Raw genomic sequence first — 56,928 nt, forward strand, 5'->3', positions numbered from 1 at the left:
GGCCTATGACCTCGTCCTTGCCGGACGCGCGCATGTTGTCCAGCTTCTTTCCCTTGGTGGGGTTGATCACCAGATCGTTGTCACGGCTGTGAATACCACACAACTGGCCTTCGTAGACTTCCTGGCCGGGATCCAGGAACAACTTGCCCCGGCTCTGCAGTGTTTCCAGCGAGTAAGTCAGCGCAGCGCCCGTAGCCATTGACACCAGCACACCGTTTTGACGACTGGTCACATCACCACTCTTGATAGGACCGTAATGGCTGAAGGTTGAGGTCAGGATACCCGAACCGGATGTCATGGTCAGGAAGGCGTTACGGAAACCGATCAGCCCTCGCGCCGGGATCGTATATTCAAGGCGCATACGGCCCTTTCCGTCCGGCACCATGTTGGTCATCTCACCCTTGCGAAGCCCCATCTGATCCATAAGCGCACCCTGGTGCTGCTCTTCGATGTCGATGATGACGTTTTCGTACGGCTCCTGCTTAACACCGTCGATCTCACGGATAACCACTTCCGGACGCCCCACGGCAAGCTCGAAGTTCTCGCGACGCATGTTTTCGATCAGCACCGACAGGTGCAACTCGCCACGACCTGAAACCTTGAATTTATCTGCAGACTCGCCTTCCTCTACTCGCAGAGCAACATTGTGCAGCAGCTCTTTTTCCAACCGCTCTTTGATGTTGCGGCTGGTGACAAACTTGCCCTCCTTGCCACAGAACGGTGAATCGTTGACCTGGAACGTCATGGAAACCGTCGGTTCATCCACCGTCAATGGCGGCAGAGCTTCAACGTTGGCCTGGTCGCACAAGGTGTCAGAGATGTACAGCTCATCCATACCGCTGACACAAATAATGTCGCCCGCCTGAGCCTCGTCGACTTCAACGCGCTGAAGTCCGGAGTGGCCCATAATCTTGAGAATGCGGCCCTGACGCTTTTTGCCATTGGCGCCAATGGCCGTCACCGGAGAGTTGGTTTTAATCTTGCCGCGCATAATACGGCCGATGCCGATGACACCCAGGAAGCTGTTGTAGTCCAACTGGGAAATCTGCATCTGGAACGGACCGTCGCGATCGACATTGGGAGCAGGCACGTGGTCAACGATGGCCTGAAAAACCGCGTCCATGTTGTCGTCCAGCTTTTCGTGATCCATTCCGGCAATGCCGTTCAGGGCACTGGCATACACAATCGGAAAGTCCAGTTGCTCATCGCTGGCGCCAAGGTTGTCAAACAAGTCAAAGACCTGATCCACCACCCAGTCCGGACGAGCTCCGGGACGGTCAATTTTGTTCACGACAACAATCGGGTGCAGGCCCGCATCAAACGCTTTCTGGGTGACAAACCGGGTTTGTGGCATCGGACCATCAATGGAGTCAACCACGAGCAGCACGCAATCGACCATACTCATAACACGCTCGACTTCACCCCCGAAATCGGCGTGACCCGGGGTGTCCACGATATTGATGTCGTAGTCGTGCCACTTCAGCGCCGTATTCTTGGCCAGAATGGTAATACCACGTTCTTTTTCCTGGTCATTGGAATCCATGACACGCTCGTTTTCGAGCTCTTTGCGATCCAGCGTGCCGGACTGACGAAGAAGCTGGTCAACCAGTGTGGTCTTGCCATGGTCAACGTGGGCGATGATGGCGATATTACGAAGTTTATCAATCACAACTATAATCCTGCAGCATGCACTGAATGACCTGAGAGGTCTTCAGTAGGCGCAAAGCCCCTTACATGCCGTCTCAAATCCGTAAAATGAATTTCATTTGTCGGGCCGGGAAGCCCGAACGCCCCCTGAAGAAACTCAGCGTCTGCACTGAATACCTTGGGCAAAAATGAAGTGGCGCGCAGTATATAGCAAACTCACTTACGTTTATATGAAGAAAAACGCTTATCGGAGTAACGACCCAACCGCATCAATTTGGTGCGTTATGTCAGAGTTCGCACTATTTTGATGCACCATGAAAGGTCGACAGGACCACTCAAACAGCACATGTCGCTCCAAAACAGCCCGAACGCCTTGGTACTGCGCACTTGTGGCGCATGCATCAAAAACTGGCAAGGCTATTGCTTCACGCTAGACAGCCGATTTTACAGGTAACTCGCAACAGCTTTTGTTAAGCTGCCGTACCTGAAAGAAAGATCGGGAGTCAGCACTGCTGAACGATCCGGCAACAATGTACACAGAAATCGCCCGCACTGCGGGATAACTGACGGAGCTTGCACAATGTCCAAGACGATTGATCTGATCAAGGAACACGAAGTCAAATGGGTCGATATGCGATTCACTGACAGCCGTGGTAAAGAGCAGCATGTAACCCTGCCCGCATCCGAGGTCGACGAGGATTTCTTCGCCGACGGCAAGATGTTTGACGGGTCTTCTATTTCCGGCTGGAAGGGCATCAACGAATCCGACATGATTCTGATGCCGGTCGACGAAACGTCTGTCCTTGATCCTTTCACAGAAGAAACAACGGTTAACATTACCTGTGACATCGTGGAGCCCTCCACTATGCAGGGGTACGAGCGTGACCCACGCTCGGTCGCCAAGCGCGCCGAAGAGTACCTGAAGTCAACCGGCATTGCAGATGGCGCTCTGTTTGGCCCAGAGCCCGAATTCTTCGTATTCGACTCTGCAAAATGGAAAGTCGACATGCAGGGCTCGATGTACGAGCTGTATTCAGAAGAAGCAGCCTGGGTTTCCGGCGAAGATTTTGATCGCAATAACATCGGTCACCGCCCTGGCGTTAAAGGTGGCTACTTCCCCGTTCCGCCGGTCGACAGCCTCCACGATCTGCGTGGTGCCATGTGTGCCGCCATGGAATCCATGGGTCTGGAAATTGAAGTACACCACCACGAAGTGGGTACCGCTGGCCAGTGTGAGATCGGCGTTGGCGCCAACACCCTGACCCGCAAGGCTGACGAAGTTCAGATCCTGAAGTACTGCGTGCACAACGTGGCTCACGCCTATGGCAAGACAGCCACTTTCATGCCCAAGCCGGTTGTGGGTGACAACGGTTCCGGCATGCACGTACATATGTCCCTGAACAAGGACGGCAAGAACCTGTTCGCAGGCGACGGCTATGCCGGTCTGAGCGAGATGGCCCTGTACTACATTGGTGGTGTCATCAAGCATTCCAAGTCGATCAACGCCTTCACCAACGCTTCCACCAACAGCTACAAGCGTCTGGTCCCAGGCTTCGAAGCACCGGTTATGCTGGCCTACTCCGCCCGCAACCGTTCTGCGTCCATCCGCATCCCTTACGTGAACAGCCCGAAGGGCCGTCGAATCGAAGTGCGCTTCCCCGACGCCTCTGCCAACCCTTATCTGGCCTTCGCGGCTCTGATGATGGCTGGCCTTGACGGCATCCAGAACAAGATCCACCCGGGCGACGCCATGGACAAGGATCTGTACGATCTGCCGAAAGAAGAAGCCCTGAACATCCCGACCGTTGCCGAGACTTTCCAGGAAGCCCTGGATCACCTCGAGAACGACCACGAGTTCCTGACCCGTGGCGGCGTGTTCACCGAAGACATGATTGCTGGCTACATCGACCTGAAGCGCGGTGAAGTCGAGCGTCTGAACATGACCACACATCCGGTCGAGTTCGAGCTCTACTACTCCTGCTAATCCGTTCGTAAGGATCAGCAATTCAGAAAAGCCCCGCCTTGTGCGGGGCTTTTTCGTGTACGACCGCACATTTCGGCCAGCCTTAACGGAATGTAACCAAGCTGCCGGGTAATGGCGTTGAAATACTCATGACTGGCGCTGATAATCGGGTAAAACAATCAGACAGGTTGTCTCTATGAACGCACGGCTCGCACTATTCTCAGGCATTGTCGCTCTCGCGGCGTTTCCGGTTTCCGCCGAGGTCTATCGTCAGGTGGATGCTCAGGGCAACGTTACCTATACCGACGAGCCCGCGGAAGGCACGCCTGCAGAGGAAATCAAGGTGAAACCGGTCACCACGGTCACACTGCCAAAACTCGAAGCGGTCAGGGAACCAGAACGGTTGCGGGAAAAAGTGCAGCAGGAAGGATCCGTGTACGACAGCGTCCGTTTCCTCGCGCCGGGCGATGATCAGGCCTTCCACAGTGGCAGCGGCGACGTGGAATTCCGCGTGACCAGTTCACCCGGCCTTCGGGGCAGCCACAAGTACGAAGTGACACTCGACGGCCAACCGGTTGGCCAGAGCGCATCCGGGACGGTGATGGTGCGCAATGTGTTTCGCGGCACCCACGACGCAGGCGTCAACATCGTCGACAGCAACGGTGTTACCGTCAAGAGTGGCGAAACCATTACTTTCACCATCCACCGGCCCAGCGTCAACAACTGATGCACCCTTCCGGGGCCCCGACCGTTTCGAGCCGGGGCGCCATACAAACGCAGACCTGTAGCGGTTAGCGAACCACCACACCATTCCTGCCTGCACCACTTTAGTGCGATCGCACCATAAAAAAGCCATACTCTGACCATTCCCAGGGCGGATATCCGCGAGCAGGCTTTACGCAATGAGACTTCTGCACTACACCACGCCGTGTTCACAGGCCTGTAAGCCGCATGCCCGCTAAATGCGCACTGTCATCGCCATGAACAGCCAATGTGGTTCGTTTTTTGCAAAACTGCCTTAGCAACCCGCAAGGCCCATCAAAAGGGACAAACGAATGGTAATACCGGCCGGATACAAAAGCATCTTGGACAGCCTGACCACAGCCGTACTGGTGCTGAGTGACGGGTTACGAGTCCAGTACCTGAATCCTGCTGCCGAAAGCCTGTTTGAAACCAGCGTAACCAGAAGTAAAGGAGCCCCGATCAACGACATTCTGATCGACTCTGAAGACGCCCTGAAAACACTGTATGCAGCCGCCGAGAATGGCCAGTCGTACACCAGGAGGGAAGCGGAATTCATACTGACAAGCGGGTTGCGGCTGACGGTTGATTATTCGGTATCCCCCATAAGCCTTGAGCCAACGGAACTGTTGATCGAAATCCAGCCCCGGGACCGCTTGCTAAGGATCAGCCGGGAAGAGGACATTATCTCCCAGCAGGAAACCACCCGAATCCTGGTCCGGGGTATGGCTCATGAAATCAAAAACCCTCTTGGAGGTATTCGCGGGGCCGCCCAGTTGCTGGACCGCGAACTGCATAACGAAGACCAGAAAGAATACACCCAGGTGATCATTGCAGAAGCGGATCGGCTGCGAACCCTGGTGGATCGCATGCTCGGCCCAAACAAGGCGCCCAAACTGGCATCCACCAATATTCATGAGGTTCTGGAGCGCGTCAAAACCCTTCTGGAGGCCGAAAGCCGCGGTCGTCTGAACTTCCGAAGGGATTACGACCCCAGCCTTCCCGAGTTCCAGGGCGACAAGGAACAGCTAATACAGGCTTTCCTCAACATTGCCCGCAACGCCATGGAAGCCGCGTTCGAGAACCAGGCCGAGATGACCGGCGACGAGCAGCCAACCATCACCTTCCGTACACGTGCGTTGCGACAGTTCACCATCGGCCATAAGCGCCATCGCCTGGTGTGCCGTGTCGATGTTATAGACAACGGCCCGGGCATACCGCCGGATCTGTTGCAAAACGTCTTCTACCCGATGATCAGCGGGCGGGCGAGCGGCACAGGCCTCGGCCTGTCCATCACCCAAAGCATCATCGGGCAACATCACGGGCTTGTTGAATGCGAGAGCGAGCCTGGAAAAACCGATTTCATCATCTTCCTGCCCCTGGAGGAAAACCAATGAGCCAACCGGCAAACGTCTGGATAATTGACGACGATCGCAGTATACGCTGGGTGCTGGAGCGCGCCCTGAACCAGGCCGGTATGCAACCCCGGGTGTTTGAAAGTGGCGAAAGCATCATGATGAGGCTGGAACATGAACAGCCTGATGCCATTATCAGCGACATTCGCATGCCCGGCGTCGACGGTATCACCCTGCTCTCTCAGATTGTTGACGCGTACCAGGATCTACCGGTCATCATTATGACCGCCCATTCCGACCTGGAAAGCGCAGTGACCAGCTACCAGACAGGCGCGTTCGAATATCTCCCAAAACCATTTGATGTGGACGACGCCGTTGCGCTCGTGAAGCGGGCCGTCGCTCATAGCCACGAACGTCGGGCCAACTCGGAGCCGCAGGCCGAAAGTGCGCAGAGAAATGCCGAAATCATCGGTGAAGCCCCCGCGATGCAGGAAGTGTTCAGGGCTATCGGCCGGCTGTCCCACTCCAACATTACCGTCCTGATCAATGGTGAAAGTGGTACCGGTAAAGAACTGGTCGCCCAGGCCCTCCACAACCACAGCCCACGGGCCAGTCATCCTTTTATCGCACTCAACATGGCCGCGATTCCAAAGGACTTGATCGAGTCCGAGCTGTTTGGCCATGAGAAAGGCGCCTTCACCGGCGCAGCTGCCGCCAGGCAGGGCCGCTTCGAGCAATCCAACGGCGGCACCCTGTTCCTCGACGAGATCGGTGATATGCCCGCCGACACCCAGACGCGGCTATTGCGGGTGCTCGCAGATGGGGAGTTCTATCGGGTGGGCGGCACCACGCCTATCAAAGTGGACGTCCGCATCATTGCTGCCACGCACCAGGACCTGGAAAAACTCGTTCAGGCCGGTACCTTCCGGGAAGACCTGTTCCATCGCCTGAACGTCATCCGGGTTCACCTGCCAAAACTCGCGGAACGGCGGGAAGACATTCCGCGGCTGATGGAACATTTCCTCAAGCGTGCTGCCAAGGAACTGGCAGTGGAAACCAAGATACTGCGCCCGGAAGCCGAAGAATACCTCACCACCCTGCCCTGGCCCGGCAACGTCCGCCAGCTTGAGAATACGTGTCGCTGGCTGACAGTGATGGCCAGTGGGCGCGAAGTTCACATTGATGACCTGCCGCCCGAACTGGTGCAACAGGCCGAAGCACCAGCCACCGGCCAGACCTGGCAGGAAGGCCTGCGCAACTGGTCGGAACAGGAACTCAAACGCGGCCACAAAGGCATTCTGGATACCGCGGTGCCGGAGTTTGAACGCATCATGATCGAGACTGCATTGAAGCACACCGGCGGGCGCCGGCGCGATGCGTCCATTCTTCTGGGCTGGGGGCGGAACACTTTGACCCGCAAGATCAATGAACTGGGAATGGATCAGCCGGAGGGGGAGGAGGACTGACCCCCTTCCCGCTATTTTTCCTGCCAATAGATAACGCGGTCGTGGCCACGGTAGACTCCGAAGGTGGCCAGGGCTGAGGGCGCTTCGGCAGTACCATCCTCGTCTGAATCCTCGCGGAGCCATTCGTCAACTGTCCATGTCAGTCGATCTGTACCTTGGGAACCGGTCGCCTGAAGCCGCAAGGGTCCTGCCTCACCCGCAGTAAACGTGCCCGAATCCGCAACCATTGTGTGGTGATTGGCGGGGCTCGAAAGGGTCGCCGTTGTCCAGCTGGTGCAGTTGTCGGCGGTATTGGTCACGTAACGCGAGCCATTCCAATATTCCAGCCTGAAGGGCATCCGTAGCTCCTGAACATTTTCAGGGCCATAGACATTGTCCATGGACAGCCTGCCGAACCGGATGTCGAAATCCGCTGCTGGTGAGAACTGATACGGCGCACTGTCGGCACTGACGCCATCAGCGTCGACGATATCAGTCACACCATAGGTGAGAATATGATTCGAAGGGCCAAGAAGGCCGGGGGGTGGAGGTGGCGGGGTAAGGGGGCCAACCCGCGCTTCAGGAACCTTCAGGTAACGAACGGTATCACCAGCAGCATAATTGAACTGCAGAAGACCGGACTCGGGCTCGGCCGCATCCAACCCCCCTGCGGATACATTGGTACTGACCTCAATGCTCTCATTCTCACGGTTCACTGCCGAGCTGTCTTCGACGGGAAAAGTTCGAATCACGTCCTCCTTGACCAGCTTCTGGAATCCGGGCTCGGTGTAGTTCCGGGTACGAGCTCCATCCATCGACAGGGCTTCAATTGTCAGTGATGGGGCCAATAACCATGAAATGTCCTGCCCGGTGTAATTGAAAGGCGTTGGTGCACCGCAATTAGCACCCAGTGCGCCTTCGTCAATAGTGACCTTAAAACGATCGGGGTAAAAACGCCCCGTAGGTTCACTGATGCCCTTAGGCACCGTTTTACCAAGATACCCACCGGTTGCCGGCGTCGCTGTATAACGGAACACGCCAACCTCTGACATCTTTAGGCTGACCGTTTCAGTCGCATCCAATGACCGGGAATGGGAATAGCTAGAGGGCGACACAGTGCCATTGACACCACCCGAGGGCGCAACTAGTTCCGAGGCAATGGGGACCGTCAACATCCGGAAGTTAGGAGTAACAGGATTTGCATCACATAGATCGGTGTCAGTGTCGCTCTGCCAGCCAACAGCGGTGATCGACAGATCAAAAGGCTCATCGGCCCTGACGAATACGTCACAGGAAGAATCGCCCGCCGCACAAGCCCCTGCACTACTGACACAAAACCCCGCCGGGGCGCTGACAAAGGCATCTGAGCCTGGCATAGACAAGCCTTCGTCGTTATTCGCAGGTGATCCGTCATATCTGGCACCGAGGTCCAGACGCCCCGCATCCGGGTAGCTGACTTCAATCTCGGCGATACCGTCATCATCAAATGAGAGGTTCAGAGGTGTAGGCGCACTCTCGTCCCCACTGATATCCGTGTTGTTCACCGACAAGGGGCGATCAACAGGACGGCCTCCCGGGCCGGGATCCACATACGTTGACCAGAAATGGACTTCCCGCTCAACGTTTTCAAACGCTGGAACACACGCTTGGCTTGCATCGTCCTGCCGTACGGCTTGAACCTGCACCGGGCCCGAAGGCTTGTGGGATGTCAGATCGGGAATATCAAAAGCCAGCCCTGACTCAAAAAACTCCAGCTTGCAGTTTTCAGAAGACAGAGGACTGCTGCCGCGCCGACACAGCGTTACGGATTGAGGACGAGTTGATGGCTGCGAGCCCACCACATTGAGGACGACCTCACCGGCGACTGTATTCTGCAATACGAACTCGCCCGTCCCGCCAACAATCGTCACGGGATTGCCTCCCTGCCAGCCTTCAGTAGGCTCAAGCGTTGCCTCAACCGGGTCGGTAAAGAGTTCGTTGTCGTTACACCCTGCAGTGGCACAGGCACGGATGGTGACCGTTTCTGGCTGGCAGGTCAGCGCCACGCCATCATGAAGGATTTCAAAATGATCAACCTGGGCGCCCACCGGGTTCAGCTTGAGGGCGCACAACTGGAAGTCGTCCAGTTCATGGATATTGTTAGAACCGCCGGTGGAGCCCGTTAACGACAACAGGAAATTTTCTGGCACAGCGGGCTGCCCAGGTTCGTTCAGCGCATTAAAACTTTCCACAAGGATCTGGTAATTGTCACCAGTACCGGACACATCACGCTCCACCGATACCAGGGCCTCGCCGGAAACACGCGAGTCTACGGTGACCCGATAACGATGGGCAGACGGATTGTTTCCAGGCTGATCAATACCCGGAGATACACTGCCGGTTCCCCGCAAATACCGGTACCCACCCTGCTCTGCTCCCCTGACGGCAACTGCATCCCGTCTGAATCCCGCCCCTCCAACACGGCCTTCGTTGGAGTTAGAAAAATTACCAAACTCATCAAGACCTATACCAAGCCACCCGCCGGCAAATCCCGGATCTCCATTACTCCTCTGGGCGTACCCCAGGGACCCGCCATAACTTCCAGGCTGAGGCGTCACCCTCGCATCAGAAAGTACGACTGCCAGACCATCCGCGCCATTTCCCCCATAGGCGAAGTAATCGAATTCAATGATCACCAGATTTTCCGCACCCGGAATCTCGCGCTGAATAGTTGCCGCCGTGGCCTGGTTAGAACGGGCTTCCGTCATACGAAGACGCCCATTTACAATACTTGGCGTGAAATTTCCACGCGACACGGATGTCACCCAATCATCTGCAGACAGGCTGCCATCGAGATAATCGTCGGTGAAGCAAGTGAGCGCATCGTCGTCGCTCACATCCATAGTGATCACGTCGCCGCCGTGCTCCTGCCACCCACCACAAAAGAAGCCTAAAAAACAGTTCCGATACTCAACCGTCACTTGGACCGTGTATTGTCCTTCCGTATCAAACGTATCTGTCCGGGTAAGCGGCGACCTTGAGCAGCTGGATGATCCAGATACAGACTGAGCCACCGGCTGTCCGTCGACCAGCCATGTTTCACGCCAGTCCTGAGTCGAGAAAGTCGGCACTGGAGGGCAACTCGCCACATCAGCAGAAAACGAAACACTATCGTCGACGCCTACCGACACTGGGCCCACTGACTCACCATTGGCCGACAAATCCACGGGCCCCGCTGCTCCTGAATCACACAGCCCTTCCAACAGGTCGGTATTGACGTCGGAGTCAGAAAACTCTATGTCCCGGTTTCCGGTGGAAATCGCCCCTCCGGCGGCAACCGCACCGTCGATGTATACATTGTTCCCAATCGATGTCGAGCCAGCTGCGTATATCAGACCATTAATCACAACCCGGTTGTTTGCACTGTTCCCGCCACCTGCAATGCTGAGGCTTCCGCGCACAACAATAAGCAGTTGGTCTGGAGAGCCGGATTCGTTCAACCGGGTACCGCGATCAATTGTCAGATTGCCGTTGACGAATATGACCTTTTGCGCCCCGGGTTGAAGCACAAGTTCATAGCTACTTCCTGGCTGAGTGGATACATACTCCTCACCTTCCGATTGGGGAATTCCTGAGGGAGGCCAGGAGCCATTGGCCCAGTTCACACCAGTAAGGTCAAGGGTATTTCCCGATGCCTGCAGGTTGTCATTCACGCCGTCCGGCTGACTGAATACATCACTGCATTGTGCGGCATACGCCATCGGACCAACCATCGAACACAAAACAATAACCACGATCCGTGGTAACTCGCGCAGAATAGACATCATCGTACACGCACCTCCACCACCCTGGTTGACTGATCCGCCCCAACACCGCATTGCCCGGTACTGGTGATGGTAAACACCGTGTTGCCACCGGAACCGCCAATATTGGCCGTTACCGACTCGCAGGTCATGCGGGAGCGACAGCTTTGCAGTCCATCTGCATCATTAAAAACCAAGGGGCTGTTCAGCCCGGCACAGTCGGATGCCTCAAGCACGTCACGTACCGCAACCTGCGCGCCGCTTTCAGCCGCAAAAAATGCCCTCTGTGACTGAATCTGCAAGCTGACTGACTCACCGCTGGTCTGCTGCATCTGAGACATACCCAGAACCAGCAGCGATAGCACGGTGATTACGAAGAGGGCAACGGGCAGGCCTGCACCAGCCTGCTGCTGTTGGGATCTGTCAGGGAACATTGCGGATCTGTACCTCCTGACTGATGGAGGTGGATTCTCCGGTTTCAGTATCTGAAAGCACCAGACGGAAGGACACTACTGCACCACGCTGCAAAGTAGGGGGTGTAACCTCAAACAACAGTGATGTCGCCTCAAGGTTGGCTGCCAGAACCTCGCGCCCCGGATACGCGATTGGCAATCCGGATGCCACCGGCTCGTTGATACCGTAGTTTCTGTATCGATACAGCCAGCGGCCAGACTGGCAGAGCGCTATCGGATCACCAACAATATAAAATCGCTTCTCCGGCGATTTAGCGGAAAAACGATGAGGCGAGTCCAAGGCGACCGTCACTGGCGAAGCACCGGCAGGCATAGTCGCCAACGGCGACACTGGGCCGGGACTAGTCAAGTCGTAAAGATTACTTCCGTATCCATAGACCACAACCCGGCCCCTTGCGGAGCCTCCATCGGGAAGCGGCACCGCTTCAAACGAATCCGGAGTTGGCCCGCCGGGCAGACTCTCGTAGTTCGACGCAGCAATAATGGGCATCCATTCAATACAGGACCCGCTCGGATTGGTTCGAACTGATGTCGGCAAGGCCTCCCTCAACCCGCGGCTGATATGCTCGCTGACAACCACGCCAGAAAGTGCTCGCTGCTGACGGGACGCCACATCAACGGCACCACGGGTAGAGAGTGCCACGAACTGCACCGAAATCGTTGCGACAATAGCGAGCAGAACAATCACGATGACCAGCTCCACAAGGGTAAATCCTGCCACACGCCTCATCAGAAATTTGCCCTATAGGCCGAAAATGCAAACGATTGCCCTCCCGGAGCGAGAACCGTTAAATCGATCCGCTTGGCCTCTGAGCCGGGGAGCCCCACATCAGCACCGGCACAAGCCACCGAGATTGAAACAGAAAAGCCGGCATAGCCATCAAGCACTTCACCATCGTTATCGCGGGCGTTTTTCGGCGGGCTATCCGTCAAGTCGTTGTAATCATCAACGTCATCGTAGGTACCGCGTTCTTCACCGGCTTCTGCTCCTATATTGCAGCCGCCTGAATATTTCGGCACACCTCCCTGAGGCACTGAGTTGTCGTACTTCCGGGTAAGAATCTCATCCATGTACAGCTGCGCAAGCTCTACTGCTCTGGTCTGGTTCAACGGATCGGCGCTGCGACCACTGATGAGGGCAAAGGCCCCCACCACCCCGGCAATGGCCACACTGATAATGACGATGGTCATCACCAGCTCCACCAGGGTGGCGCCACGCTGTTCAGGCATCACGGCTGACAGCTCCCGCGATAGACTGCACCGAGGGAGCTCAGGCAGGATTCAAAGGTGCTGTCGCCAGTAAAGGTAAACTCGATATTGGTTCCGGTGCCCGGTGAACCGTCTGCTCCGAATGTCACAGTCAGTGGCAAGCCACTGGCAACAGACAAAGATGTTCCCGCCCGCGGCAGCTCGAACGTCCTCGCCCCGACGGTAAACCGGAAGTGCTCGGCACTCTGAGCGATGGTCAGACTGTTGGAAGGATTCCCTGCCAACGCTGCTTGTTGGGCTAGCAGCGTGGCGGAGGCAAGTTGCTGGGTGGCCAGCAAGGGAGAAAAGACAGAGCGGCTGGCAAAAAGGCCAACCCCCAGAGCGGAGAGAACCCCGATCAGGATGATGACCATGACCAGCTCGACAAGGGTGAACCCCGATGACATCGGGGCGATTCTTTTTCTCATGCCCCACTCCCGGATTTATCGTAACCCCAACACAAAAACGTAGGTCGAATCAGGCTTGCACTAATCCGACCTGTAATACTTAGCAGTCGGAGGTATCCACGGCGATGACCGGCGCGGTGTCCGCATCTGCCGCCGCAGTATAAGATACCTGGCAGTTGGCTGCGGTTGCAGCACCGTTCGCCTGAACCGCGATCGGATTGCCCGCAACGACTGTGTAGTCGGTACCGTTAATTTGCGAGGCATCGAGAATCCCGGCTTGTGTGGCCGCAGGATAACCGAATACCGTGTCGACAGTATCCCCGTCGAGATCAACCGTGCCGGTGGCGGCCGTAGGATCACATGCGGCCCTGGCCAAGCAGGCCGAGCGGACAATAGAGTTAGCGGAGCGAATGGAACCTGCCGCACCCTGAATGGTGCTGATTCTCGCGTCACCGCCTAAATCCGCAAACCTCGGTAACGCAAACGCCGCCAAAATACCCAAAATCACAATCACCATCACCAGTTCAATAAGGGTGAAACCTTTCTCTTTTCTTGTTGCCATCTGGTTCATCATATTCATGGTCTTCTCCTGCTTTTGCTGCTTTAAAATGGATTAATTGATAACCCGAATTACTTCGCCGCTGTCGGCGTCGTACTGAATGTTGTCCGTGCCACCATTGAGGTTGTACTCGTAGGTACAAACGGACCCGCTTGCGGTTGCTGTGTAATCCGTTGTGTCGCCGGACGTTGCCACGGTCGGCGCGTTTGACTGCATCAGGGCCAGCCAGAGGTTCTGGCATTCTGTGGCACTCATGGCGGCCGGGTCGGTGTTGCCACCCACGCCCGTTGGCCAGCCGTCGGCGCTCACGTCGACGTTTTCCTCACCAAAGCCGGTCAGGTCGGTCTGCACGCCGGCGGCGCCGCGGGCAGTCCACTGGGCGCGAACCAGGGCAACAGCGGCGGCGTAGGCGCCGGAGGTGCCCTGGATGCTCGCCCGGTGGGCCTCGTCCGACAGTTCGGCGAACCTTGGCAACGCAAAGGCTGCGAGAATGGCGAGTATGGAGATCACCACCACCAGCTCAATCAGGGTAAAACCCTTTGTCTGGTGAGCTTTTATTGTCATTGCCCTCATAGCGTGGCCTCCCTGAGGCTTGTTATCAATGTTCGGCACGATCGTTTTGCGTCTCCACCGGCTGCAACCTCAGCCCGGACTGGAGATCCTCGTCATCAAGGCGTCCGTTGCCGTTTCTGTCCGTGAATTCGACTGCCACAACCCAAGCCATGTGCGTGTCGTCGCTTCCCTGCCTGTCTCCCTGGGTTATCGGCTGGCGTGGTTGAAATATAACCCTTCCCTGCGCGCCTGCCGTGGCTTTTTTGTAGCCTTTATCGCCGGTTTGTAACGGCTTGAAACACCACCGGCCCGGCTCTGGCCGACCTTCATGACAGATTCCATCATAACGAGCCGGTTCCGATCCAAACCATTCAAAGGGATTCCTGCCTGCCCAGGCCCTGAAGTCGGCCCCTTCCTGCAGGCGAACCTCCGCCCCTTTTACCACCAGTACACTTCTGATCTGGTTGAGCATCAGCCGTGTACCTTGTTGTTCGGCCCTGCCGGCTTCGCGCTCTACTACTCCCAGTAATACCCACCAGAGGGTAAAAAGGATGCACAGGGCGACCAGAAATCTCAGGCGATGTGAGTTGGTCAGCACTGACATCGCCGAATACTTCTGGCCGGTCATTCACCCACGCCCCATGGCGGCCGCCCCCAGATCCCATATAGGCAGGAACACGCCCAGCGCAAGAATGAGAACCAGAATGCCCATGGCCACGATCAATATCGGCTCGATGGATTCCGCCAGCCGCTTGAGGCCGTAGTCCACGTCTTCGTCGTAGAAATCCGCCACATTCACCAGCATATCGTCCACCGAACCGGTTTCCTCACCAACCGCAATCATCTGCAGGATCAGTGGCGTGAACATATCGCTCTGCCGGGCCGTTCGCAGCAGGCTTTCACCACGCTCAATGCCTATCCGCATGTCCTTGATGTGTTTGGATATCCAGGCGTTATCCGTGGCGTCTGCGACCACGGTCAGCGCATGAGTCACGGGCATGCCCGCTGACAGCATACTGGCAAAGTTACGGGCAAACCGGCTTAGGGTGATCAGCTCCAGCAGCGGCCCTATAATGGGCATTTTCAGTTTGTAGCGGTCCCAGGTCAGGCGTCCCTGCTCGGTGTTCTTCCACTGTCGAACCAATAGCGCCGTTGCGGCAATACCAAACAATACGATGTACCAGTAGCCCAACAGGAAGTTGGAGGTACCGACGAGCACTTGGGTCAGGAATGGCAGGTCAGCGCCCAGTTTGCTAAAGACTGCCGAGAACTTCGGAATTACCAGGAAGTTCACCACCATCAGCGCGCCGAACAGGGCAATCACCACGAAAGTGGGATAACGCATCGCCTGTTTGAGGCGCCTTTTGGTGTCGCGCTCCAGCTCGAGGATCTCAGACAGCCGCTTGAAGGCATCGTCCAGTTGCCCGGTGTTCTCCCCCACGTGGATCATGGCGATGAACAGATCCGGAAACACTTTGGGATGTGCCTGCATGGCGGTAGCCATCGTGGAGCCGGCCTCAAGGCGATCCGTTACGTCGTCCAGCACTTCGCTGAGCGCGGGCGAGCGAGTCGTATCCGCAAGGCCGCGCATGGTTCGTATCAACGGGATGCCCGCCTTGGTCAACGCGTGCATCTGACGGCAGAAAACAATCAGCTCGTCCAGGGTGATTTTCTTGCGGAACAGCGGCAGGTTATTCAGCCGATCGCCGATAGAGTCGCTTTGTGCCTGCTCACGGATCGCCAGGGGTGTGATGCCCCGCCGCATGAGTTCGGACGCTGCCGCCTCGGGGCTCGGCGCAGCCAGCGCACCCTGTTGCACGGCTCCCCTGCTGTCCTTACCCCGGTACGTAAACTGCATCAGGCGCCTCCCTCACTGGGAGCAGGGTTGTCGGCATCACTATTACCAGACGGTTGAGAGAGCACCGGCACCTCTTCCAGAGACACATCTCCCTCTGAGGTCGCCGCCACCCGGGCAACTTCTTCAAGGGTGGTGACGCCCTGCAGCGCAAAATCCATAGCACACAGGCCAAGCGGCCGGTAAAGGTGGCTCCTGCGCGCCTCCCGGGTGAAACCGGCGATGTCCTGGCGGCGCAGTGCGTCCAGCATCCCCTCGTTCATTTCCAGCATTTCGTACACACCCAGACGGCCCCGGTATCCACTGTTGCTGCACTGGTAGCAACCACGGCCATGGACAAACCCGGCCTCCAGGTCGAGCGGATCGAGATCGAACTGGTTCAGCCACACTTTTTCCTGACTGGTGGGCTCGTAGGCCTCGCGACAGTTCTCACAGACCTTACGCACCAGCCGCTGGGCGACAACACCAAGCAGGGAGCTGGCCACCAGGAAAGGCTCCACGCCCATGTCGATCAGTCGCATGGCGCTGCTGATGGAGTCGTTGGTGTGCAATGTCGAGAGCACCAAATGGCCGGTCATCGCCGCACGCAGGCCAATCTCGGCGGTTTCATGGTCCCGCATCTCGCCCACCAGGATCACGTCCGGATCCTGGCGCAGCGCGGCGCGCAGTACACTGGCGAATTCCAGGCCGATTTTCGGGTTTACCTGTACCTGGGTAATGCGAGGTAGCCGGTACTCCACCGGGTCTTCCGCGGTGATGATTTTGACTTCCGGGCGGTTGAGCTCGGTTAGCGCGCCATACAAGGTTGTGGTCTTACCGCTACCGGTCGGGCCGGTGACCAGGATCATGCCGTGGGGCTTCTTGATCATGCGGCGGAAGTTTTCGAGCAGCATTTCCGGCATGCCGGTGACGTCCAGGTTCAGCATGCCCTGGCTCTGGTCCAGCAAACGCATGACCACCGACTCACCGTACTGAACCGGCATGGTGGAGACCCGCACATCAATGCTGCGGCCCTTCACACGGATATTGAAGCGGCCATCCTGGGGAATACGCTTCTCTGAGATGTTCAGGCCGGCCATCAGTTTAAGGCGCAGAACCAGGGCGGAGTTGACCCGCTTTTCTTTCATCACCTGTTCCTGCAGCACGCCGTCCACCCGTTGGCGAATGCGTACCACGGTCTCGTCAGGTTCAATGTGAATATCGGAACTGCGGGCCTGCACAGCATCTTCAAACAGCGTCTGCAAAAGCTTCACTACCGGTGCTTCTGTGCTTTCGGACTCGGCGCTGAGGTCTGCCAGGTCAAAAGCGTCGTCGCCCAGTTCGTCTTCCAGCTCTTCCGCCAGCGAGGCAATTTCGTCGGTACGGCGATACACCAGATCGAGGGTGTTCAGCAGTTCGCTTTCACGAACAACGGCCTGCTTGATGGGCTGCTTCAGCACCCGCACCAGTTCGTCGTAGGCGAAGATGTCGAGTGGGTCGGCCATGCCTACCAGCAACTCACCGCTCTGCTCCGCCAATACGATACTGCGGAAACGCCGGGCCATGGCTTCCGGTAGTTTCTTGATCAGTTCGTTGTTGAACTGAAAGTGGCGCAGCTGAACGAATGGCACTTCCAGTTGGCGCGACAGGATGTTGAGAAGGTTGTCCTCCTCCACATAGCCCAGATCAATCAGGGTGCGGCCCAGCTTGCGCCCGGTATTTTTCTGCTCACGCAAGGCGGTCATCAACTGTTGCTCAGTGATAACGTCGTTCTGGACCAGCAGGTCGCCTATGCGGATTTTTTTCTTTGCTTCAGCCATGGATCATCCTGCCCGCAATGCCTGCAGACGTTGCTGTACGTAGTCGGCCAACGACCGAGGCAGCCCCGGAAGTTCGGCTGCCTGCCGGTAGGCCCTGGCCGCTCCGGCCAGCTCGCCCTGCGTTTCCAGGGAAATTGCCAGCCCCACCCACCAGGGAGCCTGACTGTCATCCCAGGCAATCAGTGCCGCCCAGTGCCGGGCGGCTTCTGCGCTATCACCCTGTTGTTGCAGCAACGTTGCCAGCGTAACGCGGTACTCAGCATGCCCTTCCACGGGAGGAATGCTGGACGTCAATGTTTCGAGGGCTGCAGCGAGATCATCATCGGCGTGCAAGGCCCTTGCTCTGAGCAAACGCAACGCCGGGTTTTGCGCGCTAACCTCGGAGGGCAGCCAACCAAGGGCCTGATCCTGTTTGCCATCAACCAGCAGCGCCCTGGCAACAACATAGCGACTGCGGGGAGCATCCTGCTCCCGGGTCAGGGCGGCAAGACGGCGCTCTGCGTCGGTAATACGGCCTTGCGCCACCAATTTTTGCAGTTCCCTCGCAGTGCTACGATCAGTCGCAGCCGGCGTTTCCGGCACCTGTTTCACGTCAGTAATGGCAGTCTGTTCGGGTTCCGCCTCCTGAGTTTCTGTCTCTGTTGAGGACGGTTCTAACTCTTCCCTTTTCGCCACCGAGACGGGAGATGTCTGGGCCGGCACTTGTTTCGCTGTGTCGGGTTCCATGATGTCGGGTTCCGTGGTTTCCGGCGGCAACGGCTCTGGCGCCTGGTTTTGTGACGCGAGTGTTTGCGGGGTGGTTGACTGTATTTGAACCGGTTCCGGCTCCACCATCGCTGGCGATGGCACGGGCTTTGCAGCTTCTGCCGGTTCTGCGGGGGCAGAAGAGGAGTCAACCGAAAACAGCCAGTAGCCACCAAGACCTGCGACAACGATCGCCAGAACCACCAACGCAATCAAAAACACGGGCCTGCGATTGTTGGCCGGCGACTGACCGCCAGCATAGATCCCGGGTGCCACAGGCCGGTCCTGGCGCTGTTCGGCGGCTCTCAATGCATCATTGAGCAAACTCATAGCCACCTCACCAGAAGGTTCGGTACACGGGCACTGTCTGTGTCCCTGACCGCCTGCATCACGTGCCAACGGCCTACCTGACGGTCGCCCCGGCCCCACGCCGACAACAGGGACTTATGGGCGATAATATTGACCAACCGCGGGATGCCGCCGGATGAGCGGGAAATCAAACGCAATGCAGAGGGCGCAAACAGATCACCGCCGTTGTACCCTGCCTGGGACAGGCGGTGCCTGAGGTATTGTGCCACCGATACCTTATCCAACGGTGCCAGACGGTACTGAAATGTAATCCGTTGCCGGAGCTGCCTCATGCTGTTCTGCTGGAGTATCTGGTCCAGTTCCGGTTGTCCGAACAACACCACCTGCAGCAGCCGGCTACTTTCGGTTTCCAGATTGGTCAACAAACGCAGCGCCTCGATGGTTTCTTCGGGCATGGCCTGAGCTTCGTCGATCACCAGCACCACCTGCCGTTGTTCCATGGCCAGCGCAATCAAGCGCTCGTTCAGAGCTTTCAGTATCTGGTGGGTGTTGGCGCAACGCGCAACATCTACTTCCAGTTCCTCCGCCACCGCCTCGTAGAGGGTCTCCGGTGTCAGCTGCGGGTTGGGAATATAGGCCGTATGGGCATCCTGCTCCAACTCATTGAGTAACAGACGGCACAGCAGGGTTTTGCCGGTACCAACCTCGCCGGTGATTTTTATAAAGCCTTCCCGCTCACGCAAGGCCACCAACAGCAGCTCCAGCGCATCGCTGTGGCTACGTGCCCGGAGGAAATACCGGGTGTTGGGCGTCAATGCAAACGGTGCTTCCTGCAGTCCGAAATGAGCTTCGTACATGCTAGCGCCTGGCTTTCTCCGGTTGGGGTTTAACAGACTCGGAAGACTCCAGCAGTTCCCGCAGAACCCGCATCCGGTCGCGACTGGCCGATACATCCGCATTCATCTGCTGGCTACCGGCAACCACGGGGCGTAACAGAATGACCAGCTCGCTCTTGCGAGACTGGAACCGGCGCTGTTTAAACAATTCTCCCAATAGGGGAATTTCACTGAAAAAGGGTACTGCCGAGTTGTTGTCCTCGCTGGTGTTCTGAATCAACCCGCCGATCACCACAATCTGTCCACTCTCGGCACGGATAACGCTGTCGGTCTCGCGAACGGTGCTGAGCGCCAGCGGCAGTGTGACGTCCCGATCCCCCACCGTAATCACTTTCTTCTGGTCATTCACCTCGCTCACAGAGGGATGCACATGCAGGGTAATGGCGCCGTCTTCTGAAATCTGTGGGGTAACATCCAGCGATATCCCGGAGAAAAACGGGGTCAGTTCCACAGAGGTGGACGTCCGGTCAGTGGCCGTCACCGCCGAGTTGTTGTCGTCAAAATCGATGTCCGTTACGAAAAACTCGTCAGTACCCACCTTGATCACCGCCTTTTGATTGTTGACGGTGGAAATTCGGGGGCTGGAGAGAATCTGCACGTTGCCTTGCTCGCCAAGCAATTCAATCAACCCGGTAAAGTCGCCCGCCCGGACGCTGGCCGAGAACAACCCTCCAATATCTGAGGTAGTAATCACCTGCCCTGCCAAGGCCTGTGCGGTGAAGTCCTCCGGCAAGCCATCCGATGCCGTCACGCTTGAGGCACTCTGGATATCCGCCCAGTTGATGCCTTGCTGATAGCCTTCGTTCAGTCCAATCTCCAGAATCTTGGCTTCCAGCACCACCTGCCGCTGCATGATCAACTGAGTCCGGCGAAGGTACTCTTCCACCTGCGCCAAAGACTTTCCATCGGAGCGCACCATTACCAGCCCCGCTCCGGGGTTGATGATCACCTGACTGCCATTCTCCGACCCTACGATCATTTGCAGTGCGCGCTGGATATCGGTCCAGAAGTCGGACTCGGTCTCTGTGGAGATACGAGTGCCGACCAGGTTCGCTGTTGAAGTGTTGTCGGAATTGTCCTGCGACGTGCCTGCGCCGGTTGAGTTGTCACGTGAGCTGCTCACCTGTCCTGAACTGACACGGGTCTCAGAGCCGCCACTGCGCTTGAAGTGCAGGTAGTCGATCGGGAACATCCGAGTCTGGACGCTTTCAGCCTTTACCTGAAACAGTCGCCCGTTGCGCTGAATATCAAGGCCATAGAGATCACTGGCGATATCCATTACTTCGGGAACGGTCACGTCCCGGAGCCTCAGATCAACAACGGCGTCAACACCGGGATGAATCACGACGTTATAGCGGCTACCTTCCACCAACGCCTCGAAAAATGGACCGGCGGCAAGGCCTCGGGCATCGACGTCAAACCGTTCTTCGTCATTCGTGTCCGCAGACAGCGACGGCATCAGGGCCGCGCTGATATCTTCCGGAACACCACCCCGTGCGGCCTGTTCCCGCTCGGCACGCTGCAGCGCGGATTTGGCTTCGGCCTCCGCCAACGCATCGTCAATCGACTGTGCAGCGTCCGTCGAGGTGGCCTGACTGGTACGCATCAGCGGGTTATTACTGCAGGCCGCCAGTGACGTTGCCAGCAGTACGGTCAAAAACGTTCGGTTCAGTGTCATAGCAGCTCGTTTGTCTGTCATTGCGAACTCCGCACTTGCGGAAGGGGCTCAAGGCGCAGAACGCGCACTCTTCCCTGATCAACCAGCTCAACCCGGTCAGGGTATATCCGCCGAATGCGAACCCCCTCGAACGCCTGCCCTTCCCGGCGGGTCTCTCCATCAATAACCGCCAACCTGCGATTATTGCCAATAAATATCGACGCCAGCGAAAACTCCCTCGCCGGTTCTGACTGCGGGGCACTGGCTGAAAAGCCGCTCGGCCGGGTTGGATCCTCAAGGGCAAACGCATACCCGGCAGCCAACATCAATATGATCAGCAACACCCTCATGTCAGACTCCCAACCATGCGCGGTCCAGGCTCAATGTCCGAACCCGAACCCGAATCTCGTTGTTCGGATACTCACTGACATCATAGTCAAGCAGCACCCAACCGAGACGTGCGTCCATGGTTTCGAGGGTCTCGAGGTAAGCCAGCACATTCAGATAGCCGCCACGAATGGCAATTTCCGCATCGTGTGCGAACAGCAACGGCTCACGGGTATCATTGTCGTTATTGCTGTTGGCATCGCCCGCCTCCCCTGGTCCGTCCTCAAATACGGGCACAGGCGGCATCAATTCAACACCCAGCAGTTCAAGTTCGTCCTGGGCCGCCAGGATGTCCCGCAATAATCCCACCATGGCCCTCGGCGCAATCAGCTGTCCGGTGGTTTCGGCCAGTTCTTCATCAAGCTGGTCAAGACGCTGCTGGCGCGCCGCGAGCCTGTCCCGAATTTGCAGGGACGGATCGGAAGACAGGCGCGCGGTCAACACCTGTTGCTGCTCGAGCAAAGACGCCTGGGTGTTGGCCAAAGAATCCAGGCGAGATCGGAGTTGGTCGTTGCGGCTCATCACAGGCGCTACACACAATTCCCAGCCAACAAAAAGAACCAGGACCACGGCGGTTACAGTAATCATGGCCCGCTCGCGAACAGGGCGGTCGTTGAACCAGGTTGCGCCTCTATCAAATTGCTGGCGAAAATCCTGTTTCATTCAGCACTCTCCCAATTCCTGTCCGTGGCAACCTGAAACTCAATCCAGCGCCCGTCTTCCTCTCGGTCAAGCCGGAAGCTGCCGAATGTCTTGCCCATAAAGGCAGCCTCCCCGCTGAGCTTTTCGAGGTATACCGGCACGAGCCGCCCGGTCTGCGACCTGCCCGCCAAAGCAACATTTCCCTGATGACCGTCCAGACGGATGTGCGTCAGCCAGAGCCCTTGGGGCACCTGTCGAGCCAATGCCGACAGCTGCGCTGAAAACCCCGCGGCCTCGCTGGTCACAAGGTCTTCCACACGACTCAGCAATCGCTGCCTTCGCGCCAGCGTCGCGGTTACACGCTCAAGGGCGGCTTCAACCTCGGGGTCGGGTTGGCGGGCTTCCGCTTCGGTGGTCAGTTGCTCCACCGAGCGCTGTAGCTGATCGTTCTGCGACTGCCGCGAATCGACCTTCGCCTGCAAGTGCGACGCCTGATATCGGACAACCCCGGCGGAAACCGCAATCATAACCAACGCCAGGGCCAGAACGGACAGCGCCATCCGGGCCTGCAGTTTTTCCTTTCGGGGGCGGAGTTCGTCGGTATAGAGGTTGACCTGCTGGATCATTTTGCCCCCTTTCCGGTCGGGAACAGGCTTGCGCCCCAGGCAACCAGACAGCGGCTATCAAGGGGCTCATCAAGACCGTAAGGTTCCCAATCCAGCGTTTCAACAGTGGCCGCCACATAGGAGGCAAGCATGGAGGGCAATGGCATGAGGTTATCACGCGCCACCAGGCGAATGACGGCAGGGGGCACTTGTCCCAACTGGCTTTCGTAATAATCGAGGGAGCGTTGCATCTCAAGGGCCAAAGACTGCACGGCGTTCTCCTGCCGCGTTGCATCCCGAAGGTCATCCGACGTCACGTCCAGCCGTCGCGACAGGTACAGGGTTTCCCCTTTACAGACGATCATCTGCCCGAACCGTTCGCGCATGTGCACCACGGCCGCTCCCCGATGATCGGGGTCAATGCGGGGCACCAGATTACGCAGAGCCAACTCGGCAATATCAATGGACGTCAATGCCAGATCGCATTCCTCGACCAGTGCAACCAGCTCTCTAACGAGAGACTTCCTGGCAGCAACCACGTTAACCAGGTCCCCGCGACCACGAGAAGCATCTTCAGGAAACGGAAACACATCGCAGACCGCATCGGACGGGTTAAAATCGAGTATGTCCTTGAGTTTCCACTTCAGGGCGTCACCAAGCTCCGAGTCTTCAACGCCCTCCGGGCGCTCCAACTGGAACACCTGGTATTGGTCCATCGGTAAAACCAGAGTGGTATTGACACCAGCCCAGGCGCGCTCGCCGACCAACGCACGGAGAACGGATTCCCGCTTTGCCGGCAAGCAATCGGCAAAAGCAGCGTTACCTCCAGACTCCGCCCACGCAATACCGTCAGGACGAATTTCCAGATAGAGGTGCTGCCGTTTATCGGAACGCTTCAGAAAGCTTTTAATAAAGCTCAGGGCCACTCGAAAGCCTCGATGCCTAAAAAATGGACAGTTCTTATAATGACTTTAATAGTAGTTGAAAAAGTAGACGTAATTCCATGTTTTATTGTTCTATTTGACTGGTTTTTGCAACTCGTTAACAGAAAAGCCCCCGCATGGCGGGGGCTTTTTGTAACCAACTCTAGAATGGTATGTCGTCGTCGAAGTCATCAACCGGTTCCGGCATGCTGCCCTGTGACGGCTGACTGTACCCCCCGCCTCCGGATTGCTGCCCGGAGGGGCTTGCGGCGGCGGGCGCTGCATTACCCGTTTGCTGAGGGCGACCAGCGGGAGCGCCTTGGCTCATGCCGCCGCCTTCACCGCCACGGCTGTCGAGCATCTGCATCTGGCCGTTGATGTCCACCACCACTTCGGTGGTGTAGCGATCCTGACCATCCTGCCCCTGCCACTTGCGCGTCTGCAACTTACCCTCGATGTAGACCTTCGAGCCCTTACGCAGGTATTGGCCAGCCACCTCGGCAATCTTGCCGAACATCACAATCCGGTGCCATTCGGTTTTCGGCACCAACTGACCTGTTTGTCTGTCCTTGTAGCTTTCATCGGTTGCAAGGTTGAGGTTCACCACCGCATTGCCGTTCGGGGTATAGCGGGTTTCCGGGTCCTGCCCCAGATTCCCAATCAGAATAACCTTGTTTACGCCTCGTGCCATGATCTGCTCCTGACTCTGTTTTCAGGGATGGCCTGCCTTCCCTGCAGACCTCCGAATTTCAAGATTGGCTGCCCTGCCGGACAAATGAGAAGCCCGCAAGCGACAGCTCATCAAATGTTTGACGATCAACCTTCAGGTAGGCGGTTTCCGCCTCCTCCAGAATGACAACATCCTGCACCCCGGGGATGCCTCTCAGAGTGTCATCAATCTCATCAAACTGACTGTAAACCACAGGCTGCAACTGTACCACGAAACTGGTGGTATGGCCCGGGGCCGACATCGTCAGCGCCACCGCGAGCCATATCAGCAGCGCGCCCACCATGAACCACAGCACGCCCTGGAGCCCCAATTGCTCGAGCAGAATACCACCAACCGCTCCACCCAGAAACGCCCCGGAAAACTGGGACGTCGAATAGACCCCCATAGCCGTGCCTTTTGCCGCTGCTGGCGACTCTTTGCTGACCAGAGACGGCAAGCTTGCTTCCAGCAGATTAAACGCCATAAAGAAGAAGAACAGCACACCCCAGGCCACCAAAAGCCCACCATCAAGCGCACCGACACAAGCCGTTGATAGCGCAAGCAGCGCAATGGCACCACAAAATACAGGCTTCATCCGGCGCTTTTTCTCACCAACGATAATGAACGGCACCATGGCAAAGAAAGAGGCCACCATCACCGTCAGGTAAAACCACCAGTGGGACGACGCAGGAAGCCCCAGCCGATCCTGAAGCAGGGTTGGAAAGACCAGGAACATGGCGGTCAGCACCAGGTGCAACGCAAAGATTCCGAAATCCAGCCTGAGCAACCGGCCGTCAGAAAGCACAGTCTGCAACATCGCCCTGGCAGGATGGGTATCCGCGCTGGATTTGTGTTCATGGGGAGTCGGAACCAGACGGTTGACGACCACTATCGCAATCAGCGCCAGGATGGCCGTTGTATAGAAGATGCCGGACAGGCCGGAAGTGGCCCCGAGCAGCGGCCCCAGCACCAGGGAGACCGAAAAGGACAGTCCAATGGAGATGCCCACCGTTGCCATCGCCTTGGTTCGCTCTTCTTCGCGGGTCAGGTCACTCAGTAACGCCATCAGGACGCTGGCGATTGCCCCTGCCCCCTGAAGAATCCGACCGGCGATTACAACGTATATGGAGTCTGTGGAGGCAGCCAGCAAACTGCCTGCGGCGAAAAGTATCAGCCCGATGTAGATCATCCGTTTGCGGCCAATCCGATCAGACAGCATACCAAACGGAATCTGCAGCAGCGCCTGACTCAGACCATAGGCTCCGATGGCCAGACCAATCAGCGCAGGTGTCGCGCCGTCAAGATCACTGCCAAGAAGAACGAACACTGGCATCACCATAAAGAGCCCAAGCATCCGCATGGCATACACAGATGCCAGTGCTACTACGGAGCGTCTTTCCAGTGAGTTCATGAGATGCCTGGCCTGAGATGGTGTCCGGAAACAAGGGTTCAGAAGGGACGCCTGCCCTTCATTAAATCGCTGCGCATTGTAACAGAAGCCACGCAGACAGGGCATCGTGCAATTAAGTGCTTAAAAGTCCCAGGCTCTTGGCCGGCCGGGGGCCAAACACGGTATAATTTTCGTTTTTTCCGACAGCGAGGTGTTATGGACCATATCCAGATCAAAGGGGCACGAACCCACAATCTGAAGAACATTGACCTGGATATGCCAAGGGACAAGCTGATCGTTATCACCGGGCTGTCCGGTTCGGGTAAATCCTCCCTGGCGTTCGACACGCTTTACGCTGAGGGGCAGCGCCGATACGTGGAATCACTGTCCACCTATGCCAGGCAGTTTCTGTCGATGATGGAAAAGCCCGATGTGGATCATATCGAGGGTCTTTCACCGGCCATTTCGATTGAGCAAAAGAGCACCTCCCACAACCCTCGCTCCACCGTCGGCACCATCACCGAAATCTACGACTACCTTCGCCTGCTGTTTGCCCGCGCTGGCGAGCCTCGCTGCCCGGATCACGATCAGCCACTGGAGGCCCAGACCGTGAGCCAGATGGTGGATCAAGTACTGGCCATGCCCGATGACAGCAAGCTGATGATCCTCGCGCCAGTCATCCGTGACCGCAAGGGCGAGCACTTACAGGTCATCGACACAATGCGCAGCCAGGGCTTTATTCGCCTGAGGGTGGACGGCCGTGTTTACGATATCGATGACGTTCCAACCCTGGACAAGAAACGGAAGCACCAGATTGACGTGGTGGTCGACCGCTTCAAGGTCAAACCAGGGCTTGAGCAACGGCTTGCCGAGAGCTTTGAAACAGCTCTCGGCCTGGCTGATGGCATCGCACTCGTCGCCCCCATGGACAATGAGGGAGAAGAACATACGTTTTCCGCGCGCTATGCATGCACCCTTTGCGGCTACGCCATCAGCGAGCTGGAACCAAGACTGTTTTCCTTCAACAACCCTGCCGGTGCCTGCCCGACTTGCGATGGCCTGGGCGTCAAGCAGTTCTTCGATGCCGAGAAGATCGTCCAGCACCCAGAGGCCACCCTCGCCGAGGGCGCCATCAAGGGCTGGGACCGCAGGGCCGTGTACTACTTCCAGATGCTGACCAGTGTGGCCGAACATTATGGCATCGACATGGATACTCCCTGGGAGGATCTGCCGGAGGAATTTCGTCAGGCGCTGCTCTACGGCACGGGAACCGAAGATATCCCATTCCGCTATGTAAACTCGCGTGGCCACATCATGGAGAAGGCCCATCCTTTTGAGGGCATCCTGCCGAACCTGGAGCGCCGCTACCGGGAAACCGAGTCGCAGAGCATGCGAGAGGAACTGGCGCGCAACCTCAGCACACAGCCCTGCAAGGAGTGCGGCGGCTCACGGCTTCGGCGCAGCGCCCGGCATGTATTTGTTGAGAAAAACAATATCTCGGACGTTACCCATATGCCCGTTGGCGACGCCCACGACTACTTCGGACAGCTCGCCCTACCGGGCCGCAAGGGTGAAATCGCCGAGAAAATCCTCAAGGAAGTTCGTCAGCGACTGCAATTCCTGGTTAACGTTGGCCTGGAATACCTGACCCTTGAACGCAGCGCCGATACTCTCTCCGGCGGCGAAGCCCAACGCATACGACTGGCGAGCCAGATCGGTGCCGGCCTTGTGGGCGTCATGTATATTCTCGATGAACCGTCTATCGGCCTCCACCAAAGGGACAACGATCGCTTACTGGCCACGCTGTTCCATCTCCGGAACCTGGGCAATACCGTTATCGTTGTCGAGCACGACGAAGACGCCATCCGGGCTGCGGACCACGTGATTGATATCGGGCCAGGTGCAGGTGTGCATGGGGGCCACATCATTGCCCAAGGCACCCCCGAAGACATTATCGCCTCCAAGGACTCCCTCACCGGGCAGTATCTGTGTGGCGAAAAAGAGATCGCAATCCCTGAACAACGCCATACCCGGAAGGGTAAACCGCTGGTACTGGCAGGCGCGACCGGAAACAACCTGCAGGGTGTCACATTAACCTTACCGCTGGGCGTTATGACGTGTGTCACCGGCGTTTCGGGCTCCGGCAAGTCCACGCTGATCAACAGCACCCTGTATCCGGTGTGTGCGGCAAAGCTCAACAAAGCTACGAGCTTAAGCCACGCACCCTATGAATCACTGAAAGGTCTGGACCAGCTCGACAAAGTCATCGACATCGACCAGAGCCCCATAGGCCGGACACCCCGCTCCAACCCGGCAACCTACACCGGACTGTTCACCCCGATACGTGAACTGTTTGCCGGTACCCAGGAAGCCCGTTCCCGCGGATACAAACCGGGCCGCTTCAGCTTCAACGTTAAAGGTGGTCGTTGTGAGGCCTGTCAGGGCGACGGCGTAATCAAGGTGGAGATGCACTTCCTGCCGGATGTGTATGTTCCTTGCGATGTCTGCAAGGGCAAGCGCTACAACCGCGAAACCCTGGAGGTCCGCTACAAGGGCAAGAGCATCCACGAAGTGTTGGAGATGACGGTTGAAGAAGCCCGTGAGTTTTTCGACCCGGTTCCGTTCCTCGCCCGCAAGCTGCAAACCCTGATTGACGTCGGGCTATCGTATATCCGCCTCGGGCAAAGTGCCGTCACCCTGTCCGGAGGTGAAGCACAACGCGTCAAACTGGCCAAGGAACTGTCCAAGCGCGACACTGGCAAGACGCTCTATATTCTTGATGAGCCCACCACCGGCCTGCACTTCTACGACATCCAGCAACTGCTAACGGTACTGCAGCGACTGCGGGATCACGGCAACACCATTGTGGTAATCGAGCACAATCTGGATGTGATCAAAACGGCGGATTGGATTATTGACCTCGGGCCCGAAGGCGGCTCAGGTGGCGGTCAGATCATTGCGGAAGGGACCCCAGAGCACGTTGCCGAAGAGGCAGGGTCACATACCGGGCGGTACTTGAAGGGCGTCTTGGCCCGGGATCGCAAATAAAAATTACTGAGGATGAGGCATAAAAAAACCGGAGGCAGACGCCTCCGGTTTTTTATTGGACTTGGCGAAAACTTAATCTTCGCTTTCGTCCACTTCTTCTGCTTCGATGTCCAGCGGACGACCAACCAGCTCTACAAATGCCATGGGGGCATTGTCGCCGGCACGGAAGCCACACTTCAGAATACGAAGGTAACCACCCGGACGCTCATTGTAACGGGGACCAAGCTCATTGAACAGCTTGGCAACCGCCGCATCGTCACGCAGGCGAGAAAACGCCAGACGACGATTCGCGACCGAATCATTCTTTGACAGCGTGATCAAAGGCTCCGCTACCCGGCGAAGTTCTTTCGCTTTCGGGAGCGTAGTTTTGATCAGCTCGTGTTCAACCAGTGACGCAGTCATGTTACGGAACATGGCCTTGCGATGCGCACTGGTCCTGCTGAACTTACGACCACTCTTACGATGACGCATTGCTCTGATTCCTTACCTTAAACTAATCGGCGATTAACCGCCCAGGACCCGATCGTCGCCACGAAGGCTAGCCGGCGGCCAGTTATCAAGACGCATACCCAGTGACAGACCGCGGGACGCGAGCACGTCCTTGATCTCAGTAAGCGACTTTTTACCAAGGTTAGGCGTCTTCAGCAGCTCAACTTCAGTGCGCTGAATCAGATCGCCGATGTAGTAAATATTCTCAGCCTTCAAGCAGTTAGCTGAACGCACTGTCAATTCCAGATCATCAACCGGACGCAGGAGGATCGGATCAATTTCTTCCTCTTCCTCAACACGCTCGGGCTCTTTTTCGTGATCGAAATCAACAAACACGGCCAGTTGTTGCTGGAGGATGGTCGCGGCCCGGCGAATCGCTTCTTCCGGATCAATCGTACCATTGGTTTCCAGATCAATAACCAGCTTGTCCAGATCGGTGCGCTGTTCTACCCGTGCACTTTCCACGGCGTAGGCCACACGGCGGACCGGACTGAAAGTTGCGTCCAGTTGCAGGCGTCCAATGGCGCGAGTCTCGTCCTCGTCCAGACCCCGCTGATCAGCAGGCTCATAGCCGCGACCACGGGCAACCTTCAGACGCATGTTCACTTCACCATTGGCACTCAGGTGACAGATCACATGTTCCGGGTTGGTGATCTCGACATCGTGATCCAGCTTGATATCACCGGCAGTGACAACGCCCGGGCCTTTCTTGCTGAGGGTTACCTCGGCATCGTCCCGGCCGCCCATTTTCACGGCCACGCCTTTAAGATTCAGAAGAATCTCAATGACGTCTTCCTGAACACCTTCGATCGCGCTGTACTCGTGCAACACGCCGTCGATCTGTGCCTCGGTAATGGCACAGCCCGGCATTGAGGACAAGAGTATCCGACGCAGTGCGCTACCAAGAGTATGACCGAAGCCCCTTTCCAGAGGCTCCAGGGTCACTTTGGCGCGCATGGCGCTTGATTCTTTCACGTCAATGGTACGAGGTGTCAATAACTCATGTACTGAACGCTGCATAGACGCCCCTAATTGCTCTCGTTGCTAACTGGGCTTTACTTGGAGTAAAGCTCGACGATGAGGTTCTCGTTGATGTCGGCCGGCAATTCAGTACGCTCAGGCACTGACCTGTAAACGCCGGACATCTTGCTGGCGTCGACCTCTACCCAGCTCACCGGTGCGCGGCTGGAAGACAGGTCCAGCGCGCCTTTAACGCGGAGCTGGTTTTTTGCCTTCTCACGCACGCTCACAACATCGCCTGGACGGACTTGATAAGACGGAATGTTTACCAGCTTATCGTTGACCAGGATCGCTTTGTGAGAAACGAGCTGACGGGACTCAGCACGGGTAGAACCAAAACCCATGCGATAGACAACGTTATCAAGACGGCCTTCCAACAGCTGCAACAGGTTTTCACCGGTTGCACCCTTGATGCGGGCGGCCTCTTTGTAATAGTTGCGGAATTGCTTTTCCAGTACGCCGTAAATACGACGGACTTTCTGCTTTTCACGAAGCTGTACGCCATATTCGGACAGACGACCGCGACGCGCGCCGTGCATACCCGGCGGAGTCTCGATGTTGCACTTGGAATCGAGCGCGCGAACACCGCTCTTCAGAAAAAGATCTGTCCCTTCACGACGAGACAGCTTGCACTTCGGGCCTATGTAACGAGCCATAATTCACTGTCTCCTGTGTTAGACGCGGCGCTTTTTGGGCGGACGACAACCGTTATGGGGAATCGGCGTCACATCAGTGATGTTGGTGATCTTGTAGCCGCACGCATTCAGCGCACGAACCGCAGATTCACGTCCGGGCCCCGGACCTTTAACCTCTACGTCCAGGTTTTTAAGGCCGTATTCAGCAGCCGCATTACCGGCTCTTTCAGCTGCTACCTGCGCAGCAAAAGGTGTACTCTTGCGTGACCCACGAAAACCAGAACCACCAGAGGTGGCCCAGGACAATACGTTGCCCTGACGGTCAGAAATGGTCACGATAGTGTTGTTGAAGGACGCGTGAATGTGCGCGACGCCATCAACAACCGTCTTTTTCACCTTTTTACGGGTACGTGTACCTGGCTTTGCCATGTTTGCCTACCTGTTACTTACGAATAGGTTTGCGAGGACCTTTACGGGTGCGGGCGTTGGTCTTTGTGCGCTGGCCACGGACAGGAAGCCCATGACGGTGGCGCAGACCACGGTGGCAACCGAGATCCTTCAAACGCTTAATGTTCATCTGAACTTCACGACGCAGATCGCCTTCAACGGCCAGCTTGCCTACTTCGGTACGAAGTGATTCAAGCTGCTCGTCGGACAGGTCCTTGACCTTGACGTCCGGCTTAACACCGGTTGCATCGCAAAGCTTCTGGGCTGCTGTCTTACCGACTCCAAAAATGTAAGTCAGTGAGATAACAGCATGTTTGTGATCGGGTATATTGACACCGGCTATACGTGCCATCCAAATTACTCCGCGTTCAAAGCTTTGCTGTGTGAATTTTCCGCCACTATAAAAGGGCGCGAAATAATAGCGCCTGACCCCACCTGAGGTCAAGCGCCATTAATCGTACCCTTTACAATATCAGTGCTGAATCCGTATGGATTAACCCTGACGCTGCTTGTGGCGAGGCTCCGAGCAAATGACTCGTACCGAGCCATTGCGACGAATTACTTTGCAGTTACGGCAAATTTTCTTTACCGAAGCGCGTACTTTCATTGTCGACTCCAGTTTTCAAGGGGAACGGGATTATCCGTTCCGACCATAGCCCTTGAGATTGGACTTCTTCATCAACGAATCATATTGATGAGACATCAGGTGCGACTGAACCTGAGCCATGAAATCCATCACCACGACTACAACAATCAGCAGAGACGTGCCGCCCAGATAGAACGGTACATTCCCGGCAACCATCAGAAACTGAGGGAACAGGGACACTGCTGCAATGTACATTGCACCGAACAGAGTCAGGCGGGTCAGCACACCATCAATATACTTGGCAGTCTGATCGCCCGGACGAATGCCCGGAATAAACGCGCCTGAGCGCTTGAGGTTATCCGCAACTTCTTTCGGGTTATACATCAACGCTGTATAGAAGAAGCAGAAGAAAACGACTGCTGCTGCGAACAGAATGATGTATAGCGGCTGGCTAGGTGCCAATGCCTGGGAAATATCACTCAGCCATTCCATGCCCTCGCCCTGACCGAACCACTGCCCCAGCGACGCCGGGAACAGCAGAATGGAGGAAGCGAAGATCGGCGGAATAACGCCTGCCATATTCACTTTTAAAGGCAAATGGCTGGACTGCTGAGCAAATACCCGCCGGCCTTGCTGGCGCTTCGCGTAATTGATGGTCAGTCGACGCTGACCACGCTCCATAAACACCACGAAGCCAATGACAGCAACCGCCAGGATACCAATACCCAGAACCACCAACAGACTCATCTCACCGTTACGTGCTTGCTCCAGGGTCTGCCCTATGGCACCTGGAAGGCCAGCAACAATACCGGCAAAAATCAGCAGGGAAATCCCGTTGCCAACGCCGCGCTCGGTGATCTGCTCACCCAGCCACATCATGAACACGGCACCACTGACAAAGGATACCACGGCCACAAAGTGGAAGCTGAAGCTGTCGTTGAAGGTCACACCCTGAGAGGCCAGCCCGACAGAAATACCAAAGCCCTGAACCAGGGCCAGGATAACCGTACCATACCGCGTGTACTGGCTTATCTTGCGACGACCAGCTTCACCCTCTTTCTTCAGCTGCTCCAGCGTCGGACTGACCGCTGTCATCAACTGCATAATGATAGAGGCTGAAATATACGGCATGATACCAAGTGCGAAGATACTCATCCGCTCAAGCGCACCACCGGAAAACATGTTGAACATGCTCAGGATTGTGCCCTGGTTCTGTTCAAACAGTGCCGCCAGACGGTCGGGGTTAATACCCGGCACCGGGATGTGGGCACCGATCCGGTACACCAGCAATGCCAGGAAGACGAACCAGAGCCGCGATCGCAGCTCTGCCAGTCCTTTACCCGCGCCCGCAGGCAATGATGCGTTCTTGGCCATTTAGTCCTCGACTCGCCTTAGTCTTCGACTTTACCGCCCGCGGCAGTGATCGCCTCGCGTGCGCCTTTGGTCACCTTCAGACCCTTGACAGTCACTGCGCGGCTCAGTTCACCGGACAGAATAACCTTCGCTTCACGAATTTCTTCGCGAACGATGTCAGCCTTCTTCAGGGCCTCAAGATCAGCTACGTCACCGTCAACTTTCGCCAGTTCGTTCAGACGAATTTCAGCCACATAGCGCTGCTGGCGCGAGGTGAAACCGAATTTCGGCAGACGACGGGCCAACGGCTGCTGACCGCCTTCGAAACCAGGCGCAACACTGCCGCCGGAACGGGCCTTAAGACCCTTGTGACCACGACCACCGGTCTTGCCGAGGCCGCTACCGATACCGCGACCCACGCGCTTGGCGGCAGGACGTGAACCAGGCTCCGGACTAAGTTCGTTCAGACGCATCTTAGTTCTCCTCTACCTGCACCAGGTAGTTAACCCGGTTGATCATCCCGCGGATGGAAGGTGTATCTTCCACTTCCACGGTGTGACCGATTTTACGAAGACCCAGGCCCTTAACGCACAGCTTGTGCTTGGGCTGACAGCCGATGGGGCTGCGGGTCAGTGTTACTTTGATCGTTTTTGCGTTCGCCATGACTTCAACCCAGAATCTCTTCCACGGATTTACCGCGCTTGGCTGCAATATCTTCAGGCGCTTGTGTAGCCTGGAGACCCTTGATGGTGGAACGTACCACGTTCACCGGGTTGGTGGACCCGTAACACTTGGACAGTACGTTCTGCACACCCGCTACTTCCAGTACGGCACGCATAGCGCCACCGGCGATGATACCGGTACCTTCTGATGCAGGCTGCATGTAAACCTTGGAACCACCATGCTGCGCTTTAACCGCGTACTGCAGGGTATTTCCGTCAAGCGGGATGTCGACCATGTTCTTGCGCGCAGCTTCCATTGCTTTCTGGATCGCAACCGGCACTTCACGCGCCTTGCCACGACCGAAACCAACGCGTCCTTTACCATCACCCACTACAGTCAGTGCAGTGAAGGCAAAAATACGACCGCCCTTAACAACCTTGGCGACGCGATTGACCTGAACCAGCTTCTCCTGGAGCTCAGGCGCCTTCTGTTCGTTAACGCTCATCTTCTCCACCTCTTAGAATTGCAAGCCAGCTTCACGGGCTGCGTCGGCCAGAGCCTGGACGCGACCATGATAACGGTAACCGGAGCGGTCAAAAGCGACCTGCTCTACACCTGCTGCCTTGGCACGCTCAGCAATCAGCTGACCGACCTTTTTGGCAGCGTCCACGTTACCGGTTGCACCCTGGCGCAGGTCCTTATCCAACGTGGAGGCAGCCGCCAGCACCTTGCTGCCGTCTGCAGTCGTAACCTGGGCGTACATGTGCCGGGGTGTACGGTGTACACACAGGCGGTTGGTACCCAGCTTACGGATCTTCATGCGCACTTTGCGTGCGCGACGCAATCTTTCGTTATTCGCGCTCATAGTCCCGCCTTATTTCTTCTTGGCTTCTTTGCGTCTGACCTGCTCATCCGCATAACGCACACCCTTGCCTTTGTAAGGCTCTGGCGGACGGAATGCGCGGACTTCTGCAGCGACCTGGCCAACCTGTTGCTTGTCGATTCCGCGAATCACAACTTCCGTATTGGACGGAGTTTCAGCGGTAATCCCCTCGGGCAGCTCATATTCAACCGGGTGTGAAAAACCCAGTGTCAGATTGAGCTTCTTACCTTGCGCCTGGGCACGGTAGCCTACGCCCGTCAGCGCGAGCTTGCGCTCAAAGCCTGCAGACACACCGGTCACCATGTTGTTGACCAATGCGCGGGTGGTACCAGCAAGAGCGCGGGACTGTTTGGCTCCATCACGGGGCGCGAAACGCAGAACGTTTTCTTCCTGCGTAACCTCTACCACATGGTGGATGGTGAATTGAAGCGATCCCTTGGACCCCTTCACATTAATTTCCTGTCCGTTCAGCTTAACCTCAACACCGGAAGGCAGCACGACAGGATTATTGGCAACCCTGGACATGTGTATCTCCTAAAATACGGTGCAGATGACTTCGCCACCCACGCCGGCAGCACGTGCAGCGCGGTCTGTCATTACGCCCTTGGACGTAGAGACAATCGCGACTCCCAGACCACCGGATACCTTCGGCAGCTCCCCAGCGCCCTTGTACTGGCGCAGACTCGGACGGCTGACCCTCTTGATTTCCTCAATAACCGGCTTACCACCGAAGTACTTGAGGTTAATGGTCAGCTCGGGTTTCGCGTCAGCTGAGACGGAAAAATCGGCTACGTAACCTTCGTCCTTAAGGACCTGGGCTACGGAGATCTTCATCTTTGAAGACGGCATAGCCACATCGGCCTTCTGTGCCATCTGTGCATTACGGATACGGGTAAACATATCCGCAAGCGTATCTTGCATACTCATTGGTATGAGACTCCTGATCTTTTTAGTTGTGCAGCGGCGCGCCGCACCGCTTACCAACGGGCATCTGACCTACGGCCAGAGTGCCTGCCTTACCAGCTTGCTTTGGTCAGGCCCGGGACATCACCGCGCATGCCAGCTTCACGCAACTTGATACGTGACAGCTTGAACTTGCGCAGAACGCCATGGGGACGACCTGTAACCTGGCAACGATTACGAAGACGCGAGGGAGACGCATCACGAGGAAGCTGTTGCAGCTTCATCTGTGCATCCCAACGGTCATCATCGCTGGTATTCGGGTTCTTGATAATCGCCTTGAGTTCGGCGCGCTTCGCTGCGTACTTCGCAACGGTTTTTTCGCGCTTGAACTCGCGGTTCTTCATGGAAACCTTAGCCATTACACTCGTTCCTTATTTCTTGAACGGAAAGCCGAAGGCTTTCAACAGTTCGCGACCTTCATCGTCGGTACCGGCAGTGGTGGTAATGGTGATATCAAGTCCACGGATCTTGTCGACTCTGTCGTACTCGATCTCGGGGAAAATGATCTGCTCACGCACACCCATGCTGTAGTTACCGCGACCATCGAAGGACTTGGGATTCAGACCGCGGAAGTCACGAATGCGGGGTACCGCAATGTGAACCAGACGATCAAAGAAATCCCACATACGCTCACCGCGCAGGGTAACTTTACAACCGATCGGCCAACCTTCACGGATTTTAAAGCCCGCTACGGATTTACGTGCCAAAGTGACAACCGCTTTTTGACCTGCCAAGGCTTCAAGATCCGCCACGGCATTTTCAATCAGCTTCTTGTCACCGACCGCTTCGCCGACACCCATATTCAGGGTGATCTTTTCGATACGCGGCACCTGCATGATGTTCTTGTAGCTGAACTCTTTCTGCAGGGCGGGTACCACTTCCTTACTGTACTGCTCTTTCATGTTAAGCATCGTAACCACCACCGCTTACTGGTTATCGACGACTTCTTTCGTGGACTTAAAGATCCGCACTTTGGCGCCGTCTTCCTTGATCTGGAAGCCTACGCGATCGGCTTTGCCGGTCTGCGGATTAAAAATAGCCACGTTGGAAGCCTGGATAGGTGCTTCTTTTTCGACGATGCCACCTGGGGTGCCGAGCATCGGGTTTGGCTTGGTGTGCTTCTTGATCATATTGATCCCAGAAACAACAACCCGGCCATCGTCCTGAACCTTCAGGACTTTACCACGTTTGCCTTGGTCTTTCCCCGTAGTGACGATTACTTCGTCATCTCGTTTGATCTTTTTCATAACCGGCCTCTGGTCCTTAAAGTACTTCGGGTGCCAGTGAAATAATTTTCATGAACTTCTCATTTCGCAGTTCACGGGTAACCGGTCCGAAGATACGGGTACCAATGGGTGCGTCCTGATTGTTCAGAAGTACTGCCGCGTTTCCGTCGAAACGAATAAGCGACCCGTCGGGACGACGCACACCTTTACGGGTACGTACAACGACAGCTTTCAGGACCTGGCCTTTTTTCACTTTACCGCGGGGGATGGCTTCCTTAACGGTTACCTTGATGATATCCCCAACGCTGGCATAACGCCGATGTGAACCGCCCAGGACCTTGATGCACATCACCTGACGTGCACCGCTGTTGTCCGCGACTTCAAGCATTGTTTGAGTCTGAATCATGGTTATTCTCCAGCAGAAACCACTTTGCCGTTACGACAAGACTCACCGTCCGGGCGAGTTACACCTTCGATGCGCGTTCGGTGACTTCCACCAGAGCCCAGCTTTTGGTCTTGGAGACCGGGCGGGTTTCCTGGATTGTAACGGTGTCACCGATGTTGCACTGATTGCTCTCGTCGTGAGCATGAATTTTGGATGAACGCTTCATGTACTTACCGTACAGAGGATGCTTAACCTGGCGCTCAACCAGAACCACAATGGATTTCTCCATTTTGTTGCTCACGACCTTGCCGCTCAGGGTTCTGGCAGTTTGGGTAGCTTCAGTCATGTTACTGTCCTGCCTTTTCATTCATAACTGTTTTCACGCGAGCAATGTCACGCTTCACCTTCGGAAGAAGATGAGACTGATTCAGCTGACCTGTCGCCTTACGCATGCGCAGGTTGAACTGCTCCTTCAGGAGGTCGATCAGCTCTTTGTTCAGCTCCTCGACTGACTTGTCACGCAGCTCTGTTGCTTTCATCACATCACCGTCCTCGTTACAAAGGTGGTCTGTACGGGCAGCTTGGCCGCAGCAAGAGTGAACGCGTCACGAGCGATTTCCTCGGAAACACCTTCCATCTCATACAGCATCCGGCCTGGCTGAATTTCAGCCACCCAGTACTCGACAGAACCCTTACCTTTACCCATTCGTACTTCGAGCGGCTTGCTGGAGATCGGTTTGTCCGGGAAAATCCGGATCCAGATCTTACCGCCCCGCTTGATGCGGCGAGTCATGGTACGACGCGCTGCTTCAATCTGGCGCGCAGTTATACGTCCACGGCTTGTCGCCTTCAATCCGTATTCACCGAAGCTCACCTTGTTAGCACGGTGCGCAAGACCGGTGTTACGGCCTTTCATTACCTTGCGAAATTTGGTGCGTTTTGGTTGCAGCATTTGAGTGCCCCTTTACTTAGAACCTTTCTTCCCAGAGGCTTTCTTGTCAGCACGGACCTGCTCCATACCACCAAGAATCTCACCTTTGAAGATCCATACCTTGACGCCGATAATGCCGTAAGTGGTTTTCGCTTCGTAGGTCGAGTAATCAATGTCTGCACGCAGTGTGTGCAGCGGTACACGACCTTCGCGATACCACTCGGAACGGGCAATTTCAGCACCCCCGAGACGACCGCCTACCTGGATCTTGATGCCTTTCGCGCCCTGGCGCATAGCGTTCTGTACCGCACGCTTCATAGCGCGACGGAACATCACACGACGCTCCAGCTGGCCGGCAACGTTCTGCGCGACCAAGCGGGCATCCAGGTCCGGCTTGCGGACTTCTTCGATGTTGATGTGCACGGGCACACCCATCATGTCGCTGACTTCGCGACGCAGACGGTCAACATCTTCACCCTTCTTACCGATAACAATACCGGGACGGGCTGTATGGATCGTGATACGGGCGTTCTGAGCAGGGCGCTCGATCACAATCTTGCTGACAGACGCCTTTACCAGACGCTTGTCCAGGAATTCGCGAACCTGAATATCGTTCAACAGGTTGTTCGCGTATTCCGCCTTTTCGGCATACCACACTGAGTTGTGCTCTTTGATCACACCCAGGCGCATGCCGGTTGGATTTACTTTATGACCCATCTGAGCATCTCCTACTTGTCGGCGACCTTGACGGTGATATGACAGGTGCGCTTGAAAATCCGGTCAGCGCGCCCCTTGGCTCGAGCTTTGATTCGCTTGAGCGTCGGACCCTCATCCACCATAACGGTGGAAACCCGCAAATCATCTACGTCCAGACCTTCGTTGTGCTCAGCGTTGGCGATGGCAGACTCAAGCGCTTTCTTGAGAATGACCGCCGCCTTCTTAGGGCTGAAAGTCAGAATGTTCAGGGCGTCCTCAACAGCCTTGCCGCGTACTTGGTCAGCGACAAGACGCGCTTTCTGAGCTGAGAGGCGAGCGCCCTTGTACTTGGCTGCTACTTCCATTTCTATTACCTCACAATCAGCGTTTAGCTTTCTTGTCGGCCGCATGACCACGATAAGTACGCGTCGCCGCGAACTCACCCAGCTTATGCCCGACCATATCTTCGGTGACATAAACCGGCACGTGCTGCTTGCCGTTGTGGACTGCAATGGTCAGGCCTACCATCTCCGGAAACACTGTCGACCGGCGGGACCAGGTTTTGATCGGCCGCTTGTCGTTAGCTTCCAGAGCTGCCTCGACCTTCTTCAACAGATGCAGGTCTATAAAAGGACCTTTCTTCAAAGAACGTGGCACAGCATTTACCTCTATGTAGTCGTTTACTTGGCTGAACGACGACGTACTATCATCTTATCAGTACGTTTGTTCTTACGAGTCTTATGCCCTTTGGTCGGAACACCCCACGGAGTAACCGGGTGACGCCCGCCAGAGGTACGCCCTTCACCACCACCATGTGGGTGGTCAACTGGGTTCATAGCAACACCACGTACTGTTGGACGTTTACCGCGCCAACGTGATGCACCCGCTTTACCAAGCTGCTTGAGGCTGTGTTCGCTGTTGGACACTTCGCCCAACGTTGCGCGACAGTCAACAAGCACCTTACGCATTTCACCTGAGCGCAGGCGGATGGTGGCATACGCCCCTTCCCGAGCAACCAGCTGTACGGATGCGCCCGCAGAGCGAGCCAGCTGAGCACCTTTGCCAGGCTTGATTTCGACGCAGTGAATCACAGAACCGACCGGAATATTCCGGAGCGGAAGTGTGCTTCCTACTTTAATCGGCGCGTCGATGCCGGAGCGCACAGGGTCACCAATCTGCATACCTTTGGGAGCGATAATGTAGCGACGCTCGCCATCGGCGTACTTGATCAGCGCAATGTGCGCAGAGCGGTTAGGATCGTACTCCAGGCGCTCGATAGTCGCCGGGATACCATCTTTGGTCCGCTTAAAGTCAATGACACGGTAGTGTTTTTTATGTCCACCACCAATGTGACGGGTAGTGATGCGACCAAAATGGTTACGACCACCCGATTTACTTAGAGTTTCTACCAACGGCTCGTAAGGGCGCCCCTTGTGAAGATCAGGGTTAAAGAGCTTAACAACGTGACGGCGGCCGGCAGATGTTGGCTTGGTTTTGACGATCGGCATTTTACGACCCCTTTACCTTATTCCACATCCAGAAAATCAATGTCCTGACCGTCCGCAAGCTTAACGTAAGCCTTACGAATGTCAGCACGCTTGCCGAAGCCGCGAACGGTACGCTTGAGCTTACCCTTACGGTTCAGAACCTGAACACCTTCGACGGTGACGTTGAACAGCTGCTCAACGGCTTTCTTGATCTCGGGCTTGGTTGCGTCAGGGGCTACACGGAATACCACCTGACCACTTTCCGCGACCAGAGAGGCTTTCTCTGATACGTGAGGCCCAAGAAGAACCTTGTAAATACGTTCCTGATTCATCCCAGCATCTCCTCGATTTTCTTCAGAGCGGGAACAGTCACAACCACTTTGTCGAAGGCGACAAGGCTAACCGGGTCAAGGCCGGCGACATCACGCACATCAACGTGCGGGATATTGCGCGAGGCCAGGTGCAGGTTCTGCTCGACGTTGTCGGACAGAATCAGCGCGTTACTGACACCGATATCGCTCAGCTTGGCAGTGAAGGCCTTGGTCTTGGGGGTTTCGACATTCATGTCGTCGACCACAACCAGGCGCTCCTGACGGACCAGCTCGGAAAAAATGGAGCGCATCGCTGCGCGGTACATTTTGCGGTTTACCTTCTGCTCAAAACTTTGAGGCTTGGCAGCGAAGGTAACACCACCGGACCGCCACAGCGGACTGCGGATGGTACCGGCACGGGCACGACCCGTACCCTTCTGACGCCAGGGCTTCTTACCGCCACCAGCGACTTCCGAACGTGTTTTCTGAGCACGGGTACCCTGGCGTGCACCGGACATATACGCGGTGACAACCTGGTGAACCAGTGACTCATTAAAATCTTTGGCGAATGCAGCGTCGGAAACCGAGATTCCCTTACCGCTACCTGTAATAGTCAATTCCATCGCACCGCTCCTCAGGCTTTAACTGCAGGCTTGATGACAACATTTCCGCCGGTCGCGCCCGGAACGGCACCACGAATCAGCAGAAGGTTGCGCTCGGCGTCGACACGGACGACTTGCAGGTTCTGCACGGTCACCTGCGCATTGCCCATCTGGCCCGCCATCTTTTTGCCCTTGAATACCTTGCCCGGAGTCTGGTTCTGACCAATGGAACCCGGAGCACGATGAGAAAGGGAGTTACCGTGTGTGGCGTCCTGCATGGAGAAGTTCCAGCGCTTTACGCCGCCCTGGAAACCTTTACCTTTGGACTGACCAACAGCATCAACGACCTGACCATCTTCAAAGATGGAAGCGGTAATTTCTCCGCCTGCAGCCAGCTCTTCGCCTTCGCCATCGGCGAGACGGAATTCCCACAGACCACGACCAGCCTCGACTCCGGCTTTGGCGTAATGGCCCGCTTCGCTTTTAGTCACACGAGAGGAACGACGCTTACCAACGGTTACCTGAACCGCGCGATAGCCATCGCTTTCAAGAGTTTTCAACTGGGTAATGCGGTTGGGCTCAACCTCAATTACCGTTACGGACACTGCTTGCCCGTCTTCCGTAAAAATACGGGTCATACCGGCCTTGCGACCGACAATTCCAATTGCCATGTTTCACCTCTTAAGTGTACGGGGCTCTCACCCTCTATGGCCTTATGACAGTTACACAGACTAACCGCGCGGTTAGCCGAGGCTGATCTGAACGTCTACACCTGCTGCCAGATCCAGCTTCATCAAAGCATCTACTGTCTTTTCCGTCGGTTCGACGATGTCCAGCAAACGCTTGTGTGTACGAATCTCGTACTGATCACGCGCGTCTTTATTGACGTGCGGTGAAATCAGAACGGTGTACTTTTCCTTCCGCGTCGGCAGAGGGATTGGCCCACGCACTTGAGCGCCGGTCCGCTTCGCGGTATCGACAATCTCCTGCGTTGACTGGTCGATCAGGCGATAATCAAACGCCTTCAACCGGATTCGAATTTTTTGGCTTTGCATGATGCACCAAACTCCACTCGTAGCAGCTACTAGTTAGCCGACCTTCAAAAAAAGGAGCCGCATTGTATGCATAATACCCAGCAGTGTCAACTGCGATCAGCAGCGACTCAACTGGGCCAGATTGTGCGGCTGAAACAGAAAAAGGGGCTGACCTTCAGCCCCTTTTTTCCTCAGATCACTCGAATGATTTATTCGATGATCTTTGAGACTACGCCGGCACCAACGGTACGGCCGCCTTCACGAATCGCGAAGCGCAGGCCATCTTCCATGGCGATCGGAGCAATCAGGGTAACACTCATCTTCACGTTGTCACCCGGCATAACCATTTCCACACCTTCCGGCAGCTCACAGGAACCTGTGACGTCGGTGGTACGGAAGTAAAACTGCGGACGGTAACCCTTAAAGAACGGGGTATGACGACCACCTTCTTCTTTGCTCAGTACGTACACTTCGCACTCGAACTTGGTGTGCGGCTTGATGGAGCCCGGTACACACAGAACCTGACCACGCTCAACGTCGTCACGCTTGGTACCACGCAGCAGAACACCAACGTTCTCACCGGCACGGCCTTCGTCCAGCAGCTTGCGGAACATCTCAACACCGGTACAAACCGTCTTAACGGTATCTTTGATACCAACGATTTCCACTTCGTCACCAACCTTGATGATGCCGCGCTCTACACGACCGGTTACAACCGTACCGCGACCAGAGATGGAGAACACGTCCTCGATCGGCATCAGGAACGGCTGATCAATCGCACGCTCCGGATCCGGGATGTATTCGTCCAGGGCCTCTACCAGCTTCTTAACAGCGGTAGTACCCATTTCGTTGTCATCCTTACCTTCCAGCGCCATCAGCGCGGAACCGGTAACGATCGGCGTGTCGTCGCCCGGGAAGTCGTACTGGCTCAGCAGCTCGCGAACTTCCATCTCGACCAGCTCCAGCAGTTCCTCGTCATCCACCATGTCCGCCTTGTTCAGGAACACAACGATGAAAGGAACACCAACCTGGCGGGACAGCAGGATGTGCTCACGAGTCTGCGGCATGGGGCCGTCAGCTGCGGAGCAAACCAGGATCGCGCCGTCCATCTGCGCCGCACCCGTGATCATGTTCTTCACATAGTCAGCGTGGCCCGGGCAGTCAACGTGCGCATAGTGGCGCGCCGGTGAATCGTACTCAACGTGAGACGTCGCGATGGTGATACCACGCGCCTTCTCTTCCGGTGCGTTATCGATCTGGTCGAATGCGCTTGCACTACCAGTACCCCACACTTCGTGACACACACGAGTCAGCGCGGCTGTCAGCGTGGTCTTGCCATGGTCTACGTGACCAATGGTACCCACGTTTACGTGCGGCTTATTACGCTCAAATTTTGCTTTAGACACGGTTACACCTCTTCCTGTTTCTTAAGTCCTGGGGATCAACCCTTTTTAATGATCGCTTCGGCAATGTTCGAGGGAGCTTCCATATAGCGGGAGAACTCCATCGCATAAGACGCCCGACCCTGCGTTGCAGAACGCAGGTCGGTGGCGTAACCGAACATCTCCGACAACGGAACCTCGGCACGGATTGTTTTGCCCGATGGGCCGTCTTCCATACCCTGTACCAGACCACGGCGGCGGTTCAGGTCACCAACAACGTCACCCATATAATCTTCAGGAGTGACAACCTCAACCCTCATCAGAGGCTCGAGAAGTGCCGGATTGGCTTCCAGTGCGCCTTTCTTCATGGCCATGGAACCTGCGACCTTGAACGCCATTTCGTTGGAATCCACATCATGGTAGGAACCATCGTACAGCGTGGCCTTGATCCGCAGCAGCGGGTAACCGGCCAGACAGCCGTTCTGCATCTGCTCTTCAATACCTTGCTGAACGGCGGGGATGTATTCCTTGGGAACCACACCACCAACGATTTCATTCACGAAGATAAAGTTCTCGCCATCTTCCTCATCAAGAGGCAGCGGTTCAAGCTTGAGCTTGACGTGACCGTACTGACCACGGCCGCCGGACTGACGCACAAACTTACCTTCAACATCCACGTTCTTGCGGATGCATTCACGATAAGCCACCTGCGGCTTACCAATGTTCGCTTCCACCTTGAACTCGCGACGCATGCGGTCAACGATGATGTCCAGGTGAAGCTCACCCATACCAGAGATAATGGTCTGGCCAGACTCCTCATCAGTGCGAACACGGAATGAAGGATCTTCCTGCGCCAGCTTACCCAGGGCAACACCCATTTTCTCCTGGTCAGCCTTGGACTTCGGCTCGACGGCTACAGAAATAACCGGCTCCGGGAACTCCATACGCTCAAGGATGATCTTGTGATTCTCGTCACACAAGGTATCACCGGTAGTGACACTCTTGAGGCCGATTGCCGCAGCAATATCACCGGCGAGAACTTCTTTGATCTCCTGACGCTCTTTGGAGTGCATCTGAACCATACGGCCGACGCGCTCTTTTTTGCTCTTTACGGAGTTGTATACCGCATTACCGGATTCCAGCTTACCGGAGTAAACCCGGAAGAAGGTCAGCGTACCCACGAACGGGTCGGTGGCAATCTTGAAAGCCAGCGCCGAGAACGGAGCATCGTCGTCCGCCTGACGGGTTTCTTCGGTGCCGTCCTCATCAACCTCACCACGAATAGCCTTGACTTCGTCCGGAGCAGGCAGGAATTCGATAACCGAATCCAGTACCGCCTGAACACCTTTGTTCTTAAAGGCAGAACCGCATGTTGCGACAACGATCTCGTTGGCAAGCGTACGGATACGCAAACCTTTCTTAATGTCCTCGATGCTCAGCTCGCCTTCTTCAAGGTAGCGCTCCATCAACTCTTCGTTAGCTTCCGCAGCCGCTTCCATCATCTCTTCGCGGTACTTGGCCACTTCATCAGCCATTTCGGCAGGAACGTCGCGCTGGTCATAGGTAGCACCGGCATCGTCTTCGTTCCAGTAAATAGCCTTGTTACGAATCAGGTCAACCAGGCCAGCGAACTCGTCTTCAGCGCCGATCGGCAGCTGAATGGGAACGGCAGTCGCGCCCAGACGGTTCTTGATCTGATCAACAACGCGCAGGAAGTTGGCGCCGGCACGGTCCATCTTGTTGACGAACACCATGCGGGGAACTTCGTACTTGTTGGCCTGACGCCAAACAGTCTCAGACTGCGGCTCAACACCAGAGGAGCCACAGAACACAACAACCGCACCGTCGAGCACACGCAGGGACCGCTCTACCTCGATGGTAAAGTCAACGTGCCCCGGGGTGTCGATGATGTTGATGCGGTGCTCGGGATACTGTTTATCCATGCCCTGCCAGAAACAGGTAGTTGCAGCAGACGTGATGGTAATACCACGCTCCTGCTCCTGCTCCATCCAGTCCATGGTTGCCGCGCCATCATGAACCTCACCGATTTTGTGGGAAATGCCTGTATAGAACAGAACCCGCTCGGTGGTTGTGGTCTTGCCCGCATCAACGTGCGCACAAATACCAATGTTTCTGTATCTCTTGATCGGAGTCTTGCGTGCCACTGTATGAACCTCGGCTGATTAGAAACGGAAGTGAGAGAACGCCTTGTTGGCTTCTGCCATGCGATGAACGTCTTCGCGCTTCTTAACAGCGGAGCCCTTGCTATCAGCGGCATCCAGGATTTCACCTGCCAGACGCTGCGCCATGGACTTTTCACCACGCTTCCGTGAATATTCAACGAGCCAGCGCATGGCCAGCGCGTTCTGACGGGAAGGCCGTACTTCGACAGGCACCTGGTAGGTAGCACCACCCACACGACGGGATTTAACTTCAACCATCGGCTGGATGTTCTCCAGGGCCTTCTCGAACATGTCGATCGGCTCTTCCTTGGACTTGTCGGCAACAATATCGAGCGCGCCATAAACAATGCGCTCAGCAACAGCTTTCTTGCCACTTTCCATCACATGGTTGATGAACTTGGCCAGCCGTGCACTGCCGAATTTGGGATCCGGGATAATTTCCCGTTTTGCTGCAACTCTTCTTCTAGGCATCGATAAGCCCTTATCTATTAAAAGGTCTTCAGGAACCCCTGAGATAGCATCTGCTACTCAGCCTTACTCTTACCGTTCTACGTAGCAACGATAAAAGACACCCGTGTGGGACATCAGGACTTGGGTCGTTTTGCACCGTACTTGGAGCGGCCCTGTTTACGGTTCTGCACACCCTGGGTGTCCAGTGTTCCGCGAACAGTGTGATAGCGCACACCCGGAAGGTCTTTTACTCGACCGCCACGGATCAGCACAACACTGTGCTCCTGAAGGTTGTGACCTTCACCACCGATGTATGAGGAAACCTCGTAGCCGTTAGTCAGACGAACACGGCACACTTTACGCAGTGCTGAGTTCGGCTTCTTCGGCGTTGTGGTGTACACACGAGTACAAACACCACGGCGCTGCGGGCAAGCCTGCAGAGCAGGAACGTCGCTCTTGGCCGCTTTGCGTTTACGAGGCTTACGCACCAACTGATTAATCGTTGCCATGTAAGCAAACTCCAAAAAACCGTATCAATGAAACTTACCCCCGACAGGCGGGGGTAAAATTTGAGGGTCGCAAGTTTAAGCCTGCGCCCTTGAACAGTCAAGATGACTGATCTCTTTTTAACCACCCGTCAGGTAAGTAACTACCGGCGGGTGATGTTACCGGTCAACTCAGCTTTCGCGGTTGAGCTCGGCACTCAGAGCTTCTTCGACATCCGCTGCCGTGACGCCCTGCTCTTCAAGGTCACGCTTGCGGCGACGCTCGGCGTGATACGCCAGACCGGTACCCGCCGGAATCAGGCGACCAACAACGACGTTTTCCTTCAAGCCGCGGAGGTAATCCCGTTTTCCAGTGACTGCGCCCTCGGTGAGAACCCGCGTGGTTTCCTGGAACGATGCCGCTGAAATGAACGACTCTGTCGCCAGAGATGCCTTGGTGATACCCAGCAACAAGCGCTCGCAACGTGCCGCTTCCTTGTCCGCCGCTTCCGCTTTTTCGTTCTCTTCCATGAACTGGGTGATTTCCACCTGATCGCCAGCCAGCAGACTGGTATCGCCAGCATCCGTGATCTCTACCTTACGCAGCATCTGCCGAACGATAACCTCGATATGCTTATCGTTGATGACAACACCCTGCAGACGGTAAACGTCCTGGATTTCGTTGGTGATGTACTTGGCCAACGCAACCACACCCAGAAGGCGAAGGATATCGTGAGGGTTGGACGGGCCATCAGAGATAACCTCACCCTTCTCAACCGTTTCACCTTCAAACACGTTCATCTGGCGATGCTTGGGAATCAGAACCTCATACGGATCCGCATCCTTCGGCGTGATCACCAGGCGTTTCTTGCCCTTGGTCTCTTTACCGAACGACACCACACCACTGACTTCAGCCAGGATGGACGACTCTTTCGGACGACGGGCCTCGAACAGGTCGGCAACACGCGGAAGACCACCGGTGATGTCCCGGGTCTTCGAGCTTTCCTGCGGAATACGGGCAACCACGTCACCCAGCTCGATCTTGGCGCCATTGGCCATGGTCACCAGCGCGTTGGCTGGCAGGAAGAAGATCGCGGTACCACCACCGGGCAACTCGACATCGTTACCCTTGTCGTCGATCAGCTGAATGGCAGGACGAATGTCCTTACCAGCGGCCGGACGCTCTTTCGGGTCGATAACCTCCATCGTGGACAGACCCGTCAGTTCATCAGTCTGAGTCCGGACGGTAATGCCCTGATCCATGTTGACAAACTTGGCGGTACCTTCCGCTTCGGCGATGATGGGGTGCGTATGCGGATCCCACTTGGCCACAGCAACGCCGGCTTCCACGGTATCGCCGTGTTTGACCGACAGCACCGCACCATAGGGCAGCTTGTACCACTCACGCTCACGCCCCTGCTCATCGGCAATGGCCAGCGCTGAGGAACGGGATACCACAACCAGGGTGCCGTCGCTCTTCTCGATCGATTTCAGGTTGTGCAGACGAACTGTGCCGCCGTGCTTGACCTGAATGTTGTCGACTGCGGACGCCCGACTTGCAGCACCACCGATGTGGAACGTACGCATGGTCAGCTGGGTACCCGGCTCACCGATGGACTGTGCGGCGATAACACCGACAGCCTCGCCCACATTGACTTCATGGCCACGGGCCAGGTCACGGCCGTAACACTTGGAACAGATACCGTGGCGAGTTTCACAGGTGATCGCAGAGCGAACCCAGACTTCGTCCACACCGGCACGCTCAAGAGATTCAACCGCTTTCTCGTCCAGCAGGACGCCGGCTTCGACAACGGCATTGTCCTTGTCCGTTGGCGTAAAGGCTGCACGGGCCGTAACACGACCAAGCACACGATCACCCAGCGGTACAACAACGTCGCCACCCTCGATGTGCGGCGTCATCAGCAAGCCTTCTTCGGTACCACAATCGGTTTCGGTAACGACCAGATCCTGAGAGACGTCTACCAGACGGCGAGTCAGGTAACCCGAGTTCGCAGTCTTCAGTGCCGTATCCGCCAGACCCTTACGGGCACCGTGGGTGGATATGAAGTACTGGAGTACGTTCAGACCCTCACGGAAGTTCGCGGTGATCGGCGTCTCGATGATAGAGCCGTCCGGCTTCGCCATCAGGCCACGCATACCTGCCAGCTGGCGAATCTGAGCCGCGGAACCCCGGGCACCGGAATCGGCCATCATATAAACCGAGTTGAACGACTCCTGCATCAGGTCTTCGCCGTCCTCACCCTTGACCGGTTTACCGTCTGGCCCGATAACCTGCTCTTTCGAAAGCCGATCCATCATCGCCTTCGACACTTTGTCGTTGGCACGGGACCAGATATCGATAACCTTGTTGTACTTCTCACCCTGGGTCAGCAGACCGGACGCGTACTGGGTTTCGATATCCTTGACTTCCTCGGAGGCGGCATCCACCAGTTCGTATTTCTCAGGAGGAATCTCGAAGTCGTTGAAGCCGATCGAGATACCGGAAACCGTCGCATAGTGGTAGCCCATGTACATGAGCTGGTCGGCAAAGATAACGGTATCCTTGAGGCCGGCATCACGGTAACAGGTGTTGATCAGGTTCGAGATCGACTTCTTGACCATCGGCTTGTTGACCAGGTCATAAGACAGGCCGTCAGGAACGATATCGAACAACAGGGCACGACCGACCGTGGTGTCGACGATCTTGTACTCTTCGGTACGCTCGCCGTCCTCCTGAATCGTGACTTCCTTTACCCGGACCTTGACGATTGCCTGGAGATCAACCTTGCCAGCACCATAGGCACGATGTGCCTCTTTGACATCAGCAAACACCATGCCTTCACCGACAGCACTCTTGCGCTCACGGGTCATGTAGTAAAGGCCCAGCACCACGTCCTGGGACGGTACGATAATCGGCTCGCCGTTGGCCGGCGACAGCACGTTATTGGTGGACATCATCAACGCACGGGCTTCGAGCTGGGCTTCCAGGGTCAGCGGCACGTGTACCGCCATCTGGTCACCGTCGAAGTCAGCGTTGTAGGCCGCACACACCAGCGGATGCAGCTGAATGGCCTTGCCTTCGATCAATACCGGCTCGAACGCCTGAATGCCCAGACGGTGCAGAGTCGGCGCCCGGTTCAGCATGATCGGGTGCTCACGGATAACCTCGTCCAGGATATCCCAAACCACGCCTTCCTCGCGCTCGACCATCTTCTTGGCGGCTTTGATGGTGGTCGCCAGGCCACGGTGCTCAAGCTTCGAGAAGATGAACGGCTTGAACAGCTCCAACGCCATCTTCTTCGGTAGACCGCACTGGTGCAGGCGCAGATAGGGACCAACCACGATCACGGAACGACCGGAGTAGTCCACACGCTTACCGAGCAGGTTCTGACGGAAACGACCCTGCTTACCCTTGATCATATCGGCCAAGGACTTCAGCGGGCGCTTGTTGGTGCCAGTGATGGCGCGACCGCGACGGCCGTTATCCAACAACGCATCTACCGCTTCCTGTAGCATCCGTTTCTCGTTGCGCACGATGATGTCGGGCGCATTGAGCTCCAACAGGCGCTTGAGACGGTTGTTACGGTTGATCACCCGGCGATACAGGTCGTTCAGGTCAGACGTGGCAAAACGGCCACCATCCAGTGGTACCAGCGGACGAAGATCCGGCGGCAGAACCGGCAGGACAGTCATGACCATATCGCCCGGCTTGTTGCCGGAATACAGGAACGCCTCGAGAATCTTCAGGCGCTTGCTGAACTTCTTGATCTTGGTCTCCGAGTTGGTCTGGGGAATCTCTTCCCGCAGCGCCTCAACTTCGGCCTGCAGATCAATACCTTCGAGCAGCTCCTGGACGGCTTCGGCACCCATGCGGGCATCGAATTCGTCACCGAACTCCTCAAGGGCTTCGTAATACTGCTCGTCGTTCAGCAGCTGACCGCGCTCAAGCGTCGTCATGCCCGGTTCGATCACGATGAACGACTCAAAATACAGGACCCGCTCGATATCGCGCAGAGTCATGTCCAGCATCAGGCCGATGCGGGATGGCAATGATTTCAGGAACCAGATGTGGGCAACCGGGCTGGCGAGCTCGATGTGACCCATGCGTTCACGGCGCACACTGGCGAGTGCCACTTCAACACCGCACTTCTCGCAGATGACACCACGGTGCTTGAGCCGCTTGTACTTGCCGCACAGGCACTCGTAATCTTTGATCGGGCCGAAAATCTTGGCACAGAAAAGACCGTCACGCTCAGGCTTGAACGTACGGTAGTTGATGGTCTCAGGCTTTTTGACCTCACCAAAAGACCATGAACGGATCATGTCAGGCGACGCCAGGCCAATACGGATGGCGTCAAATTCCTGCTTCTGGTTCTGGTTTTTGAGAAGATTCAGCAAATCTTTCATCAGTAACAGCTCCGGATGGCGTTATTCTCGGGCGGGTACCGACCGGTACCCGCTCACGCTGCCAAAAACAATTCGGCTCAGTCGGATTCCAGCTCGATGTCGATACCCAGCGAGCGGATTTCCTTGACCAGAACATTGAAGGACTCGGGCATACCCGGCTCCATACGATGATCGCCATCGACAATGTTCTTGTACATCTTGGTCCGACCATTCACATCATCAGACTTCACGGTAAGCATTTCCTGCAGCGTATACGCCGCACCGTAGGCCTCGAGAGCCCACACTTCCATCTCACCGAAGCGCTGACCACCGAACTGCGCCTTACCACCCAGCGGTTGCTGGGTAACCAGGCTGTACGAACCGGTGGAACGAGCGTGCATCTTGTCGTCGATCAAGTGGTTCAGCTTGAGGATGTACATGTAGCCAACCGTGACCGGGCGGTCAAATTCATCGCCCGTACGGCCGTCATACAATACAGTCTGGCCAGTCGTACTCAGACCTGCCAGTTCAAGCATACGCTTGACCTCTGCTTCCTTGGCACCGTCGAACACCGGCGTTGCCATGGGGACACCCGTACGCAGATTGTTGGCCAGGGCCAGGATCTCTTTGTCACTCAGCGAATCCAGGTCCACCTTGGTGACCTCGTCCGAGTGGTTGTAGATCTCGTCCAGCAGATTGCGGAGTTCAGCGATCTTACGCTGCTCGTCCAGCATCTGACTGATGCGCTCACCCAACCCTTTTGCAGCGGCGCCCAGATGCGTTTCGAGCACCTGACCGACGTTCATCCGCGACGGAACACCCAGCGGGTTCAGCACGATATCAACAGTATTGCCATACTCGTCGTAAGGCATGTCCTCGATCGGCATCACTGCCGAGATAACACCCTTGTTACCGTGACGGCCGGCCATCTTGTCGCCCGGCTGAATCCGACGCTTGATCGCGAGGTATACCTTGACGATCTTGAGAACACCCGGAGCAAGGTCATCACCCTGCTGAAGCTTGCCTTTCTTATCGTCAAAGCGCGCTTCGTGTTCTTTCTTGCGATCTTCAAGGCCCTGCTCGGACTTCTCGAGCAGCTCGTTCAGCGCCTCGTCTTTCATCCGCAGCTTGAACCAGTCGTCGCGCGGCAGCTCTGCCAGGTACGACTCGTCCAGCTTGGCGCCCTTCTTTAGGCCTGGACCACTGATGACTTCCTGCCCCTTGAGGGCATTGGTCAAACGCTCGAAGGTGGCACCCTCTACAATGCGGTACTCGTCCTTCAGGTCCTTGCGATACTCGTCCAGCTGCTCTTTTTCGATGGACTGGGCACGCGTGTCCTTTTCGATGCCGTCACGGGTAAAGACCTGAACGTCGATAACCGTGCCACGGGTGCCAGTTGGCACACGTGAGGACGTGTCCTTCACGTCCGAAGCCTTCTCGCCGAAGATCGCCCTTAGTAGCTTCTCCTCTGGGGTCAACTGGGTTTCACCTTTCGGTGTCACCTTGCCGACCAGGATATCGCCAGGACCTACTTCCGCACCGATATACACGATGCCGGACTCATCCAGCTTGGACAGCGCACTTTCACCAACGTTCGGGATGTCCGCGGTGATTTCCTCGCTACCCAGCTTGGTATCCCGAGCCACACAAGTCAGTTCCTGAATGTGGATGGTGGTCAGGCGATCTTCCTGAACCACTTTCTCGGAAATGAGGATGGAGTCCTCAAAGTTGTAACCGTTCCAGGGCATGAACGCGATACGCATATTCTGCCCCAGGGCCAGCTCACCCAGATCCACGGACGGACCGTCAGCCAGCACGTCACCACGGGCAATTTCGTCGCCCTGATTAACAATGGAACGCTGGTTGATACAGGTATTCTGGTTCGAACGGGTGTACTTGGTGAGGTTGTAGATATCCACACCAGCATCACCGGCTTCAGTCTCGTCGTCGTTAACACGTACCACGATACGGGCCGCATCGACGCTCTCGATCACACCACCACGACGAGCAGTTACGCAAACGCCAGAGTCCTGGGCCACGGTACGTTCAACACCAGTACCTACCAAGGGCACCTGCGAACGCAACGTCGGAACCGCCTGGCGCTGCATGTTGGAACCCATCAGTGCGCGGTTGGCGTCGTCGTGCTCCAGGAACGGAATCAGCGACGCGGCGACCGACACTACCTGACGCGGTGACACGTCCATGAAGTTGACGTTTTCCGGCGGTGTTACCGTGAACTCGTTCTGATGACGAACCGTTACCAGCTCATCAGACAGACGCTTGTTCTCGTCCATTGCCGCACTGGCCTGGGCGATGATGTAGTTGCTCTCTTCAATAGCCGAGAGATATACCACTTCATCGGTGACCTCGCCTTCAACGACCTTCCGGTACGGACTCTCGAGGAAGCCATAGGAGTTGGAACGAGCATAGGTGGCCAGCGAGTTGATCAGACCGATGTTCGGGCCTTCAGGTGTCTCGATGGGACATACGCGACCGTAATGGGTCGGATGCACATCTCGAACCTCGAAACCGGCACGCTCACGGGTCAGGCCGCCAGGCCCAAGAGCCGAAATACGGCGCTTGTGCGTCACTTCCGACAGCGGGTTGTTCTGATCCATGAACTGGGACAGCTGGCTGGAGCCGAAGAATTCCTTCACCGCAGCCGCTACCGGCTTCGCGTTGATCAGGTCCTGAGGCATCAGGCCTTCGCTTTCCGCCAGACTCAAACGCTCGCGTACGGCACGCTCAACACGCACCAGGCCAACGCGGAACTGGTTCTCCGCCATCTCACCGACACAACGAACTCGACGGTTGCCCAGGTTATCAATATCGTCGACATTGCCCTGACCGTTCCGAATATCGATCAACGTCTTGAGGACGTCGATGATGTCGTCGTGGGTCAACGTGCCTTCGCCAGTGCTTTCTTCGCGACGCAGGCGACGGTTCAGCTTCATGCGGCCAACGGAGGACAGGTCATACCGCTCTTCAGAGAAGAACAGGTTGTTGAACAGGTTCTCGGCCGACTCTTTGGTCGGCGGCTCGCCCGGGCGCATCATGCGATAGATCTCAACCAACGCCTCGAGGGGCGTGCGGGTTGGGTCGATGCGTAGCGTGTCCGACATGAACGGACCACAATCCAGATCGTTGGTGTACAGAGTTTCAATTTCTGTGACGCCAGCATCAAGAATCTTGGTAACAACTTCTTCGGTCAGCTCGGTATTGCACTCAACCAGAACCTCTCCGGACTTGGTGTCCACCATGTCTTTCGAGAGTACACGGCCGTGAAGGTATTCCGTCGGTACTTCCAGCTCGGTCAGGCCCGCTTTTTCAAGCTGCTTGATATGACGAGCGGTGATCCGGCGACCCTCTTCTACGATGACAGAGCCCTTTTTGTCCTTGATATCGAACGTGGCTATGTCACCGCGCAGGCGGCTTGGAACCAGCTCGAGCTTGCACACTTCAGGACCGATACTGAACTTACTGGTATCAAAGAACATCTCCAGCATCTGCTCTGAGTTGTAACCCAGGGCACGCAGGAGGATAGACGCGGGCAGCTTGCGACGACGGTCAATACGAACAAAGACCGAGTCCTTGGCATCGAACTCGAAGTCCAGCCAGGAACCACGGTAAGGAATCACCCGCGCCGAATACAACAGCTTACCTGACGAGTGGGTCTTACCTTTGTCATGATCGAAGAACACACCGGGTGAGCGGTGGAGCTGGGAAACGATAACACGCTCGGTACCGTTGATAACGAAGGTACCGTTCTCGGTCATCAGGGGCATTTCGCCCATGTAGACTTCCTGCTCTTTAATATCCTTGATCGCCTTGTTGGACGATTCCTTATCGTAAATGATAAGTCTTACTTTCACCCGCAGCGGTGCTGCGTAGGTGACGCCCCTAAGCTGGCATTCCTTGACGTCAAATACCGGCTCGCCGATGCGGTAACTCACGTATTCGAGTGCGGCGTTGCCAGAATAACTGACAATCGGGAATACGGATTTGAATGCTGCGTGGAGACCGGTTTCCCGACGATTTTCGGGCGCGGCTTCACTTTGGAGGAAGTCCCGGAACGAATCCAGCTGTATAGACAGCAAATAGGGAACATCCATCACGGACGGCAATTTACTAAAATCTTTGCGAATCCGCTTTTTCTCAGTATAGGAGTAAGTCATCTGCATTCCCCAGCTTTAGACCTGATACCTGGTATCAAGAAGCAACCATTTTCATGCTTCGGGGCCGAATTGCTCGGCTTACTGCGCCGTCTTGAACAAGACTCTCGCTGTAGGTTATAGATTCTGACAGCACCACTGAATCGGCGTTCAGAGTCTATAGCATATACAACAGAAAAAGGCCGGTGGCACATGGCCACCAGCCTGTCCATGCTTAACGCACGGTTTCGATCAAAAGCCAACTCTTACTTGAGCTCAACAGAAGCGCCTGCTTCCTCAAGCTTCTTCTTGGCTTCTTCAGCGTCGTCTTTGCTCGCCGCTTCCTTGATAACGGAAGGAGCGCTGTCGACCATCTCTTTCGCTTCTTTCAGACCCAGGCCAGTCAGTTCACGAACGGCCTTGATGACGTTAACTTTCTTCTCACCAGGACCGGTAAGAACAACGTCAAATTCAGTCTGCTCTTCAGCAGCAGCGGCTTCACCACCGGCGGCAGCCGGAGCAGCAGCTACAGCTGCGGCGGCGGATACGCCGAATTTTTCTTCCATTGCTTCAACCAGCGCAACAACGTCCATTACGCTCATTTCGGCAATTGCGTTCAAAATGTCTTCGTTAGACAGAGCCATGACTTTCTCCCAAAAATATAAAAATGGTGTTCAACAGAATCAAGCAGCTTCTTGCTTCTGGTCTCGAACTGCCGCAACAGCACGGGTCACTTTCGTTGGAACTTCGTTCAGTGTCCGCGCAAGCTTGGTGATCGGTGCCTGTGTAACGGCGGCCAGCATCGTCAACGCCTCGTGGCGTGTCGGCAGCTTGGCAAGGCGATCAATTTGGTCTGCGCCCATCAGCTCACCGCCGACAGCCAGGCCCTTGATCTCAAATGCCTCTTTCTCTTTGGCAAAATCCTTCAGCAGGCGCGCAGCCGCACCCGGATCTTCCATAGAGAACGCCAGAATTGTCGGGCCGACCAGCGCCGCATCAATACACTCGAACTCAGTACCGCGGATTGCGATCTTCGCGAGGTTG

The 56,928-nt window shown here is 56.1% G+C and carries 61 protein-coding genes (1 of these 61 only partly in view); 5 read left to right on the forward strand and 56 right to left on the reverse strand.

The window, feature by feature from the left end:
- On the reverse strand, positions 1–1,669 hold a 1,669-nt coding region (typA, locus tag MDG893_RS11515), incomplete at its 3' end, for a translational GTPase TypA (RefSeq protein ID WP_040474543.1).
- Positions 1,670–2,227: 558 nt separating this feature from the next.
- On the opposite strand from typA, the gene glnA reads away from it, so the two are divergent.
- From glnA to ntrC, 4 genes are all read left to right on the forward strand, one after another.
- On the forward strand, positions 2,228–3,631 hold the full coding sequence (glnA, locus tag MDG893_RS11520; RefSeq protein ID WP_007153965.1) for a glutamate--ammonia ligase: 1,404 nt from the start codon (positions 2,228–2,230) through the stop codon (positions 3,629–3,631).
- Between the two features lie 175 nt (positions 3,632–3,806).
- Positions 3,807–4,337 carry a DUF4124 domain-containing protein gene (locus MDG893_RS11525; RefSeq protein ID WP_007153966.1) on the forward strand — a complete coding sequence of 177 codons (531 nt, stop codon included), beginning with the start codon at positions 3,807–3,809 and terminating at the stop codon, positions 4,335–4,337.
- A gap of 328 nt (positions 4,338–4,665) precedes the next feature.
- Complete coding sequence (glnL, locus tag MDG893_RS11530; RefSeq protein WP_007153967.1) at positions 4,666–5,748, forward strand: nitrogen regulation protein NR(II); 1,083 nt, start codon at positions 4,666–4,668, stop codon at positions 5,746–5,748.
- Positions 5,745–7,172, forward strand: a complete 1,428-nt coding sequence (ntrC, locus tag MDG893_RS11535) for a nitrogen regulation protein NR(I) (protein WP_007153968.1) — start codon at positions 5,745–5,747, stop codon at positions 7,170–7,172. The genes glnL and ntrC overlap by 4 nt, the downstream gene beginning before the upstream one ends.
- An 11-nt stretch (positions 7,173–7,183) precedes the next feature.
- Here ntrC and MDG893_RS11540 read toward each other — a convergent pair whose 3' ends face one another.
- The 19 genes from MDG893_RS11540 to MDG893_RS11630 form a co-directional block, all read right to left on the reverse strand.
- A complete protein-coding gene (locus MDG893_RS11540; protein WP_007153969.1) occupies positions 7,184–10,957 on the reverse strand; it encodes a DUF6701 domain-containing protein in 3,774 nt (1,257 codons plus the stop codon).
- A complete protein-coding gene (locus MDG893_RS11545; RefSeq protein ID WP_007153970.1) occupies positions 10,954–11,367 on the reverse strand; it encodes a pilus assembly PilX family protein in 414 nt (137 codons plus the stop codon). The genes MDG893_RS11540 and MDG893_RS11545 overlap by 4 nt, the downstream gene beginning before the upstream one ends.
- Positions 11,357–12,136 (reverse strand): type II secretion system protein, encoded by a 780-nt coding sequence (locus tag MDG893_RS11550; RefSeq protein WP_007153971.1) that lies wholly within the window; start codon positions 12,134–12,136, stop codon positions 11,357–11,359. The genes MDG893_RS11545 and MDG893_RS11550 overlap by 11 nt, the downstream gene beginning before the upstream one ends.
- Positions 12,136–12,636 carry a type IV pilus modification PilV family protein gene (locus tag MDG893_RS11555; protein WP_007153972.1) on the reverse strand — a complete coding sequence of 167 codons (501 nt, stop codon included), beginning with the start codon at positions 12,634–12,636 and terminating at the stop codon, positions 12,136–12,138. Before MDG893_RS11555 ends, MDG893_RS11550 begins: the two co-directional genes overlap by 1 nt.
- Positions 12,636–13,082 carry a type IV pilin protein gene (locus MDG893_RS11560; protein WP_040474544.1) on the reverse strand — a complete coding sequence of 149 codons (447 nt, stop codon included), beginning with the start codon at positions 13,080–13,082 and terminating at the stop codon, positions 12,636–12,638. The genes MDG893_RS11555 and MDG893_RS11560 overlap by 1 nt, the downstream gene beginning before the upstream one ends.
- A gap of 79 nt (positions 13,083–13,161) precedes the next feature.
- The gene (locus MDG893_RS21330) at positions 13,162–13,641 is read right to left on the reverse strand and encodes a type II secretion system protein (RefSeq protein ID WP_007153974.1); all 480 of its coding nucleotides are present in this window, start codon (positions 13,639–13,641) and stop codon (positions 13,162–13,164) included.
- Between the two features lie 33 nt (positions 13,642–13,674).
- Positions 13,675–14,193 carry a prepilin-type N-terminal cleavage/methylation domain-containing protein gene (locus MDG893_RS11570; protein WP_007153975.1) on the reverse strand — a complete coding sequence of 173 codons (519 nt, stop codon included), beginning with the start codon at positions 14,191–14,193 and terminating at the stop codon, positions 13,675–13,677.
- A 25-nt stretch (positions 14,194–14,218) separates the two neighbouring features.
- A complete protein-coding gene (locus MDG893_RS11575; RefSeq protein WP_007153976.1) occupies positions 14,219–14,800 on the reverse strand; it encodes a hypothetical protein in 582 nt (193 codons plus the stop codon).
- Positions 14,801–16,030, reverse strand: a complete 1,230-nt coding sequence (locus tag MDG893_RS11580) for a type II secretion system F family protein (RefSeq protein ID WP_007153977.1) — start codon at positions 16,028–16,030, stop codon at positions 14,801–14,803. It abuts the gene before it with no gap.
- On the reverse strand, positions 16,030–17,826 hold the full coding sequence (locus MDG893_RS11585) for a GspE/PulE family protein (RefSeq protein ID WP_007153978.1): 1,797 nt from the start codon (positions 17,824–17,826) through the stop codon (positions 16,030–16,032). Before MDG893_RS11585 ends, MDG893_RS11580 begins: the two co-directional genes overlap by 1 nt.
- 3 nt (positions 17,827–17,829) lie before the next feature.
- Positions 17,830–18,900, reverse strand: coding sequence for a tetratricopeptide repeat protein (locus tag MDG893_RS11590; RefSeq protein WP_007153979.1), 1,071 nt, complete (start codon positions 18,898–18,900; stop codon positions 17,830–17,832).
- A complete protein-coding gene (locus MDG893_RS11595; protein WP_007153980.1) occupies positions 18,897–19,736 on the reverse strand; it encodes an ExeA family protein in 840 nt (279 codons plus the stop codon). The genes MDG893_RS11590 and MDG893_RS11595 overlap by 4 nt, the downstream gene beginning before the upstream one ends.
- 1 nt (position 19,737) lies before the next feature.
- Positions 19,738–21,474, reverse strand: a complete 1,737-nt coding sequence (gene mshL / locus MDG893_RS11600) for a pilus (MSHA type) biogenesis protein MshL (protein ID WP_007153981.1) — start codon at positions 21,472–21,474, stop codon at positions 19,738–19,740.
- Positions 21,471–21,782 (reverse strand): hypothetical protein, encoded by a 312-nt coding sequence (locus MDG893_RS11605; RefSeq protein ID WP_007153982.1) that lies wholly within the window; start codon positions 21,780–21,782, stop codon positions 21,471–21,473. Before MDG893_RS11605 ends, mshL begins: the two co-directional genes overlap by 4 nt.
- Before the next feature lies 1 nt (position 21,783).
- Positions 21,784–22,482, reverse strand: a complete 699-nt coding sequence (gspM, locus tag MDG893_RS11610; protein ID WP_007153983.1) for a type II secretion system protein GspM — start codon at positions 22,480–22,482, stop codon at positions 21,784–21,786.
- On the reverse strand, positions 22,479–23,087 hold the full coding sequence (locus MDG893_RS11615) for a PilN domain-containing protein (protein ID WP_007153984.1): 609 nt from the start codon (positions 23,085–23,087) through the stop codon (positions 22,479–22,481). The genes gspM and MDG893_RS11615 overlap by 4 nt, the downstream gene beginning before the upstream one ends.
- On the reverse strand, positions 23,084–23,992 hold the full coding sequence (locus MDG893_RS11620; protein WP_007153985.1) for a hypothetical protein: 909 nt from the start codon (positions 23,990–23,992) through the stop codon (positions 23,084–23,086). The genes MDG893_RS11615 and MDG893_RS11620 overlap by 4 nt, the downstream gene beginning before the upstream one ends.
- A 160-nt stretch (positions 23,993–24,152) precedes the next feature.
- On the reverse strand, positions 24,153–24,680 hold the full coding sequence (gene ssb / locus MDG893_RS11625) for a single-stranded DNA-binding protein (RefSeq protein WP_007153986.1): 528 nt from the start codon (positions 24,678–24,680) through the stop codon (positions 24,153–24,155).
- Between the two features lie 58 nt (positions 24,681–24,738).
- Positions 24,739–26,109 carry an MFS transporter gene (locus MDG893_RS11630; protein WP_007153987.1) on the reverse strand — a complete coding sequence of 457 codons (1,371 nt, stop codon included), beginning with the start codon at positions 26,107–26,109 and terminating at the stop codon, positions 24,739–24,741.
- 195 nt (positions 26,110–26,304) lie between these two features.
- Here MDG893_RS11630 and uvrA point away from each other — a divergent pair, with 195 nt between their 5' ends.
- Positions 26,305–29,136: an excinuclease ABC subunit UvrA gene (uvrA, locus tag MDG893_RS11635; RefSeq protein WP_007153988.1), complete on the forward strand. Its 2,832-nt coding sequence runs from the start codon at positions 26,305–26,307 to the stop codon at positions 29,134–29,136.
- A 72-nt stretch (positions 29,137–29,208) separates the two neighbouring features.
- Here the strand turns inward: uvrA and rplQ are convergent, their stop codons facing one another.
- The 36 genes from rplQ to rplJ all read right to left on the reverse strand — a co-directional run.
- The gene (gene rplQ, locus MDG893_RS11640) at positions 29,209–29,607 is read right to left on the reverse strand and encodes a 50S ribosomal protein L17 (protein WP_007153989.1); all 399 of its coding nucleotides are present in this window, start codon (positions 29,605–29,607) and stop codon (positions 29,209–29,211) included.
- 33 nt (positions 29,608–29,640) lie between these two features.
- On the reverse strand, positions 29,641–30,645 hold the full coding sequence (locus MDG893_RS11645) for a DNA-directed RNA polymerase subunit alpha (protein WP_036203352.1): 1,005 nt from the start codon (positions 30,643–30,645) through the stop codon (positions 29,641–29,643).
- A 35-nt stretch (positions 30,646–30,680) separates the two neighbouring features.
- The gene (rpsD, locus tag MDG893_RS11650; protein ID WP_007153991.1) at positions 30,681–31,301 is read right to left on the reverse strand and encodes a 30S ribosomal protein S4; all 621 of its coding nucleotides are present in this window, start codon (positions 31,299–31,301) and stop codon (positions 30,681–30,683) included.
- Between the two features lie 18 nt (positions 31,302–31,319).
- Positions 31,320–31,709 (reverse strand): 30S ribosomal protein S11, encoded by a 390-nt coding sequence (gene rpsK / locus MDG893_RS11655; RefSeq protein WP_007153992.1) that lies wholly within the window; start codon positions 31,707–31,709, stop codon positions 31,320–31,322.
- Between the two features lie 13 nt (positions 31,710–31,722).
- Positions 31,723–32,079 (reverse strand): 30S ribosomal protein S13, encoded by a 357-nt coding sequence (rpsM, locus tag MDG893_RS11660; RefSeq protein WP_007153993.1) that lies wholly within the window; start codon positions 32,077–32,079, stop codon positions 31,723–31,725.
- A gap of 141 nt (positions 32,080–32,220) precedes the next feature.
- Entirely contained in the window at positions 32,221–32,334 is a 114-nt protein-coding gene (gene rpmJ, locus MDG893_RS20735) for a 50S ribosomal protein L36 (RefSeq protein ID WP_008174902.1), read from the reverse strand.
- Positions 32,335–32,364: 30 nt separating this feature from the next.
- Complete coding sequence (gene secY / locus MDG893_RS11665) at positions 32,365–33,687, reverse strand: preprotein translocase subunit SecY (RefSeq protein ID WP_007153995.1); 1,323 nt, start codon at positions 33,685–33,687, stop codon at positions 32,365–32,367.
- A gap of 17 nt (positions 33,688–33,704) precedes the next feature.
- On the reverse strand, positions 33,705–34,139 hold the full coding sequence (gene rplO, locus MDG893_RS11670; RefSeq protein WP_007153996.1) for a 50S ribosomal protein L15: 435 nt from the start codon (positions 34,137–34,139) through the stop codon (positions 33,705–33,707).
- A 1-nt stretch (position 34,140) separates the two neighbouring features.
- The gene (rpmD, locus tag MDG893_RS11675; RefSeq protein WP_007153997.1) at positions 34,141–34,329 is read right to left on the reverse strand and encodes a 50S ribosomal protein L30; all 189 of its coding nucleotides are present in this window, start codon (positions 34,327–34,329) and stop codon (positions 34,141–34,143) included.
- Between the two features lie 4 nt (positions 34,330–34,333).
- The gene (rpsE, locus tag MDG893_RS11680) at positions 34,334–34,834 is read right to left on the reverse strand and encodes a 30S ribosomal protein S5 (protein WP_007153998.1); all 501 of its coding nucleotides are present in this window, start codon (positions 34,832–34,834) and stop codon (positions 34,334–34,336) included.
- A gap of 12 nt (positions 34,835–34,846) precedes the next feature.
- Positions 34,847–35,194 carry a 50S ribosomal protein L18 gene (gene rplR / locus MDG893_RS11685; RefSeq protein WP_007153999.1) on the reverse strand — a complete coding sequence of 116 codons (348 nt, stop codon included), beginning with the start codon at positions 35,192–35,194 and terminating at the stop codon, positions 34,847–34,849.
- Positions 35,195–35,203: 9 nt separating this feature from the next.
- Positions 35,204–35,737 (reverse strand): 50S ribosomal protein L6, encoded by a 534-nt coding sequence (rplF, locus tag MDG893_RS11690; RefSeq protein ID WP_007154000.1) that lies wholly within the window; start codon positions 35,735–35,737, stop codon positions 35,204–35,206.
- Positions 35,738–35,746: 9 nt separating this feature from the next.
- Complete coding sequence (rpsH, locus tag MDG893_RS11695; RefSeq protein WP_007154001.1) at positions 35,747–36,139, reverse strand: 30S ribosomal protein S8; 393 nt, start codon at positions 36,137–36,139, stop codon at positions 35,747–35,749.
- Positions 36,140–36,228: 89 nt separating this feature from the next.
- Complete coding sequence (rpsN, locus tag MDG893_RS11700; protein ID WP_007154002.1) at positions 36,229–36,534, reverse strand: 30S ribosomal protein S14; 306 nt, start codon at positions 36,532–36,534, stop codon at positions 36,229–36,231.
- A gap of 12 nt (positions 36,535–36,546) precedes the next feature.
- Positions 36,547–37,086 (reverse strand): 50S ribosomal protein L5, encoded by a 540-nt coding sequence (gene rplE / locus MDG893_RS11705; protein ID WP_007154003.1) that lies wholly within the window; start codon positions 37,084–37,086, stop codon positions 36,547–36,549.
- 15 nt (positions 37,087–37,101) lie between these two features.
- Positions 37,102–37,422, reverse strand: a complete 321-nt coding sequence (gene rplX / locus MDG893_RS11710) for a 50S ribosomal protein L24 (RefSeq protein WP_007154004.1) — start codon at positions 37,420–37,422, stop codon at positions 37,102–37,104.
- Positions 37,423–37,438: 16 nt separating this feature from the next.
- Complete coding sequence (gene rplN, locus MDG893_RS11715; RefSeq protein ID WP_007154005.1) at positions 37,439–37,807, reverse strand: 50S ribosomal protein L14; 369 nt, start codon at positions 37,805–37,807, stop codon at positions 37,439–37,441.
- Between the two features lie 58 nt (positions 37,808–37,865).
- Positions 37,866–38,132 carry a 30S ribosomal protein S17 gene (rpsQ, locus tag MDG893_RS11720; RefSeq protein ID WP_007154006.1) on the reverse strand — a complete coding sequence of 89 codons (267 nt, stop codon included), beginning with the start codon at positions 38,130–38,132 and terminating at the stop codon, positions 37,866–37,868.
- Between the two features lies 1 nt (position 38,133).
- Positions 38,134–38,325: a 50S ribosomal protein L29 gene (rpmC, locus tag MDG893_RS11725; RefSeq protein ID WP_007154007.1), complete on the reverse strand. Its 192-nt coding sequence runs from the start codon at positions 38,323–38,325 to the stop codon at positions 38,134–38,136.
- Positions 38,325–38,738 carry a 50S ribosomal protein L16 gene (rplP, locus tag MDG893_RS11730; RefSeq protein WP_007154008.1) on the reverse strand — a complete coding sequence of 138 codons (414 nt, stop codon included), beginning with the start codon at positions 38,736–38,738 and terminating at the stop codon, positions 38,325–38,327. Before rplP ends, rpmC begins: the two co-directional genes overlap by 1 nt.
- Before the next feature lie 12 nt (positions 38,739–38,750).
- Positions 38,751–39,434 carry a 30S ribosomal protein S3 gene (rpsC, locus tag MDG893_RS11735; RefSeq protein ID WP_007154009.1) on the reverse strand — a complete coding sequence of 228 codons (684 nt, stop codon included), beginning with the start codon at positions 39,432–39,434 and terminating at the stop codon, positions 38,751–38,753.
- Between the two features lie 11 nt (positions 39,435–39,445).
- Positions 39,446–39,778, reverse strand: coding sequence for a 50S ribosomal protein L22 (gene rplV / locus MDG893_RS11740; protein ID WP_007154010.1), 333 nt, complete (start codon positions 39,776–39,778; stop codon positions 39,446–39,448).
- Between the two features lie 16 nt (positions 39,779–39,794).
- Positions 39,795–40,070: a 30S ribosomal protein S19 gene (gene rpsS / locus MDG893_RS11745; RefSeq protein WP_007154011.1), complete on the reverse strand. Its 276-nt coding sequence runs from the start codon at positions 40,068–40,070 to the stop codon at positions 39,795–39,797.
- Positions 40,071–40,093: 23 nt separating this feature from the next.
- Entirely contained in the window at positions 40,094–40,921 is an 828-nt protein-coding gene (gene rplB, locus MDG893_RS11750; protein WP_007154012.1) for a 50S ribosomal protein L2, read from the reverse strand.
- A gap of 17 nt (positions 40,922–40,938) precedes the next feature.
- Positions 40,939–41,232: a 50S ribosomal protein L23 gene (rplW, locus tag MDG893_RS11755; protein WP_007154014.1), complete on the reverse strand. Its 294-nt coding sequence runs from the start codon at positions 41,230–41,232 to the stop codon at positions 40,939–40,941.
- Positions 41,229–41,834, reverse strand: coding sequence for a 50S ribosomal protein L4 (gene rplD / locus MDG893_RS11760; RefSeq protein ID WP_007154015.1), 606 nt, complete (start codon positions 41,832–41,834; stop codon positions 41,229–41,231). The genes rplW and rplD overlap by 4 nt, the downstream gene beginning before the upstream one ends.
- Positions 41,835–41,845: 11 nt before the next feature.
- On the reverse strand, positions 41,846–42,484 hold the full coding sequence (rplC, locus tag MDG893_RS11765; protein ID WP_007154017.1) for a 50S ribosomal protein L3: 639 nt from the start codon (positions 42,482–42,484) through the stop codon (positions 41,846–41,848).
- A gap of 72 nt (positions 42,485–42,556) precedes the next feature.
- Positions 42,557–42,868 (reverse strand): 30S ribosomal protein S10, encoded by a 312-nt coding sequence (rpsJ, locus tag MDG893_RS11770; protein ID WP_004580743.1) that lies wholly within the window; start codon positions 42,866–42,868, stop codon positions 42,557–42,559.
- Positions 42,869–43,056: 188 nt separating this feature from the next.
- A complete protein-coding gene (tuf, locus tag MDG893_RS11775; protein ID WP_007154018.1) occupies positions 43,057–44,253 on the reverse strand; it encodes an elongation factor Tu in 1,197 nt (398 codons plus the stop codon).
- Positions 44,254–44,288: 35 nt separating this feature from the next.
- Entirely contained in the window at positions 44,289–46,394 is a 2,106-nt protein-coding gene (gene fusA / locus MDG893_RS11780; RefSeq protein WP_007154019.1) for an elongation factor G, read from the reverse strand.
- An 18-nt stretch (positions 46,395–46,412) separates the two neighbouring features.
- Positions 46,413–46,883 carry a 30S ribosomal protein S7 gene (rpsG, locus tag MDG893_RS11785; protein WP_007154020.1) on the reverse strand — a complete coding sequence of 157 codons (471 nt, stop codon included), beginning with the start codon at positions 46,881–46,883 and terminating at the stop codon, positions 46,413–46,415.
- A 113-nt stretch (positions 46,884–46,996) separates the two neighbouring features.
- On the reverse strand, positions 46,997–47,371 hold the full coding sequence (gene rpsL, locus MDG893_RS11790) for a 30S ribosomal protein S12 (RefSeq protein ID WP_007154021.1): 375 nt from the start codon (positions 47,369–47,371) through the stop codon (positions 46,997–46,999).
- Between the two features lie 168 nt (positions 47,372–47,539).
- Positions 47,540–51,754 carry a DNA-directed RNA polymerase subunit beta' gene (rpoC, locus tag MDG893_RS11795; protein ID WP_007154022.1) on the reverse strand — a complete coding sequence of 1,405 codons (4,215 nt, stop codon included), beginning with the start codon at positions 51,752–51,754 and terminating at the stop codon, positions 47,540–47,542.
- 77 nt (positions 51,755–51,831) lie between these two features.
- Positions 51,832–55,908 (reverse strand): DNA-directed RNA polymerase subunit beta, encoded by a 4,077-nt coding sequence (gene rpoB / locus MDG893_RS11800; protein ID WP_007154023.1) that lies wholly within the window; start codon positions 55,906–55,908, stop codon positions 51,832–51,834.
- A gap of 242 nt (positions 55,909–56,150) precedes the next feature.
- Positions 56,151–56,528 (reverse strand): 50S ribosomal protein L7/L12, encoded by a 378-nt coding sequence (gene rplL, locus MDG893_RS11805; RefSeq protein WP_007154024.1) that lies wholly within the window; start codon positions 56,526–56,528, stop codon positions 56,151–56,153.
- Between the two features lie 39 nt (positions 56,529–56,567).
- Positions 56,568–56,928, reverse strand: the 3' portion of a protein-coding gene (rplJ, locus tag MDG893_RS11810; RefSeq protein WP_007154025.1) for a 50S ribosomal protein L10. It continues 170 nt past the right edge of the window; 361 of the gene's 531 nt are visible here — the last part of the coding sequence; its start codon lies off the right edge, out of view; it ends in the stop codon at positions 56,568–56,570.

Source organism: Marinobacter algicola DG893 (assembly GCF_000170835.1).
GTDB lineage: Bacteria > Pseudomonadota > Gammaproteobacteria > Pseudomonadales > Oleiphilaceae > Marinobacter > Marinobacter algicola.

What these genes read in the sequence shown, in the direction of transcription:
- rpsC (WP_007154009.1), bottom strand. Translation starts at nt 39,434, where the DNA reads ATGGGTCATAAAGTAAATCCAACCGGCATGCGCCTGGGTGTGATCAAA.
- MDG893_RS11550 (WP_007153971.1), bottom strand. Translation starts at nt 12,136, where the DNA reads ATGAGGCGTGTGGCAGGATTTACCCTTGTGGAGCTGGTCATCGTGATT.
- rplR (WP_007153999.1), bottom strand. Translation starts at nt 35,194, where the DNA reads ATGAGCGCGAATAACGAAAGATTGCGTCGCGCACGCAAAGTGCGCATG.
- MDG893_RS11580 (WP_007153977.1), bottom strand. Translation starts at nt 16,030, where the DNA reads ATGCAGTTTACGTACCGGGGTAAGGACAGCAGGGGAGCCGTGCAACAG.
- rpmD (WP_007153997.1), bottom strand. Translation starts at nt 34,329, where the DNA reads ATGGCGAACGCAAAAACGATCAAAGTAACACTGACCCGCAGCCCCATC.
- MDG893_RS11560 (WP_040474544.1), bottom strand. Translation starts at nt 13,082, where the DNA reads ATGAGAAAAAGAATCGCCCCGATGTCATCGGGGTTCACCCTTGTCGAG.
- glnA (WP_007153965.1), top strand. Translation starts at nt 2,228, where the DNA reads ATGTCCAAGACGATTGATCTGATCAAGGAACACGAAGTCAAATGGGTC.
- rpsJ (WP_004580743.1), bottom strand. Translation starts at nt 42,868, where the DNA reads ATGCAAAGCCAAAAAATTCGAATCCGGTTGAAGGCGTTTGATTATCGC.
- rplF (WP_007154000.1), bottom strand. Translation starts at nt 35,737, where the DNA reads ATGTCCAGGGTTGCCAATAATCCTGTCGTGCTGCCTTCCGGTGTTGAG.
- rplE (WP_007154003.1), bottom strand. Translation starts at nt 37,086, where the DNA reads ATGCTTAACATGAAAGAGCAGTACAGTAAGGAAGTGGTACCCGCCCTG.
- rpmJ (WP_008174902.1), bottom strand. Translation starts at nt 32,334, where the DNA reads ATGAAAGTACGCGCTTCGGTAAAGAAAATTTGCCGTAACTGCAAAGTA.
- rplB (WP_007154012.1), bottom strand. Translation starts at nt 40,921, where the DNA reads ATGCCGATCGTCAAAACCAAGCCAACATCTGCCGGCCGCCGTCACGTT.
- rplX (WP_007154004.1), bottom strand. Translation starts at nt 37,422, where the DNA reads ATGAAAAAGATCAAACGAGATGACGAAGTAATCGTCACTACGGGGAAA.
- MDG893_RS11545 (WP_007153970.1), bottom strand. Translation starts at nt 11,367, where the DNA reads ATGTTCCCTGACAGATCCCAACAGCAGCAGGCTGGTGCAGGCCTGCCC.
- rpsM (WP_007153993.1), bottom strand. Translation starts at nt 32,079, where the DNA reads ATGGCACGTATAGCCGGTGTCAATATACCCGATCACAAACATGCTGTT.
- rplP (WP_007154008.1), bottom strand. Translation starts at nt 38,738, where the DNA reads ATGCTGCAACCAAAACGCACCAAATTTCGCAAGGTAATGAAAGGCCGT.
- MDG893_RS11575 (WP_007153976.1), bottom strand. Translation starts at nt 14,800, where the DNA reads ATGACCGGCCAGAAGTATTCGGCGATGTCAGTGCTGACCAACTCACAT.
- ssb (WP_007153986.1), bottom strand. Translation starts at nt 24,680, where the DNA reads ATGGCACGAGGCGTAAACAAGGTTATTCTGATTGGGAATCTGGGGCAG.
- MDG893_RS11555 (WP_007153972.1), bottom strand. Translation starts at nt 12,636, where the DNA reads ATGCCTGAACAGCGTGGCGCCACCCTGGTGGAGCTGGTGATGACCATC.
- MDG893_RS21330 (WP_007153974.1), bottom strand. Translation starts at nt 13,641, where the DNA reads ATGAATATGATGAACCAGATGGCAACAAGAAAAGAGAAAGGTTTCACC.
- rpoC (WP_007154022.1), bottom strand. Translation starts at nt 51,754, where the DNA reads ATGAAAGATTTGCTGAATCTTCTCAAAAACCAGAACCAGAAGCAGGAA.
- secY (WP_007153995.1), bottom strand. Translation starts at nt 33,687, where the DNA reads ATGGCCAAGAACGCATCATTGCCTGCGGGCGCGGGTAAAGGACTGGCA.
- MDG893_RS11570 (WP_007153975.1), bottom strand. Translation starts at nt 14,193, where the DNA reads ATGAGGGCAATGACAATAAAAGCTCACCAGACAAAGGGTTTTACCCTG.
- rpsQ (WP_007154006.1), bottom strand. Translation starts at nt 38,132, where the DNA reads ATGACTGAAGCTACCCAAACTGCCAGAACCCTGAGCGGCAAGGTCGTG.
- rpsG (WP_007154020.1), bottom strand. Translation starts at nt 46,883, where the DNA reads ATGCCTAGAAGAAGAGTTGCAGCAAAACGGGAAATTATCCCGGATCCC.
- rpmC (WP_007154007.1), bottom strand. Translation starts at nt 38,325, where the DNA reads ATGAAAGCAACAGAGCTGCGTGACAAGTCAGTCGAGGAGCTGAACAAA.
- rpsL (WP_007154021.1), bottom strand. Translation starts at nt 47,371, where the DNA reads ATGGCAACGATTAATCAGTTGGTGCGTAAGCCTCGTAAACGCAAAGCG.
- rplW (WP_007154014.1), bottom strand. Translation starts at nt 41,232, where the DNA reads ATGAATCAGGAACGTATTTACAAGGTTCTTCTTGGGCCTCACGTATCA.
- MDG893_RS11605 (WP_007153982.1), bottom strand. Translation starts at nt 21,782, where the DNA reads ATGAGGGTGTTGCTGATCATATTGATGTTGGCTGCCGGGTATGCGTTT.
- glnL (WP_007153967.1), top strand. Translation starts at nt 4,666, where the DNA reads ATGGTAATACCGGCCGGATACAAAAGCATCTTGGACAGCCTGACCACA.
- rplV (WP_007154010.1), bottom strand. Translation starts at nt 39,778, where the DNA reads ATGGAAGTAGCAGCCAAGTACAAGGGCGCTCGCCTCTCAGCTCAGAAA.
- rplL (WP_007154024.1), bottom strand. Translation starts at nt 56,528, where the DNA reads ATGGCTCTGTCTAACGAAGACATTTTGAACGCAATTGCCGAAATGAGC.
- rpsK (WP_007153992.1), bottom strand. Translation starts at nt 31,709, where the DNA reads ATGGCAAAGCCAGGTACACGTACCCGTAAAAAGGTGAAAAAGACGGTT.
- rpsH (WP_007154001.1), bottom strand. Translation starts at nt 36,139, where the DNA reads ATGAGTATGCAAGATACGCTTGCGGATATGTTTACCCGTATCCGTAAT.
- uvrA (WP_007153988.1), top strand. Translation starts at nt 26,305, where the DNA reads ATGGACCATATCCAGATCAAAGGGGCACGAACCCACAATCTGAAGAAC.
- MDG893_RS11630 (WP_007153987.1), bottom strand. Translation starts at nt 26,109, where the DNA reads ATGAACTCACTGGAAAGACGCTCCGTAGTAGCACTGGCATCTGTGTAT.
- rpsD (WP_007153991.1), bottom strand. Translation starts at nt 31,301, where the DNA reads ATGGCTCGTTACATAGGCCCGAAGTGCAAGCTGTCTCGTCGTGAAGGG.
- ntrC (WP_007153968.1), top strand. Translation starts at nt 5,745, where the DNA reads ATGAGCCAACCGGCAAACGTCTGGATAATTGACGACGATCGCAGTATA.
- rplC (WP_007154017.1), bottom strand. Translation starts at nt 42,484, where the DNA reads ATGGCAATTGGAATTGTCGGTCGCAAGGCCGGTATGACCCGTATTTTT.
- rpoB (WP_007154023.1), bottom strand. Translation starts at nt 55,908, where the DNA reads ATGACTTACTCCTATACTGAGAAAAAGCGGATTCGCAAAGATTTTAGT.
- mshL (WP_007153981.1), bottom strand. Translation starts at nt 21,474, where the DNA reads ATGACAGACAAACGAGCTGCTATGACACTGAACCGAACGTTTTTGACC.
- MDG893_RS11585 (WP_007153978.1), bottom strand. Translation starts at nt 17,826, where the DNA reads ATGGCTGAAGCAAAGAAAAAAATCCGCATAGGCGACCTGCTGGTCCAG.
- MDG893_RS11540 (WP_007153969.1), bottom strand. Translation starts at nt 10,957, where the DNA reads ATGATGTCTATTCTGCGCGAGTTACCACGGATCGTGGTTATTGTTTTG.
- rplN (WP_007154005.1), bottom strand. Translation starts at nt 37,807, where the DNA reads ATGATTCAGACTCAAACAATGCTTGAAGTCGCGGACAACAGCGGTGCA.
- MDG893_RS11615 (WP_007153984.1), bottom strand. Translation starts at nt 23,087, where the DNA reads ATGATCCAGCAGGTCAACCTCTATACCGACGAACTCCGCCCCCGAAAG.
- rpsE (WP_007153998.1), bottom strand. Translation starts at nt 34,834, where the DNA reads ATGAGCGTTAACGAACAGAAGGCGCCTGAGCTCCAGGAGAAGCTGGTT.
- rpsN (WP_007154002.1), bottom strand. Translation starts at nt 36,534, where the DNA reads ATGGCTAAGGTTTCCATGAAGAACCGCGAGTTCAAGCGCGAAAAAACC.
- MDG893_RS11595 (WP_007153980.1), bottom strand. Translation starts at nt 19,736, where the DNA reads ATGTACGAAGCTCATTTCGGACTGCAGGAAGCACCGTTTGCATTGACG.
- rplO (WP_007153996.1), bottom strand. Translation starts at nt 34,139, where the DNA reads ATGCGTCTGAACGAACTTAGTCCGGAGCCTGGTTCACGTCCTGCCGCC.
- rplD (WP_007154015.1), bottom strand. Translation starts at nt 41,834, where the DNA reads ATGGAATTGACTATTACAGGTAGCGGTAAGGGAATCTCGGTTTCCGAC.
- rplQ (WP_007153989.1), bottom strand. Translation starts at nt 29,607, where the DNA reads ATGCGTCATCGTAAGAGTGGTCGTAAGTTCAGCAGGACCAGTGCGCAT.
- MDG893_RS11590 (WP_007153979.1), bottom strand. Translation starts at nt 18,900, where the DNA reads ATGAGTTTGCTCAATGATGCATTGAGAGCCGCCGAACAGCGCCAGGAC.
- MDG893_RS11525 (WP_007153966.1), top strand. Translation starts at nt 3,807, where the DNA reads ATGAACGCACGGCTCGCACTATTCTCAGGCATTGTCGCTCTCGCGGCG.
- gspM (WP_007153983.1), bottom strand. Translation starts at nt 22,482, where the DNA reads ATGAAACAGGATTTTCGCCAGCAATTTGATAGAGGCGCAACCTGGTTC.
- MDG893_RS11645 (WP_036203352.1), bottom strand. Translation starts at nt 30,645, where the DNA reads ATGCAGCGTTCAGTACATGAGTTATTGACACCTCGTACCATTGACGTG.